General features: G+C 71.7%; 54 protein-coding genes and 3 pseudogenes (2 of these 57 only partly in view). 26 read left to right on the top strand and 31 right to left on the bottom strand.

What is annotated here, in order from left to right; all coding sequences use genetic code 11:
• Positions 1-114, top strand: partial view of a DNA polymerase III subunit delta gene (gene holA / locus BLS95_RS00470; protein ID WP_245764738.1) — the end only. The gene continues 870 nt to the left of window position 1, outside the view; the window shows 114 of its 984 coding nt (coding positions 871-984); its start codon lies beyond the left edge, outside the window; its stop codon occupies positions 112-114.
• 522 nt (positions 115-636) lie between these two features.
• On the opposite strand, the gene BLS95_RS00475 is transcribed toward holA, so the two are convergent.
• From BLS95_RS00475 to BLS95_RS00500, 6 genes are all read right to left on the bottom strand, one after another.
• On the bottom strand, positions 637-1,332 hold the full coding sequence (locus BLS95_RS00475; RefSeq protein ID WP_245764739.1) for an ABC transporter ATP-binding protein: 696 nt from the start codon (positions 1,330-1,332) through the stop codon (positions 637-639).
• Positions 1,325-2,245: an ABC transporter ATP-binding protein gene (locus BLS95_RS00480; protein WP_090927912.1), complete on the bottom strand. Its 921-nt coding sequence runs from the start codon at positions 2,243-2,245 to the stop codon at positions 1,325-1,327. The genes BLS95_RS00475 and BLS95_RS00480 overlap by 8 nt, the downstream gene beginning before the upstream one ends.
• On the bottom strand, positions 2,242-4,818 hold the full coding sequence (locus BLS95_RS00485; protein ID WP_090927915.1) for an FtsX-like permease family protein: 2,577 nt from the start codon (positions 4,816-4,818) through the stop codon (positions 2,242-2,244). The genes BLS95_RS00480 and BLS95_RS00485 overlap by 4 nt, the downstream gene beginning before the upstream one ends.
• Positions 4,815-7,874: an ABC transporter permease gene (locus tag BLS95_RS00490; RefSeq protein ID WP_090927917.1), complete on the bottom strand. Its 3,060-nt coding sequence runs from the start codon at positions 7,872-7,874 to the stop codon at positions 4,815-4,817. The genes BLS95_RS00485 and BLS95_RS00490 overlap by 4 nt, the downstream gene beginning before the upstream one ends.
• A gap of 181 nt (positions 7,875-8,055) precedes the next feature.
• A complete protein-coding gene (gene rpsT / locus BLS95_RS00495) occupies positions 8,056-8,325 on the bottom strand; it encodes a 30S ribosomal protein S20 (RefSeq protein WP_090927919.1) in 270 nt (89 codons plus the stop codon).
• 110 nt (positions 8,326-8,435) lie between these two features.
• Positions 8,436-9,422, bottom strand: coding sequence for a glycoside hydrolase family 18 protein (locus tag BLS95_RS00500; protein ID WP_090927921.1), 987 nt, complete (start codon positions 9,420-9,422; stop codon positions 8,436-8,438).
• 14 nt (positions 9,423-9,436) lie between these two features.
• On the opposite strand from BLS95_RS00500, the gene lepA reads away from it, so the two are divergent.
• Complete coding sequence (gene lepA, locus BLS95_RS00505; protein WP_090927923.1) at positions 9,437-11,308, top strand: translation elongation factor 4; 1,872 nt, start codon at positions 9,437-9,439, stop codon at positions 11,306-11,308.
• Between the two features lie 66 nt (positions 11,309-11,374).
• Positions 11,375-11,866, top strand: coding sequence for a GNAT family N-acetyltransferase (locus BLS95_RS00510; RefSeq protein WP_245764740.1), 492 nt, complete (start codon positions 11,375-11,377; stop codon positions 11,864-11,866).
• Here BLS95_RS00510 and BLS95_RS00515 read toward each other — a convergent pair.
• Positions 11,854-13,437, bottom strand: coding sequence for a DUF6297 family protein (locus BLS95_RS00515; RefSeq protein WP_143043535.1), 1,584 nt, complete (start codon positions 13,435-13,437; stop codon positions 11,854-11,856). The two genes, BLS95_RS00510 and BLS95_RS00515, sit on opposite strands and share 13 nt — an antisense overlap.
• Positions 13,434-14,060, bottom strand: a complete 627-nt coding sequence (gene ccmA, locus BLS95_RS00520) for a heme ABC exporter ATP-binding protein CcmA (protein ID WP_245764741.1) — start codon at positions 14,058-14,060, stop codon at positions 13,434-13,436. The genes BLS95_RS00515 and ccmA overlap by 4 nt, the downstream gene beginning before the upstream one ends.
• A 132-nt stretch (positions 14,061-14,192) precedes the next feature.
• On the opposite strand from ccmA, the gene BLS95_RS00525 reads away from it, so the two are divergent.
• A complete protein-coding gene (locus BLS95_RS00525; RefSeq protein WP_143043536.1) occupies positions 14,193-14,483 on the top strand; it encodes a hypothetical protein in 291 nt (96 codons plus the stop codon).
• Between the two features lie 61 nt (positions 14,484-14,544).
• Here the strand turns inward: BLS95_RS00525 and BLS95_RS00530 are convergent, their stop codons facing one another.
• Both BLS95_RS00530 and BLS95_RS55310 read right to left on the bottom strand, forming a co-directional pair.
• Entirely contained in the window at positions 14,545-15,756 is a 1,212-nt protein-coding gene (locus tag BLS95_RS00530) for a sensor histidine kinase (RefSeq protein WP_176992954.1), read from the bottom strand.
• A complete protein-coding gene (locus BLS95_RS55310) occupies positions 15,753-16,241 on the bottom strand; it encodes a hypothetical protein (protein WP_176992955.1) in 489 nt (162 codons plus the stop codon). Before BLS95_RS55310 ends, BLS95_RS00530 begins: the two co-directional genes overlap by 4 nt.
• A 180-nt stretch (positions 16,242-16,421) precedes the next feature.
• Here BLS95_RS55310 and BLS95_RS00535 point away from each other — a divergent pair, with 180 nt between their 5' ends.
• Positions 16,422-17,054, top strand: a complete 633-nt coding sequence (locus BLS95_RS00535; RefSeq protein ID WP_090927933.1) for an MOSC domain-containing protein — start codon at positions 16,422-16,424, stop codon at positions 17,052-17,054.
• Positions 17,055-17,180: 126 nt separating this feature from the next.
• Here the strand turns inward: BLS95_RS00535 and BLS95_RS00540 are convergent, their stop codons facing one another.
• Positions 17,181-18,428 (bottom strand): glycoside hydrolase family 18 protein, encoded by a 1,248-nt coding sequence (locus tag BLS95_RS00540; protein WP_090927936.1) that lies wholly within the window; start codon positions 18,426-18,428, stop codon positions 17,181-17,183.
• 238 nt (positions 18,429-18,666) lie between these two features.
• On the opposite strand from BLS95_RS00540, the gene hemW reads away from it, so the two are divergent.
• Positions 18,667-19,887 carry a radical SAM family heme chaperone HemW gene (gene hemW / locus BLS95_RS00545; RefSeq protein WP_090927938.1) on the top strand — a complete coding sequence of 407 codons (1,221 nt, stop codon included), beginning with the start codon at positions 18,667-18,669 and terminating at the stop codon, positions 19,885-19,887.
• On the opposite strand, the gene BLS95_RS00550 is transcribed toward hemW, so the two are convergent.
• The 3 genes from BLS95_RS00550 to BLS95_RS00560 are packed head-to-tail and all read right to left on the bottom strand — an operon-like array spanning position 19,884 to position 22,032.
• Complete coding sequence (locus tag BLS95_RS00550) at positions 19,884-20,711, bottom strand: DUF4870 domain-containing protein (RefSeq protein ID WP_090927940.1); 828 nt, start codon at positions 20,709-20,711, stop codon at positions 19,884-19,886. The two genes, hemW and BLS95_RS00550, sit on opposite strands and share 4 nt — an antisense overlap.
• A complete protein-coding gene (locus BLS95_RS00555) occupies positions 20,708-21,517 on the bottom strand; it encodes a DUF3097 domain-containing protein (protein ID WP_090927942.1) in 810 nt (269 codons plus the stop codon). The genes BLS95_RS00550 and BLS95_RS00555 overlap by 4 nt, the downstream gene beginning before the upstream one ends.
• A 17-nt stretch (positions 21,518-21,534) precedes the next feature.
• Positions 21,535-22,032, bottom strand: coding sequence for a hypothetical protein (locus BLS95_RS00560; RefSeq protein WP_245764742.1), 498 nt, complete (start codon positions 22,030-22,032; stop codon positions 21,535-21,537).
• A 500-nt stretch (positions 22,033-22,532) separates the two neighbouring features.
• On the opposite strand from BLS95_RS00560, the gene hrcA reads away from it, so the two are divergent.
• Genes hrcA through BLS95_RS00575 form a run of 3 tightly spaced genes read left to right on the top strand, consistent with a single transcriptional unit; the run spans position 22,533 to position 25,424 of the window.
• Complete coding sequence (gene hrcA / locus BLS95_RS00565) at positions 22,533-23,546, top strand: heat-inducible transcriptional repressor HrcA (protein WP_090927944.1); 1,014 nt, start codon at positions 22,533-22,535, stop codon at positions 23,544-23,546.
• 11 nt (positions 23,547-23,557) lie between these two features.
• Positions 23,558-24,697 carry a molecular chaperone DnaJ gene (dnaJ, locus tag BLS95_RS00570; RefSeq protein WP_090927946.1) on the top strand — a complete coding sequence of 380 codons (1,140 nt, stop codon included), beginning with the start codon at positions 23,558-23,560 and terminating at the stop codon, positions 24,695-24,697.
• 1 nt (position 24,698) lies between these two features.
• The gene (locus BLS95_RS00575; RefSeq protein WP_090927948.1) at positions 24,699-25,424 is read left to right on the top strand and encodes a 16S rRNA (uracil(1498)-N(3))-methyltransferase; all 726 of its coding nucleotides are present in this window, start codon (positions 24,699-24,701) and stop codon (positions 25,422-25,424) included.
• A 50-nt stretch (positions 25,425-25,474) separates the two neighbouring features.
• On the opposite strand, the gene BLS95_RS00580 is transcribed toward BLS95_RS00575, so the two are convergent.
• Positions 25,475-26,167 (bottom strand): hypothetical protein, encoded by a 693-nt coding sequence (locus BLS95_RS00580; RefSeq protein WP_090927950.1) that lies wholly within the window; start codon positions 26,165-26,167, stop codon positions 25,475-25,477.
• A complete protein-coding gene (locus BLS95_RS00585; protein ID WP_049573205.1) occupies positions 26,164-26,676 on the bottom strand; it encodes a SigE family RNA polymerase sigma factor in 513 nt (170 codons plus the stop codon). The genes BLS95_RS00580 and BLS95_RS00585 overlap by 4 nt, the downstream gene beginning before the upstream one ends.
• A gap of 281 nt (positions 26,677-26,957) precedes the next feature.
• On the opposite strand from BLS95_RS00585, the gene BLS95_RS00590 reads away from it, so the two are divergent.
• From BLS95_RS00590 to era, 10 genes and pseudogenes are all read left to right on the top strand, one after another.
• Positions 26,958-27,302, top strand: a complete 345-nt coding sequence (locus BLS95_RS00590) for a histidine triad nucleotide-binding protein (RefSeq protein WP_090927952.1) — start codon at positions 26,958-26,960, stop codon at positions 27,300-27,302.
• A gap of 187 nt (positions 27,303-27,489) precedes the next feature.
• Positions 27,490-28,119, top strand: a pseudogene (locus tag BLS95_RS57470) (PhoH family protein); the annotation flags it as partial.
• Between the two features lie 561 nt (positions 28,120-28,680).
• A pseudogene (locus BLS95_RS57475) lies at positions 28,681-28,929 on the top strand (LAGLIDADG family homing endonuclease); the annotation flags it as partial.
• A 261-nt stretch (positions 28,930-29,190) separates the two neighbouring features.
• A pseudogene (locus BLS95_RS57480) lies at positions 29,191-29,535 on the top strand (PhoH family protein); the annotation flags it as partial.
• The gene (gene ybeY, locus BLS95_RS00600) at positions 29,525-30,001 is read left to right on the top strand and encodes an rRNA maturation RNase YbeY (RefSeq protein WP_090927954.1); all 477 of its coding nucleotides are present in this window, start codon (positions 29,525-29,527) and stop codon (positions 29,999-30,001) included. The pseudogene BLS95_RS57480 and the gene ybeY, both read left to right, overlap by 11 nt.
• Positions 29,998-31,293 (top strand): hemolysin family protein, encoded by a 1,296-nt coding sequence (locus tag BLS95_RS00605; protein WP_090927956.1) that lies wholly within the window; start codon positions 29,998-30,000, stop codon positions 31,291-31,293. The genes ybeY and BLS95_RS00605 overlap by 4 nt, the downstream gene beginning before the upstream one ends.
• Positions 31,294-31,699: 406 nt before the next feature.
• Positions 31,700-32,326 (top strand): hypothetical protein, encoded by a 627-nt coding sequence (locus BLS95_RS00610; protein WP_090927958.1) that lies wholly within the window; start codon positions 31,700-31,702, stop codon positions 32,324-32,326.
• Positions 32,327-32,336: 10 nt separating this feature from the next.
• Positions 32,337-32,654, top strand: a complete 318-nt coding sequence (locus BLS95_RS00615) for a cytidine/deoxycytidylate deaminase family protein (protein WP_090929037.1) — start codon at positions 32,337-32,339, stop codon at positions 32,652-32,654.
• A 1-nt stretch (position 32,655) separates the two neighbouring features.
• On the top strand, positions 32,656-33,132 hold the full coding sequence (locus BLS95_RS00620) for an NUDIX domain-containing protein (protein WP_090927961.1): 477 nt from the start codon (positions 32,656-32,658) through the stop codon (positions 33,130-33,132).
• A gap of 18 nt (positions 33,133-33,150) precedes the next feature.
• Positions 33,151-34,059, top strand: coding sequence for a GTPase Era (gene era, locus BLS95_RS00625; RefSeq protein ID WP_245764743.1), 909 nt, complete (start codon positions 33,151-33,153; stop codon positions 34,057-34,059).
• A 27-nt stretch (positions 34,060-34,086) separates the two neighbouring features.
• Here era and BLS95_RS55315 read toward each other — a convergent pair whose 3' ends face one another.
• The 7 genes from BLS95_RS55315 to BLS95_RS00660 all read right to left on the bottom strand — a co-directional run bounded on the left by BLS95_RS55315 (position 34,087) and on the right by BLS95_RS00660 (position 39,160).
• Positions 34,087-34,554: a hypothetical protein gene (locus BLS95_RS55315; RefSeq protein ID WP_176992956.1), complete on the bottom strand. Its 468-nt coding sequence runs from the start codon at positions 34,552-34,554 to the stop codon at positions 34,087-34,089.
• 4 nt (positions 34,555-34,558) lie between these two features.
• Entirely contained in the window at positions 34,559-35,314 is a 756-nt protein-coding gene (locus tag BLS95_RS00635; RefSeq protein ID WP_090927967.1) for an urease accessory protein UreD, read from the bottom strand.
• A gap of 131 nt (positions 35,315-35,445) precedes the next feature.
• Positions 35,446-36,123, bottom strand: a complete 678-nt coding sequence (gene ureG, locus BLS95_RS00640; RefSeq protein WP_090927970.1) for an urease accessory protein UreG — start codon at positions 36,121-36,123, stop codon at positions 35,446-35,448.
• A 14-nt stretch (positions 36,124-36,137) separates the two neighbouring features.
• Positions 36,138-36,848 (bottom strand): urease accessory protein UreF, encoded by a 711-nt coding sequence (locus tag BLS95_RS00645; RefSeq protein WP_090927973.1) that lies wholly within the window; start codon positions 36,846-36,848, stop codon positions 36,138-36,140.
• The gene (locus BLS95_RS00650; RefSeq protein ID WP_090927975.1) at positions 36,848-38,557 is read right to left on the bottom strand and encodes an urease subunit alpha; all 1,710 of its coding nucleotides are present in this window, start codon (positions 38,555-38,557) and stop codon (positions 36,848-36,850) included. Before BLS95_RS00650 ends, BLS95_RS00645 begins: the two co-directional genes overlap by 1 nt.
• Positions 38,550-38,861, bottom strand: a complete 312-nt coding sequence (locus tag BLS95_RS00655; protein WP_090927977.1) for an urease subunit beta — start codon at positions 38,859-38,861, stop codon at positions 38,550-38,552. Before BLS95_RS00655 ends, BLS95_RS00650 begins: the two co-directional genes overlap by 8 nt.
• The gene (locus BLS95_RS00660) at positions 38,858-39,160 is read right to left on the bottom strand and encodes an urease subunit gamma (protein ID WP_090929040.1); all 303 of its coding nucleotides are present in this window, start codon (positions 39,158-39,160) and stop codon (positions 38,858-38,860) included. The genes BLS95_RS00655 and BLS95_RS00660 overlap by 4 nt, the downstream gene beginning before the upstream one ends.
• Before the next feature lie 199 nt (positions 39,161-39,359).
• Between BLS95_RS00660 and urtA the strand changes: the two genes are divergently transcribed.
• From urtA to urtE, 5 genes are read left to right on the top strand one after another with little or no spacing between them, the layout of a single operon-like run.
• On the top strand, positions 39,360-40,565 hold the full coding sequence (urtA, locus tag BLS95_RS00665; protein ID WP_090927979.1) for an urea ABC transporter substrate-binding protein: 1,206 nt from the start codon (positions 39,360-39,362) through the stop codon (positions 40,563-40,565).
• The gene (urtB, locus tag BLS95_RS00670; protein ID WP_090929043.1) at positions 40,565-41,413 is read left to right on the top strand and encodes an urea ABC transporter permease subunit UrtB; all 849 of its coding nucleotides are present in this window, start codon (positions 40,565-40,567) and stop codon (positions 41,411-41,413) included. Before urtA ends, urtB begins: the two co-directional genes overlap by 1 nt.
• Positions 41,410-42,426 (top strand): urea ABC transporter permease subunit UrtC, encoded by a 1,017-nt coding sequence (gene urtC, locus BLS95_RS00675; protein WP_090927982.1) that lies wholly within the window; start codon positions 41,410-41,412, stop codon positions 42,424-42,426. The genes urtB and urtC overlap by 4 nt, the downstream gene beginning before the upstream one ends.
• Positions 42,410-43,159, top strand: coding sequence for an urea ABC transporter ATP-binding protein UrtD (gene urtD, locus BLS95_RS00680; RefSeq protein WP_090927984.1), 750 nt, complete (start codon positions 42,410-42,412; stop codon positions 43,157-43,159). The genes urtC and urtD overlap by 17 nt, the downstream gene beginning before the upstream one ends.
• Complete coding sequence (urtE, locus tag BLS95_RS00685) at positions 43,137-43,826, top strand: urea ABC transporter ATP-binding subunit UrtE (protein WP_090927986.1); 690 nt, start codon at positions 43,137-43,139, stop codon at positions 43,824-43,826. Before urtD ends, urtE begins: the two co-directional genes overlap by 23 nt.
• Before the next feature lie 11 nt (positions 43,827-43,837).
• On the opposite strand, the gene BLS95_RS00690 is transcribed toward urtE, so the two are convergent.
• The gene (locus BLS95_RS00690) at positions 43,838-46,405 is read right to left on the bottom strand and encodes an AfsR/SARP family transcriptional regulator (protein ID WP_090927988.1); all 2,568 of its coding nucleotides are present in this window, start codon (positions 46,403-46,405) and stop codon (positions 43,838-43,840) included.
• A 35-nt stretch (positions 46,406-46,440) separates the two neighbouring features.
• On the bottom strand, positions 46,441-47,157 hold the full coding sequence (locus BLS95_RS00695; RefSeq protein ID WP_090927990.1) for a Mut7-C RNAse domain-containing protein: 717 nt from the start codon (positions 47,155-47,157) through the stop codon (positions 46,441-46,443).
• Positions 47,158-47,183: 26 nt separating this feature from the next.
• Here BLS95_RS00695 and BLS95_RS00700 point away from each other — a divergent pair, with 26 nt between their 5' ends.
• A complete protein-coding gene (locus BLS95_RS00700) occupies positions 47,184-48,089 on the top strand; it encodes a TAXI family TRAP transporter solute-binding subunit (RefSeq protein WP_176992957.1) in 906 nt (301 codons plus the stop codon).
• 48 nt (positions 48,090-48,137) lie between these two features.
• Here BLS95_RS00700 and BLS95_RS00705 read toward each other — a convergent pair whose 3' ends face one another.
• The 6 genes from BLS95_RS00705 to BLS95_RS00730 all read right to left on the bottom strand — a co-directional run bounded on the left by BLS95_RS00705 (position 48,138) and on the right by BLS95_RS00730 (position 55,240).
• Positions 48,138-49,475 (bottom strand): sensor histidine kinase, encoded by a 1,338-nt coding sequence (locus BLS95_RS00705; RefSeq protein ID WP_090927992.1) that lies wholly within the window; start codon positions 49,473-49,475, stop codon positions 48,138-48,140.
• Positions 49,472-50,137, bottom strand: a complete 666-nt coding sequence (locus tag BLS95_RS00710) for a response regulator transcription factor (protein ID WP_090927994.1) — start codon at positions 50,135-50,137, stop codon at positions 49,472-49,474. The genes BLS95_RS00705 and BLS95_RS00710 overlap by 4 nt, the downstream gene beginning before the upstream one ends.
• 9 nt (positions 50,138-50,146) lie before the next feature.
• Complete coding sequence (locus tag BLS95_RS00715) at positions 50,147-51,460, bottom strand: MFS transporter (protein WP_176992958.1); 1,314 nt, start codon at positions 51,458-51,460, stop codon at positions 50,147-50,149.
• 227 nt (positions 51,461-51,687) lie between these two features.
• Positions 51,688-53,883 carry a glycoside hydrolase family 6 protein gene (locus tag BLS95_RS00720; RefSeq protein ID WP_090927997.1) on the bottom strand — a complete coding sequence of 732 codons (2,196 nt, stop codon included), beginning with the start codon at positions 53,881-53,883 and terminating at the stop codon, positions 51,688-51,690.
• Between the two features lie 63 nt (positions 53,884-53,946).
• Positions 53,947-54,924: a GNAT family N-acetyltransferase gene (locus BLS95_RS00725; protein WP_176992959.1), complete on the bottom strand. Its 978-nt coding sequence runs from the start codon at positions 54,922-54,924 to the stop codon at positions 53,947-53,949.
• A 70-nt stretch (positions 54,925-54,994) separates the two neighbouring features.
• On the bottom strand, positions 54,995-55,240 hold the full coding sequence (locus BLS95_RS00730) for a DUF2630 family protein (protein WP_090928000.1): 246 nt from the start codon (positions 55,238-55,240) through the stop codon (positions 54,995-54,997).
• Between the two features lie 38 nt (positions 55,241-55,278).
• Between BLS95_RS00730 and ddaH the strand changes: the two genes are divergently transcribed.
• Positions 55,279-55,860: the 5' portion of a dimethylargininase gene (gene ddaH, locus BLS95_RS00735; protein WP_090928002.1), read on the top strand. It continues 165 nt past the right edge of the window; the window shows 582 of its 747 coding nt (coding positions 1-582); its start codon is at positions 55,279-55,281; its stop codon lies off the right edge, out of view.

The raw sequence follows: 55,860 nt of genomic DNA on the forward strand, positions 1-55,860 counted from the left end.
GCGATCCAGGCTGTGGCCAGCGCGGATGAGCAGGTCAAGGGAGGCGGGGCGGACCCGGCCTACGCCTTGGAGCACACGTTGCAGGTCATCGTGGCCAACCGTACGGGACGGTAGGCGGCCCGTTTCTTGCCGCTCGATTGCCGGGACGAGAGGTCCGGTGATCCACGGTGGTGAAGCGTGCGCGAGTCGACCCCGGCAGACGCTTCAGCCCAACCTCAGCAGGCGTCGCAGAGCCCATCAGCCGACGGACCGCCGTGCCGTCACCTGACGGACACTTCACCCCTGGACCACCGCAGCCACTCACCCCACGGCCGACACTCCACAGCCACCCTCGACAGACGCTTCACGACCGCAGCAACTCGCCCCCGGCAACCGACACTCCTCCACCACCACGATCCAGCAAACGGTTTCACCACGGCAGACCAGACCACCGCCAGCCACCGATTTCCCGCGCAGCACTCAGCCACCATCCAGCGATGTCTGTGGTGGGTTGGCGCTCTAGGCGCCTGTCGGGTGGCTGCGTAGCGACGTCTGCTGGGTGGCGAGGGCGGCGACGTCTGTCGGGTGGCGGGCACAGTGACGTCGGTCGGGGAGTGGGGGCGGCGGTTTCTGTCGGGTGGTGGCGGTGGCTGGGGTTCACACTAGGGTGGCGGGCTCATGTACGGCGCCGTCTGTGATTTCCAGGACGCGGTCCGCCAGGGTGATCAAGCTTGGGTCGTGGGTGGCGACCAGGGCCGTGACCCCCTCACTGCGTACGAGGGCCCGCAGCAGCTCCATGATCTGCCGCCCGGTCTGCGAGTCCAGTTGCCCGGTGGGCTCGTCGGCCACCAGCAAGCGGGGCCGGTTGGCCAGGGAGCGGGCGATGGCCACGCGCTGCCGCTGCCCCCCGGACAGCTCGTACGGGCGCTGGTTGACATGCTGTTCCAGCCCCACCAGGGCGAGCAGCATCCGTACCCGGGCCTCGCGCTCCGCCACCGGCATCCGCACCAGCCGCATGGGCACCCCGACGTTCTCGGCCGCCGACAGCACCGGGATCAGGCCGAACGACTGGAACACGAACCCCACCACGTCCCTGCGCAGCTCCAGCAGGCCGTGTTCGGACAGGGCGGTGACCTCGTGCCCGTCCACCACCACCCGCCCGGCGTCCGGTTTGTCCAGGCCGCCGATCTGGTTGAGCAAGGTGGTCTTGCCCGACCCCGACCGGCCCCGGACCGCCACCAGCTCCCCGGGGTGGACCGAGAACGACACGTCCCGCAGCGCCACGACCTCCTTGGGCCCGGTCCGGTAGACCTTGCGCAGCCCCTCCACCACGACCAGCGGCGAATCAGTCACTTGACGGCTCCTCTCGGGCGGGCCACACGCCGATGTGATCGGTTTCGAGTTCGAGGCGTACCCGGCGTTCCAGGTGCAGGGCGCTCATGAAGTCGCGCGGCAGTTGCAGCCGGCCCACCCGGTCGAGCACGGCGTACTCCTCGGCGATGATCTGCCCCTCGGCGTCCTCGCGCCGCAACGTCTCGCTGCTGGTACGCCCGTCGCGAATGCCCACCGTACGGTCCACCTGTTCCGACACCAGCGGATCGTGGGTCACGATGACCGCGGTGACCCCGAGCTCCCTGTTGGCCCGGCGCAACGCCTCGAACACCTGCTCCGAGGTCTCGCTGTCCAGCTCGCCGGTGGGTTCGTCGGCCAGGATGAGCTGCGGGGAGTTGGCGAGCGCGACGGCGATGGCCACCCGCTGCTGCTCGCCGCCCGACATCTCGGCGGCCTTGCGGTTCGCGCAGTAGCCGACGCCCAGAAGGTCGAGCAGCTCGGCGGCGCGCCGCTCCCGCTTCTTCCCGGCCAGTTTCATCGGCAGCTCGACGTTCTCGGCGGCCGACAGGTACGGCAGCAGGTTCCTGGCCGTCTGCTGCCAGATGAAGCCCACCACGGACCGCCGGTAGCGCAGCCGGTCGCGGGCGCTCATGGACAGCAGGTCCAGGCCCGCGACCCTGGCCACCCCGGCCGTCGGCACGTCCAGCCCGGACAGCACGTTGAGCAGCGTCGACTTGCCGGATCCCGACGCGCCCACGATGGCGACCAGCTCACCCTTGTCGATCAGCAGGTCCAGGCCCTGCAGGGCGACGACCTCGACGCCTTCGGTCTTGTAGATGCGTACCAGGTTGTCGCACACGATGTGCGCGTCCCCGCCGAACGCGGCCTTGTGCCGCGTGGCCCTGGCTTCCAGTTCCGACAGTGTCGGGTTCATGAAAGGTCTCCCAATCGAAGGACGGCGCCGAGGGCTCGACGGCGGCCGATGGCGGTGTGCGTGTACGCGCCGAGCACGGCCACAGCGGCCAGCCCGGCCGCCAGCACGCTCGGAGTGAGCAGGTCGAGGGCGTAGTCGCCGACGGGCAGGCCACCGGCGTACGAGGACAGGTCCACGCCGGGCCCGAGCGCGGCCGGGAGCAGCAGCCCCAGGCCCAGTCCGGCCAGCGCGGTGATGATGATCATGGGCAGGATCTCCAGCACGGTCAGCCGCTGCGCCTGCCGTTCGGAAAGCCCCAGGGTTCGCAGGAACGACACCGCCCTGGCCCGCTCGGCGGCCCCGACGACCAGCGCCAGCACGATGGCGACCAGCGCGTATCCGGCCAGCGCGACCGTCACCACCAGCAGCGTCCAGCGCACGGTGGAGGTGAGCGGATCGTCCTGGATGGCGGCGAGGGTCTCCGCCTGGGACACCACCGTGGCCTGCGGGACCAGCCGCCGCAGCGCGGCGGGTGAGGCGTCGCCGCTGACCAGCAACGTGTTCACGTACGGGCGCGCCTGGACGCTCAGGGGCACGACCAGGAACTTGCCCTGCGTGTAGAAACCGGGCACCGAGTCGATGACGCCCCGGGTGGCCAGGCGCAGGCGGGACTGCCACCCGATCTCCAACGTCCCCCGTCCCCGCAGCTCCGGCGAGACCAGGACGCCGTCGGACAGCGGCGGCAGGCCGACCGGGGCGTCGCCCAGGAGCTCCCGCCACTGCCCGACGTCCACGGCGAGCGCCTCGGCCCGCTCGGCGCCGTACCCGAGCTGGACCCGGCCCGTCTGCGCGAGCAGCACCCGGTCCACTCCGGCGGCTCCGCGCACCCGCTCGACCTGGGCGGCCGGGATCTCCATCGGCGACGTGATCCGGATCGGCGCCCCGGCCTGCTCCCAGGAGGCCAGCCGCTGCGTGCCCGCGATCCCGTCGGAGATCACCGCCGCGAACACCGACACGGCCAGCGCCGGCAGCAGGATCAGCACCGGCAGCACACTGCCGGAGCGTGCCCGGGCGGCCCTGGTCAGCCCCAGAAACGGTACGGCCGCCCGGCCGCGCGCGGTCAGCCGTACGAGCAGGCGCAGCGGGTACGGATAGCACCGCAAGGTGATCACCGCGGCCGCCAGCGTCAGCGTCACCGGCACCACCAGCAGGAACGGATCCTGCCCCGCGGACGCGGCCGGCCCGCGGGCCCGCAGCAGGTACGCCCCGCCCAGCGCCAGCACCACGACCAGCACCTCCAGCGTCACCCGCCGGGCGGACGGCCGGGTGGCGACCACATCGTCACGGCGTTCGTGCAGCGGCGTGCGGTGCGTGACAGCAGGCCGGGCGGCGGCGAACCCGGCGGAGGCGACGACCACGAGCACCGGCCCGAGGTGCACGATCGGCACCACGGGCCCCGGCACGAGGTACGACAAGGCGTACCCGGCCAGCGCGGCGGGCGCCACCGCCAGCCCGGTCAGCGCCGCCGCCGTGCCCGCCACCTGCCGCAGCGACCCGCCACGCGCCCGCGCCACGGTGAGCGCGTGGTCCATGCGGTCGGTCAGCAGCCGCACGGCCAGCACGATCACGCCCAGCACCACCGCCAGCAGCCCGCCCAGCACCAGGTACATGACGGTCTGCGCGGTGGCCAGCGCGGCCAGGAAGTCGCCGAGCAGCTTCGGCAGCCCGGTCTCCAGGTGGTAGGGGGTGCCCGTCGACTGCAGCGTCACCAGCCGCCCGAAGTCGGCGACGGCGGCGCCGAGGCCGACGGTGTCCTGCGCGCTCGCCGCCGCGCCGTTCACCGGCAGGATCCAGCGGTAGGTCAGGTTGCGCCCGGCGCCGCTGAGCGCGGTCAGGCCCGCGTCGGACATCAGCGTCGTGGTATGGACCTCCATATCCCCGCCGTTCGGGGGCTGGATCTCGGTGTAGTGCAGGATGTCGGTGTTGTGGCTCCAGTAGCGGTCGCCGGGGTCCTTGGCCTCGAACAGGCCGACGATCTTCACCGCGACCTGGTCGTTCTCGCCGAGCACGACCGTCCGGCCCGGCCGCAGCCCCATCTTGGCCGCCGCCTCGGCCACGACGCCCACCTCGATCAGGGGGATCGGCTCGCCCTCGTACCGCATCGTGGCGGGCGCGCCGGGCACGCGGCCCTGGACCCAGTCGACGCGCCGGTCGGCGTCGGACAGCCAGCCGAGGTTGAGGTACCGCCCGCCGTGTGAGCCGGTGACGGGCGTGAGCGTGGTCTTGGCGCTCATGTGGCCGCCGGGGGCCACCAGTGGGCGCAGCGTGGCCGGCAGGAGCTTGTGCCAGAGCCGGTCGCGGGTGTCGAACTGGGCGCGTTCGTGCAGGTCCTCCTGGGACGAGCGCGACTCCACGGTCACCGCCAGGTCGGCCTGTACGGCGGGGGCGCCGGTCAGCGCGCGCCGCAGCGCCTGGTCGAACGCCCCCTGCGTCACCCGGGGCAGCCCCGCGACCAGCACGCAGGCGGTCAACGCGAGCACGAAGAGCACCGCCATCGGGCCCAGGTGCACCCGGGCGAGCCGGGGGATCCTCACTGTTCCTCCCGGAGGCCGAGCCCCTGCCTGCGCAGGTTGCGCGCCAGCCCGGCGACGATGGCGAACAGCACCGCCGCCACCAGCGCCAGCATCGCCGCCGTGGCCCCCCACGGGATGTCCAGCAGCACGCCGGGGGAGACGGCCGTGGCCTGCCCGGTCAGCACGATGTGCGGCACCACCAGCACGCCTACGACCAGCGCGAGCCCGGTGCCGGCCGCCAGCGACAACCCGATGACGAACGCCTGCTCGATCGCCAGCAGCCCGAACATCTGCCGTGAGCTCACCCCGAGCGCCCGCAGGATCGCGAACTCGGCGGTTCGTTCCCGCGCCGCGACCGCCGCGTTGACCAGGAACCCGAGCGCCGCGAACACCAGCGCCGCCAGGAACCCCAGCATCAACGCCCCCTGCAACCCGCTGGCCAGCGGGTCGTCCCGCAGCGTGGCCGCCAGCGCCCGCTCGTCGAGCGCGGTGACGTCCCACTCCGGCCGGCTCGCGAGCGCGCGCACCGCGGGTGTGGGATCGTCCGCGGCCAGCCACCACTCCGTGGCGGGGCGCGGCAGCTCGGCGACGCTCAGCTCGTACGCCTGCAGCGTCCCCCAGTCGGCCAGCACCGCCGGCTGCCCCGCGGTGGTCGTCGGCATCGTGTCCACCACGGCCACCACTTTGACCTGCAGGACCTTGCGGTCGATGCCGGCCGGCCCGACCTGCCCGACGCCCAGCTTGATCGAGGCGGCCAGGTCGGCGGTCAGCACGACGGGCACCGGCCCGGGCGCGGGCGGCGGTGCGAAGGCGGCCATGGCCGGGCTCGTCCCGGTCACCTTCATCGACAGCGGGGGCGCCGCCAGCTCACGGCCGCCGGCGCTCAGGCCGGTCAGGGTCAGGTTCGCGGGGCCGGGCGCCGTGATGGCGATCAGGCCGCGCAACGACAGCGGGTACGTGATCTTCCCGGTGCGCCCGGCCAGCGGCCGCAGGTCGAGGTCGATCCGGTTGTCACCGGCGTGCAGCACTCCGAGCGGCAGGTCGCGCCAGACCCCGAGCCCGTCGGAGAGCACCAGCCGCAGCGGCAGGTCAGCGTCCACCCGGGCGCGCAGAGTGAGCGTGGCCGGCCGTCCGGGGAGCTCCAGCCTGCCCGCCTGGCTCCCGGCCAGCGCCCGGGACATCTGCTCGACCGTCTGCGCCGACAGGTCGGGCCGTAACCGGAACAGCTCGCCCAGCTTGCCCGCCTCGACGCCGAGCAGGACCGCGCTCTCGCCGCTCAGCTCGGTCTGCCCGCGGAAGGCGGGGGAGGCCGCCGTGACCCCCGGCAGGGTGGTGAACGCCGTGCCGCGGCCCAGCGAGCCCAGCTCCGGCCCGTCCGGCGGGCCCGACAGCCGCAGGTCGGCCCCGGCCTGGTGGCGGGCCTGGTCGTCCTGCGAGGCGCGCCAGGTGGCGGCGGTGGCCAGGGACACGATGCCGATCGCGACGGCCATCGTCAGCAGCAGCGTGGGACCGGCGTACTTGAGCGGCCGCCTGCTGACCTGCCAAGCCCCGAGCGCGGGGGCGAGCGTGGGCCTGCGCGAGGTGAGCTTCTCGGCCGGCTTCGAGATGCGCGGCACCAGCCTCAAGCCCAGCATGCCACCGGTGAGCAGGGCGAGCGCGGGCCCGGAGATGATGAGCGGGTCGATGCCGAGCCCGCCCGCGGCGGTGGCGGTCACCGGCGCGCCGTAGTGCCGCAGCTGCCAGATCGCCAGCGCGGCCACGACCAGCAGCGCCAGGTCCGCGCCCGCCCGCTGGATCAGCCCCCGCCCGCCGCTCCGGCCGCGCGCCGTCTGCTCCTCCACGTAGGTGCGCCGGGCCCCCGCCAGCGCGGGGAGCACCAGCAGCACCACCGCGGCCAGCGCCACGCCGAACGACACCAGGAACGAGCCCAGATCGGCCACCGGCGCCAGCCGCACACCGGAAGCCTTGATCCACGGCAGCTGGTTGACCAGGGCGAGCAGTGGCGGGCCCAGGAACGGCGCCACGACCGCGCAGGGGAGCGCCACCAGCAGCGCCTCGCCGCCCGCCAGCCCGGCCAGCCGCACGGTGCCCGCGCCTCGTGAGCGCAGCAGCGCCACCTCCATGCGGCGGTGGTCGGCCAGCAGCCGGGCCGTCAGCATCAGCGCGTACGCGGCCAGCAGCAGCAGTTGCAGCACCGGGATCAGCATGGTGGAGCGCGCCACCAGGGAAGCGGTGTCGAGCTGCGTGAGCATCTCGGGCAGCCGGCTGGCGGCCACGCAGTTGGCGCAGCCGCCGGCCTTCAGCCGCTTCTCCACCCGGTCGATCGCGGCGGCCATCGGCCGGAGCTGGGCGGGGGTCAGCGCGCGCAGGTCGGGCTCGGCGGTCCAGGTGGCGTTGACACTGGTCGCGAAGTGGGTGACGAAGGTCTCGCGGGCCACCATGAGCGGCCCGTACGTGGTGAACTCGCCGCGTTCCGTCCCCCGGCTCAGCAGCGGTTCGCCGGCCCAGCGTTCGCCGAAGGGGTCGTCGAGCTGGAAGATCCCGGCGACGCGGACCTGGACGGGGCGCGGGTCGAGCCGTCCGGTGGTGGTGAACTCCTGGCCGACCTGGAACCCGGACGCCGAGGCCGCCGACAACGACATCGCGACCTCGACCCGGTCGCCGCCCGCCCGCGGCCAGGCGCCGGAGACGAGCCTGGCGTGCCGGTCGAGCCCGTCGTAGCTGCCGAACCTGAGCAGCTCGGGCCGCTTCCGCCGCTCCTGGCCCGGCATGGTGTAGGAGTCCGAGCCGAAGCTGGTGGTGACGGCGGGCGGCCTGGTGTAGGCCCTGGCGAACTCGGCGCGTACGGACCGGTCGAACCCCGGGAACGTCTCGACCGTCACGGGAGCGCTGACGGTGGCGGTGGTCTGCTGGTACGAGGCCGTCTCCATCGTCCTGCGGACACCGGCGTCGGCGATGGAGGAGGCGTACATGGTCAGCGCCACCAGCGTGGTGGTGGCCAGCAGGATCGAGCCGAACGCGGCCAGCAGGAGCAGCGGCTCGCTGAACGCCCGCTTGACGATCAGCGGCCCCCGCATATGTCCCCCTGGTCCCGGTCTAGTGCACCTTCATCCAGGTGGAAGATCCAGGGCAAGGCGATCTTTGCAACGGTGACGGACCCGATATGCCGGTGTGATATCGAAACCGTGACAAAAGGGTGCGAAGCAAGAACGCCGCACCCCTCGAAGGAGTGCGGCGTCCACCTGCCGTTGGCGGGTGTTACTTGGCGGCCAGCGCCGCGGCCTGCTTGGCGATCGCGGACTTGCGGTTGGCGGCCTGGTTCTTGTGGATGACGCCCTTGCTGACGGCCTTGTCGAGCTGGCGGGCGGCGGCCCGCTGCAGCACGGCGGCCTGCGCGACGTCGCCCTGCTCGGCGGCCTCGCGGAACTTGCGGACGGCCGTCTTCAGGGACGACTTGACCGCCTTGTTGCGCAGACGAGCCTTCTCGTTCTGCTTGTTGCGCTTGATCTGGGACTTGATGTTCGCCACGAAGAAGCCTCGGTGAAAGTCTGAGTGATGGATGGGGCGCGCGGGCTCGAGAGAGGGCGCGCCACACACGCAGTTGAACAGGCTACCAATAACTCAGGCGGCTGCTCAAATCAACGCCATCGCGTCATGTATTCTCGCCAGTCCTCCTCCGTGGCGGCGAAGTCCACGTAGAGGGCCAGGCCGAAGCGCTCGCGGCGGCCGTGCTCCGACAGCGCCAGCCGGGCGCCCTCCGCCGCCGTCGCGACGCTCTCGGCGTAGTCGCCCCAGGCCGCTCCATGGTCATGGTACGCCGGGGCGCCGATGAGCAGGGACTTGCCGGCCGGGACCAGGTCCAGGGCCAGGCCCGCCTGGCGGACCACGTGACCGCCGTAGAGGCTCTCCAGCGGGGTGAACGAGTCGTAGGTCATGATGGCGACCTGGTCCACCCGGTCCACGACCTGCCTGAAGTAGCCCGGGGACCAGAACTTGTCGTGGCCGAGCACGACCCGGAAGGCCGGGCGCATGCCGGGGTACGGCTCGATCTGCGGGGTCGAGGTGGACAGCAGCCGGGTGTGCTGCCTGGTCCGTTCCAGCAGGTCGAGGAAGTCGGTGTCGCCGTCGCCGATCGGCTCGAAGTTGTAGTGGATGCCGTCATAGCCCTGCCGCATGATGGCGGCCACGCCGGCCAGCACGTTCTCGCGGGCGGCGGGGTCGTCGAGGTCGAGGCCGTTCTCGACGGTCTGTCCGAGCCAGGCGGAGATGCGGATGGCGGGGAGGTGCTGGTGCATCCACTTCACGAAATTTCCGGCGTTGGGGTATTTGGCGGGATTTAACCGGCCGTCGTATTCGAACGGGCCGGAATGCACGTACACGTCCTTGACGCCGGTGGCGCGCAGCCGTACGGCCAGCCGCTCGACGTCCTGCTCCGTACGGCGGCCGTCCACCCACGCGTGGCCCAGCCAGAGAGCGTCGTTGCCCGTGCTCTTCGCCCATGCCGCCGGTGCACCGGTAAACTGGATCCGGAGCGCGGTGGCCAGGAGGCCGACCAGCGCGACCACGATGGCCAAGGCAAGCGCGACTAGGCGCAGGCCGCGGCGGATGACGGTTCGGATGCTCATCCGGGCATGTCACCATGGAAGACTGCTTGTCCTCAACCTTGTCGAAACGGACTTCGGTGCGCACTCAGCCTGGCCAGACCGACCCCGCGTTGATCCGCAACTTCTGCATCATCGCGCATATCGACCATGGCAAGTCGACCCTTGCCGACCGGATGCTGCAGATCACCGGCGTGGTCGACGAGCGTTCCATGCGGGCCCAATACCTCGACAGGATGGACATCGAGCGCGAGCGGGGCATCACGATCAAGTCCCAGGCCGTGCGGCTGCCGTGGGACGGGCACGTGCTCAACATGATCGACACGCCGGGCCACGTCGACTTCACCTACGAGGTGTCCCGGTCGCTGCAGGCGTGCGAGGGCGCGATCCTCCTGGTCGACGCGGCCCAGGGCATCGAGGCGCAGACGCTGGCCAACCTCTACCTGGCCATGAACGCTGACCTGCACATCATCCCCGTGCTCAACAAGATCGACCTGCCGGCGGCGCAGCCGGAGAAGTTCGCCGAGGAGCTGGCCGGGCTGATCGGCTGCGACCCCTCCGAGGTGCTCAGGGTGTCGGGCAAGACCGGCGAGGGCGTGCGCGAGCTGCTCGACCACGTGGTCCAGACGGTGCCCGCGCCGGTGGGCGCGGCCGACCGGCCCGCCCGTGCGCTGATCTTCGACTCGGTCTACGACACCTACCGGGGCGTGGTCACGTACGTCCGGGTCGTGGACGGCCACCTGGGCAAGCGCGAGCGCATCCTGATGATGTCCACCAGCGCCACCCACGAGACTCTGGAGATCGGCGTCATCTCTCCCGAGCCCAAGCCCGCCGACCTGGGGCTGGGCGTCGGCGAGGTGGGCTACCTCATCACCGGCGTCAAGGACGTGCGCCAGTCGCGCGTGGGTGACACGGTCACCTCGGCGACCAAGTCCGCGAGCGAGATGCTGGCGGGCTACGAGCACCCCAAGCCCATGGTGTTCTCCGGGCTCTATCCGATCGACGGCGACGAATACCCCGAGCTGCGCGAGGCGCTCGACAAGCTGCAGCTCAACGACGCCGCGCTGGTCTACGAGCCGGAGACGTCGGCGGCGCTCGGCTTCGGGTTCCGCGTCGGCTTCCTCGGGCTGCTGCACATGGAGATCGTGCGGGAGCGGCTGGAGCGGGAGTTCGGGCTGTCGCTGATCTCGACGGCGCCCAACGTGGTCTACCGCGTGGTCATGGAGGACGGCGCCGAACACACCGTCACCAACCCGTCGGAGTTCCCCTCGGGCGGGAAGATCGCCGAGGTGTACGAGCCGGTGACGAAGTCGACGATCCTGGCGCCTGCCGAGTTCATCGGGGCGATCATGGAGATCTGCCAGGGGCGGCGCGGGCAGCTGCTCGGCATGGACTACCTGTCGGAGGACCGGGTCGAGATCCGCTACACGCTGCCGCTCGGCGAGATCATCTTCGACTTCTTCGACCAGCTCAAGTCGCGCACCCGGGGCTACGCCTCGCTCGACTACGAGCCGGCGGGCGAGCAGCAGGCCGATCTGGTCAAGGTCGACATCCTGCTGCAGGGCGAGGCGGTCGACGCCTTCAGCGCGATCGTGCACAAGGACAAGGCCTACGCCTACGGCGTGGACATGGCGAAAAAGCTGCGCGAGCTGATCCCGCGGCAGCAGTTCGAGGTGCCGATCCAGGCCGCCATCGGGGCCCGGGTCATCGCCCGCGAGAACATCCGCGCCATCCGCAAGGACGTGCTCGCCAAGTGTTACGGCGGTGACATCTCCCGTAAGCGCAAGCTGCTGGAGAAGCAGAAGGAAGGCAAGAAGCGGATGAAGATGGTCGGCCGGGTCGAGGTGCCCCAGGAGGCCTTCGTTGCCGCGCTGTCCACCGACTCCGGCGGGGACAAGACCAAGAAGTAGCAGGTCTCACCCCTATCTGGGGACGTCCTTACCACTCCTTTTTGGGTAGCTATTACCCTTAAAGACATGGAAGTGGTGCAGACGGCGCGAATGCTGCTTTCTCGGGTCACGGCCGACGATCTCCTTGCCGTCCACGAAATCCACTCCGATCCGCGAACAAGCGTTTACAACCCCGGAGGGCCCAGCCCCGACCTGGAGTCGAGCCGGGCCATGCTGGACCTCTGGCTGGCGGACTGGTCGGAGCGCGGCCTCGGCTACTGGGCGGCGCGGCCGGTGGGTGAGTCCCGCGTGATCGGCTTCGGCGGCCTGCGCCGCGCCGTCATCGCCGGGGACGAGGTACTGAACCTCTACTACCGCTTCCGCCCCTCGGCCTGGGGACACGGGTACGCGGTGGAGCTCGCGGAGGCGGCGCTGCTGGTGGGCAAGGACCTCGGGACCGTCGTGGCGGTGATCCGCGACATCAACGCCCCGTCACGGAAGGTGGCGGAGCGGGCGGGCATGCACAAACAGCGAACGATCCCGTACGGGGGCGTCCCCAACGACGTCTACGTCGCCTGAGCCGTTCCCTTGGTGGCTGGGCCCGTCACGGTCTCTTGAGCCGTGCGAGGGCGCGCCCGCCACAAATACCCCGCCAGGACCAGCGCACCCGCGACGGCCTGGACCGCCAGGAACGTGCCCGGCCGGGCAGGTGCGGAGAACAATGCCGCCACGGCGGGCAGACAGCCGATCAGGGCCAGATCGATGCCGGTGAACGCCCAGATCAGCGGACCGGTCGGGACCGGGCCGCCCGGGGTGTCCAGGACCGGCGCGGAGTGGTCGACGGGGCTGCGCCCGGCCATGCGCAGGGCAGCGGCGGCCAGCGCCGGTGCGACCGGCAGGCCCAACCACCACCAGGTCCCGGAGAACGCCCCGGTCAGGACGCTCACCCAGACCAGGGCCAGGGTCGCCCAGGCGCCGCCGAGCAGGGCGGGCAGGATCGCGCGGGCGGCGAGGGCCTGGCGGTGGCCCACGCCGATCAGTCTGGCCAGGGCGGGATTGTCGCCGTCCCGGCGCGCCCCCGACGTGCCCGTGACCGCCACGGCCAGCGCCCCCGCCAGCACGGCGCCGCCGAGCACCGGCGGCGGGCCGCCCGCCTGGGCCAGCACGGCGGGCAACGCCGCCAGCGCGAACATGGCCGCCAGCCGTCCCGGCCTGCGGCCCAGGCGGCGCCAGTCCTGCCACGCCAGCGCCAGAGGGGCGGGCAGGGCGGGCCAGCGCCGCGAGGTGAGCCTCCTGGCCCGCCAGTGGTTGTCCTCGGCGATCCAGGTGAGCGCGCCGGGGTCGAGGACGACGGCCGCGTTCGCCACGTGGCCGCCGCGGGTCGAGGCCGTCACGAGGGCACGGGTGGGGATGCGGTCGAGCGCCACCCATGCCCGGCCCACCAGGAAGGCGGCGACCGCGGCGGCGCCGGACGCGGCGGCGGTCACCGCGGGCAGGGGAGCGTTCGCGGCGAGGGCGAGCACCGTACGGAGCCGGCCGCTCACCGCCAGCACCGCCAAGGCCATCAGCGCTGCCGTGACGACCGTCAGCCAGACCTGCCACGACTGGGACGCCTGGCCGAGCACCGCCAGCGCCATCCCGCCCACGGCCGCCGAGACGCCGAGCGCCAGCGCGCCCAGCACCCGCCACACGATCGGGTCGGGCGCGCCCAGCGCCATCACCAGGCCCAGCCCGAGCAGTGCGCCCGCCATCACCGCGACCAGCACCAGCATCCGCCCGGTGGGCCCGAGCAGCTGCCGCCGGTTCAGCGGCGAGAGCAGCAGCCAGGAGGCGTCGGGGGAGGGCAGCAGCACGGGTCCCGCCGCGCGGGCCGTGGCCAGGAAACCGGCCAGCGCCAGCGCCACCAGTGCCACCCCGGCACCCGTGCGCGAGGGGTCGATCTGAAGGTTCAGCCCTTCGAGGGTGGAGGTGACGGGCGTGCCGAACACGGCGGCCAGCATCGCCAGCCCGAAGCCGGTCACGTACCGGTCGAGCAGGCTGGGGCGGGCACGGCGGCGGGACCACAGGAACGCCCGCACGGCGCGTACGCTGCCGACGGATTCGGTCATGTCGTGGTGGCCACGGGCGGTGGGGGCCGGGCGTTCGCTCATGCGGCCGTCGCCCCCGAGGGTGAGACCTGGCGGGCGTGGGAGGCCAGGTCCTGGTCGTGGGTGGCCAGGACGACGGTGCCGCCCTCGGCGGTGTATTCGTGGAGCAGGCCCGCCAGCCGGGCGCGGAATCCGACGTCCAGACCGCGTTCGGGCTCGTCGAGCAGCAGCAGCGAGCTGGGCCGCAGCAGCGCCGCGGCCAGGCAGAGACGCTGGCGCTGGCCGGTGGACAGGTTGAGCGGCGGCGCGTCGGCCCTCTCCACCAGCGCGAACACCTCCAGCGCCGCCTCCACCGCCATGCGGGGCCGGGCGTGTACGGTGCTCATCAGCTCCAGGTGCTCGCGGGCGGTGAGCCCCGGATACCACGCGGGGTCGTCGCCGAGGAGCGAGACGCGGCGCCAGAACGCGGTGTCGTCGGCGGGCGGCCGGCCGAACACCAGGACCTCGCCGGAGGTGACCGGCTGGAGCCCGGCCAGGCAGCGCAGCAGGGTGGACTTGCCGCAGCCGTTCGGGCCGATCACGGCCACGATCTCGCCCTGTGACACGGTCAGGCGCATGTCCCGCAGCACGGGGTTGCCGCCGAGTTCGACCGTGAGGCGATCAATGCTGATGATCGAGTCCTGCACCGTTCGAGCGTAGCCACTGATACCGGCTGGCGCGCAGGGGTTTCTGGCGCTCATCCTCGGCCCACTGATCGGATTCTGTCGGTGGCGGCGGCTAGCGTGCTGTTCCGAACACCAGTGCGACTGGAGGGTGACATGAGTGCTGCTGAGCAATTCGAGCGTGCTGCTGTGCTGGGGGTCGCCGTGGCCGAGGAGACGCGGCGGCTGCTGAGACTCCACATGGTCGCCGACGACGCGGGGGAGGACGGCACGGTGCTCGTGGACGTGCCCTATCCCGACGCGGTGGTGGTGACGGCGTTGCTGGACGTGGCGGCCGAGTGCTTCGGTGAGCGGGGTGAGTCGGTCGAGGAGACCAGGCAGGCGGCGCTGGAGACGTTGTTAGGCCTGACGGGGTTCGACAGCGAGTCCCAGCTCAACTCGGACTGAGCACCAGCCGTCCCGACGGCACCCCACCCCACCCCGGGCGAACCCGCCGGCCTGACCCCGGTCAGGCCGGGACCTTCAGGTGCACCAGGAAATGGCCGTCGTAGGTGCCTGCCGAGAGCGTGCCGCCCAGCAGTTCGGCGCGTTCGCGCATGCCCATCAGGCCGTAGCCGCCCCCGGGTGAGCCCTTCTGCGTCGAGGCGGGGTTGGTGATGCGGAGGTCGCACCAGGCCGGGTCGAAGGCGAGTTCGACGGTGGCCGGGCTGCCGGGGGCGTGGCGGCGTACGTTGGTGAGCGCCTCCTGGGCCGTGCGGACCAGGGCGAGCTCCGTCTCCGGCGAGAGGCGGTGCTCCGGGCCGGAGATGCGCAGCGTACAGGTCTGGTGTGTGGTGCTCTCGAAGTCCTCGGCCAGCGTGCGCAGGGCCGTGGGGAGCGCCGGCGGGTCATCGCGCAGCGCTGACACCGCCCTGCTGGCCTCCTCCAGCCCCGACTTGGCCAGGTCGCGGGCGTGGGTGACCCGGTCGAGGGCCTCGGCCGAGCGCTCCGCGCGCAGCAGCATCCTGGCGCCCTCCAGGTGGACGAGCTGAGCCGACAGGGAGTGCGCCAGGATGTCGTGGATCTCCCTGGCGATCCTGGCACGCTCGGCCAGCACGGCTTCGCGGGCCTGGGCGGCCCTGGTGGCCCTGCGCTGCTTGGCCGCATAGCTGAGCAGGAAGATCAGGCAGACGCTGAGGACGAGGGTGAAGTCCCGCGTCATACCGCCTGACAGCAGGTCGGCCACCAACAGGCCCCCCACGGCCAGCAGCCCGATCGGCAACGATTGCTGCAGGGGGAAGCGGGTCGCCACCACGCTGATGGAGATGAGCAGCACCCCGATCACCGCGCCGCCCTCGGTGAGCGTGTTGAGGGCGACGGCGAGCATCACCGCCAGACTGAGGGCGATCAGCGCGGCGGGGTGCGGTGGCCGCCACGCCGACCGGAACGACGCCCACCACGACCGGCCCGATGGTCGGGGCGGTTGGTCGGCCGGGAGGTGGGCGGCCGACTCGTGGTGGTTGCTTGCCGAGGGGCGGCTGGGCTGGTCGGACGGGGTTCGCCGGGACAGGAGCACGAATGCGAGCAGGGTGAGGGCCAGCAGGGCGGTCAGGACGGTGATGGCAAGGGAGGCGCCGGTGAGGCCCGGCGCGGGAGTCGCTCTGACCTGAGCCACGATCAGCAGGGCGATCACCCCCAGCCGCAGCGCGGTGGGGGCGATTCCGGACAGCGCACGTCTCACGCCACGACGGTATCCGCTTGCCTGCCCGTGCTGGCGAGCGCACGGCCCCGGCGGGCGACGAGATACGACTGGACACCGATGGTGATGCCCACGAACAGCAGGATGCCGCCGGTGGAGGGGGACAGGCCGAGGAGGTTCCCGGCGTAGAGCAGGACGAGGCGGGTCGCTATCGAGGCCAGCCAGCCCACCAGGGTCCAGCCGGTGGCCTTGGACCAGGCGACGCCGGAGCCGTCCAGCCACACCCGTACGGTCGAGGCCCGCCACATGCCGAGCGCGACGGAGGCGGCGGCCTCCACCAGAAGCAGCGCCACGCTGACCGCGACGTGCCGGGAGTCGAAGAGCCCGCCCAGCACGAGGCCGGCGACGATCATGACGCCTGAGGTGATGAGGATGACAGGCCGGCCCGTGGGGCGGGCCTGCAGCTGGCGGTAGATGACGAAGGCGATGGCGAGGAGGACGAGGAGGGAGATCTGTAGCTGTTCCACGGATATGACCGTAGGGAGGCGGGGCTCGCATCGGATCGGCCCACGGGTTGACCCTCCGGATCTCCACCCTGAGGTGGAGACCCGGCGCGGACCGAGGCCGCGCACCGCCCGGGGTGGGGGCTCCGAGCGGGGTGGAATTGGGGTCGCGGAGGGATGGGGCCTGCGGTTACCGTCGCGATTATGCGCATCATCTCCGTGAACGTGGGCACCGTTGTCGAGGCCGAGTGGGCGGGCACCTTACGGCGTACGGCCATCGACAAGCAGGCGGTCGGTGGCCGGGTGAAAGTGGTGACCAACGGGCTGGCCGGGGACGAGCGGGCCGACCAGAAGCACCACGGCTCACCGGACCAGGCGGTCTACGCCTATGCCAGTGAGGACTACGCCTGGTGGGAGGGTGAGCTCGGGCGGCGGCTACGCGCCGGGCTGTTCGGCGAGAACCTCACCACCTCCGGGCTCGACGTCACCAACGCGCTGGTCGGCGAGCGGTGGCGGGTGGGAAGCGCGGTGCTGGAGGTGAGCGGGCCCCGGATCCCGTGCGTGGTGTTCCGCAACTGGATGGACGAGCCGGGCTGGCTCAAGCGCTTCACCAAGGCGGCGCGGCCGGGGGCGTACCTGAGGGTGGTCGAGCTCGGGGAGCTGGGTGAAGGGGACGCGGTGGAGGTCCTGGAGCGGCCCGAGCGCGGGGTGAGCGTGGGCGACTGGTTCCGGGCCAGGCACCAGGACCGGGACGCCCTCCGCCGCATCCTGGCCGTGCCCGGACACGACGCCAGATGGGATGAACTGGCCGAGCAAGTCCTGGACTCCCGGCACTGAGACTCTCGGGTCGGGTCTCTACGCGGGATCGCGACATCCCGCTCTTGCCCATGAGAACGGGCCTCCGCGGCGGCCGGGCAGGCACCGGGCCGGGCGGGTAAGCCACCGCCCGGCCGATGAGTCGGGTCAGCGTAGGACGGTGTACAGGGCCGAGGTGAGGGAGGCGCGTGAGTCGTCCTGGTCGATGGACCACAGCATCGAGCCGCCCAGCCCCTTGAGCCGGATGTAGGCGGCCTTCTCCAGCAGCATCGCCGGATCGTCGTACGACCAGAACTCGTTCCCGTCGTAGAGCCACATGGCGCCCGTCCGCAGGTCGCGGTAGCGCTTGCCGGGCTTGGAGACCAGGTCCTTGTAGTCCTCGGTGCCCGGGCCCCACTTACCCTGTGCGGGTCCCGTGGCGGGCCGGTAGAGGCCGTCGCCGCCGCTCGTGACGCCGGTCCAGCCCTGTCCGTACGCGGGCACGCCGACGACGATCTTGCGGCCGGGCGCGCCCCGCGACAGGTAGTCGCGCACGGTCTGGTCCACGCTGTACTTCACCGGGTTCGGATCCCGCCGATCCCTGAACAGGTTGCCGTTGTGACCGGTCTGCGGCTCCCACGTGCCGTGCAGGTCGTACCCCTGGATGGTGGCGAAGTCGAGCAGCTTGAACACCTCGCGCACCTCGAACCCGGCGTCGATCTTCGCCGCCGCCGCGGGCAGGAAGGCCGAGAGCTGCGCCGACCGCGAGTACGCGCGCAGCTGCGAGCGCAGCTCGGCCACGAACAGCGTGAAGTTCCGCCGGTCCTCGGGCCTGATGACATTGCCCTCGGCCCCCGCCGAGCCTGGCCACTCCCAGTCCAGGTCGATGCCGTCGAACACGCCGGCCCCCGCGCCCGGCTCCAGCCCCGGCAGGTTGCCGCGCAGCCACAGGTCGATGCACGAGCGCGCCAGCGCGGCCCGCGACTCGGCGGTGAGCACCGCGTCGGAGAAGTAGGCCGACCCGGTCCAGCCGCCCAGCGAGATCAGCACCTTGAGGTCGGGGTGCTTGGCCTTGAGCTTGCGGAGCTGGTTGAGGTTGCCGTTCAGGGCCTGGCCGGGCGCGTCGGCGACACCGTCCACGCTCTGCTCCGCGGGCACCGGCCGCTGCCAGTCCGCCCACGGGTCGGCCGAGTAGCAGGCGCCCTCGGCATTGACGAAGCCGAAGGCGTAGTTCAGGTGCGTGAGCTTGGCCGCGGCGCCCGTGGCGTCCACGTCCTTGACGTGGTAATTGCGCCCGTAGATGCCCCACTGCACGAAGTAGGCGACCCGCTTGAATTCGGTGCGGGCCTCGGCGGGCACGGAGACCGCCGAGAAGCCGAGTAAGAGCGCGAGCGTGATCAGGACCTTCTTCTTCACGGGCGTCTCCAGGGGACGAACTTATAAGAAACTTTCCTATAAGTAGACGCGATCGTAGGTCCGCGGTGCCTCCCCGTCAACGATCCGCGTGACCTCCCCCGGACTCGACACCACCACCCAGGCGTACGCGCGGGCGGCGAACAGCAACACCGGCGGATCACAGAAGGCTTGCGGTGGGGAATCCACGTGGTTCGCAGCCGGATCGGAGCACTCTCGCGGGCCGGGCAGACTGGGAGGCGTGCCATCCACCCTGCCCGACGGCGATCCCGCGCCCACCTCCGGCGAGCTGCCCGACAGCGCGCTGAGCGGCCTCAGCGAGCGCCCGTTCGGCTTCTACGTGCACGTGCCGTTCTGCGTCACCCGCTGCGGCTACTGCGACTTCAACACCTACACCGCCGCCGAGCTGGGCCCAGGCGCCTCTCAGCGGGACTACGCGGACACGGTCGTGGCGGAGGTGCGGCTCGCCCGCGCCGTCCTCGGCACGGCCGACCTGCCAGTGGAGACGGTGTTCTTCGGCGGTGGCACGCCCACCCTGCTGCCGCCCGAGGACCTGGCCAGGATTCTGGCCGCGATCGACTCGGAGTTCGGGCTGAGGCCGGACGCCGAGGTCACGACGGAGGCCAATCCCGAGTCCGTGGACCCCGGCTACCTGGAGAAGCTCCGCCAGGGCGGTTTCAACCGGGTCAGCTTCGGCATGCAGAGCGCCAGCGAGCACGTGCTGCGCGTGCTCGACCGCCGGCACACGCCGGGCCGGGCGGCGGCGGCCGTACGCGAGGCGAGGGCGGCCGGGTTCGAGCACGTCAACCTGGACCTGATCTACAGCACGCCCGGCGAGTCAAACGACGACTGGCGGGCCTCGCTGGCCGCGGCGATCGAGGCCGGGCCCGACCACGTGTCGGCATACTCGCTGATCGTCGAGGACGGCACCCGGCTGGCCGCCCGGATCCGGCGCGGCGAGCTGCCGATGCCCGACGACGACGTGGCCGCCGACCGTTACGAGATCGCCGACGAGATGCTGGCCGCGGCCGGCTTCCGCTGGTACGAGGTGTCCAACTGGGCCCGCTCCGACGCCGCCCGCTGCCGGCACAACCTGCTCTACTGGACCGGCGGCGACTGGTGGGCGGCCGGCCCCGGCGCGCACAGCCACGTCGGCGGCACCCGGTGGTGGAACGTCAAGCATCCCGCCGCCTACGCCCAGCGGCTGGCCGCCGGCGCCTCGCCCGCCCACGCCCGCGAGGTGCTCTCCGACGACGACCGGGCTGCCGAGCGGCTGATGCTGGAGTTGCGGCTGTCGTCCGGTTACCCGCTCGCCGACGTGGCGCCCGCCGCGCGTACGACCGTGGCGAGCGCCCTGGCGCGCGGGCTGCTGGAGCCGGCGGCGTTCAGGTCGGGGCTGATGGTGCTCACGCTCCAGGGGCGGCTGCTGGCCGACGCGCTCATCAGGGACCTGGTGGTCTAGGTGATCATGCGGATGGCGAACGGGTAGCGGTAGTTCCGGCCCTTGTTGGTGGCCATCGCGGCCTGGATGTGGAAGATCAGGGACAGGATCCAGATGACCGGGAACAGCAGGAACCCGATGAAGAGCAGCGTCAGGAAGCCCGCGATGACGTAGCCGATGAACATCGTCAGCTGGAAGTTGAGCGCCTCTGCCGCCTGGTCCCTGACGTAGGGGGACTCGTCCTTCTTCATCAGGTAGATGATCAGCGGGCCGATCCAGGAGACCAGCAGGCCCAGGAGGTGGGACAGCATGGCCATCGTGGTGTCGTCGGTGCCGGGGCGGGGGCCGTAGCGGCCGGGGACGTGCGGCTCGCGGGGGCCGGGCGGGTAGCCGTAGCCGGGTTGTCCGGACCCGTACCCGGGCGACGGCCCGTAGCCGGGTTGTCCGTATCCGGGCTGGGGAGCGGACTGGCCGTAGCCCGGCTGGCCGTAGCCTTGCTGGCCGTAGTTCTGCTGACTGTAACCCTGCTGGCCGTAACCCTGCTGGCCGTAACCCTGCTGGCCGTAGCCCGGCTGACCGTAGCCCGGCTGGCCGTAGCCCGGCTGCCCGTAGGGCTGCTGGCCGTGGCTCGGCGGCTGCTGCCCATAGCCGTACTGCTGGCCGTAGTCGGGCGCGGAACCGGGCTGATGACCGTAGCCGGGCTGGGAGCCCGATTGCCGGCCGTAGCCGTAACCGGGCTGGGGGCCGGAGCCGGGGCTCGGCGGGGGGAGGTCCGCGGGGGTCACGCGGCGGGTACGGTCGTCGTCCCCGGTGCCGTCGGGCGCCTGGGGCGGGTCCTGGCTCATGGTGTCTCCGTAACGAAGTCGATCAGTTCCTCGACCCGGCCGAGCAACTCCGGCTCCAGGTCCGTATAAGTCGAGACGGCGCCGAGGATGCGCCGCCACGCGTCCGCGGGCTCCGTCCGCCAGCCCAGGGCGGCGATCACGCCCTCCTTCCAGGGCACCCCGCGCGGCACGTCGGGCCAGCCGGGGATGCGCAGCACCGACGGTTTGACCGCCTGCCAGATGTCGATGTACGGATGCCCCACCACGAGCACGTCCGGTGAGGTGATCTCCGCGGCGATCCTGCTCTCCTTGGATCCGGGCACGAGATGGTCGACCAGCACCCCGAGCCGGCGCCCCGGCTCGGGGGCGAACTCCGCCACGATGGCCGGCAGATGGTCCACGCCCTCGAGATATTCGACCACGACGCCCTCGACCCGCAGATCGTGGCCCCAGATCTTCTCCACCAGGGCGGCGTCGTGCACGCCCTCGACATAGATCCGGCTCTCCCTGGCCACCCGCGCCCGCAGGCCGTCCACGGCGATCGAACCCGACGCGCTGCGCCGGGGTCCCGCGGGGGCCGTCGCCGCCGGGCGTACCAGGGTCACGGGTTTGCCCTCCAGCAGGAACGCGGCGGGCGCGAGCGGGAACAACCGTCGCCTGCCGAACCGGTCCTCCAGCGTGACGGCCTCCTTGTCACAGGCCACCACCGCGCCGCAGAAGCCGCTGTCGGCATCCTCCACGACCAGGTCCTGCTCGGCGGGCACTTTCGGGATCTTCCCCTTGCCCGGCCGACGCCAATTCCCCGCCAGTACATCGCCCTCGTACACACGGGGACCGTAGCAAATCACCCGCCCACCGCAAGGCGCTTGCGGAAGCCACTCCTCCGTACCAGGACCGCGACCGTGCCGCCGATCCCGACGAGCAGTCCGATGCCGAGGATCAGCACCAGCGCCGCCAGCCCGCCGAAGACGCCGCCCACGGCGGTCCTCACCTCGCGGCCGACGCCGTAACGCACGGTGGCCTGTTCCCGGTTGGCGCACGTGAGCTGGTAGTCGCCCTTGGCGGGCGCGTTGATCACGAGGATCTGCTCCCACACGTTGCCGCCGTCCGTGACCGTCCGGGTGCCCGTGGTCTTGGCGAGCCGGGCCTGGCCGGGGCCGCCGGAGATCGAGCACTCGTAGGTGACGGGCGTGTCGCTGGCGAGATAGATCGCGGGCTTGTCCGCCGGGTCGACGGGCACCGTGACGGTTTCCCCGGAGGCGAACGACCGCGTCGGCGCCACCCCTGACACGCTGCTCACCACGCCGGGGGCGAACATGGCCACGCCCACGATCGCGCACACGGCGGCCACACTCCAGGCGAGCGCGATCCACCAAAGGCGCGGCCGGACGGATTTGGGATCGATTCTTGGAGGGAATTGAGGTAATTGGCCGTATTGTCCGTACTGAGGTTGTGGACCGTACTGGGCCGGCGGGCCGTAGCCCGGCTGAGACCCCGGCTGGGGACCATGGCCGGGCTGGGATTCTGGTTGGACCCAGTGACCCGGCCGGGGTCCCGGTTGGGGTCCGTAGCCGGGTTCGGGCCGGTGCTGGGGCGGTTGATCCTGAGGAGGTTGCTGTTGACCGTGGTCGGGACCCTGCCCGGGCGGCGGGCCGTACGACGGGGTCGGTGAATCGTCGGTCATGTGCGCAAGTGTGGGGCCTGTCGGTTCCCGGAAGCCAGAAGCAGGATGCGACCTTGCGTTATCGCACCTTGTGGGTGAGAGCCGTACACTTGGCACTCGGGAACACCGAGTGCTAGTCGGCTCGTTTTCCCATAATGACAGAGGCAGGAGGTGAGCACGTGCTCGACGATCGGAAGCTGGCGGTGCTCCGCGCCATTGTCGAAGACTACGTGTCCACCAACGAACCGGTGGGCTCCAAGGCGCTCGCCGAGCGCCACAATCTGAAAGTCTCCCCCGCCACGGTCAGAAACGACATGGCCGCGCTGGAGGAGGAGGGCTACATCACGCAGCCGCACACCAGTGCGGGCCGGGTGCCGACCGACAAGGGCTACCGCCTGTTCGTCGACCGGCTCTCGCAGGTCAAGCCGCTGTCGGCGGCCGAGCGCAGGGCGATCGAGACGTTCCTCGCCGGAGCGGTCGACCTCGACGACGTGGTGACCCGCACGGTCCGGCTCCTCGCGCAGCTCACCAGGCAGGTCGCGGTCGTGCAATACCCGACGCTGACGCGTTCGACGGTCAGGCACGTCGAGCTCGTGCCGCTCAACGACCGGCGGGTCATGCTCGTGCTGATCACCAACACCGGCCGGGTCGAGCAGCGGGTGATCGAGCTGCCCGAGGTGGTGGAGGACACGCGCATCGCCCACCTGCGCGCCGTGCTCAACGCCTGCCTCGACGGCTGCGGTCTCAGCAACGTTCCCGAACTGGTCGCCGATCTGCCGGAGCGGCTGCCGCCAGAAGACCGGCCCGTCGTGGCCACGATCCTGTCGGTGCTGCTGGAGACGCTGGTGGAGCGGCACGACGAGAAGATCGTGTTCGCCGGCGCGGCCAACCTGGCGGGCGCGGACTTCTCCACCGGCCTGCGCGATGTGCTCGAGGCGCTGGAGGAGCAGGTCGTGCTCATGCGACTGCTCGGCGAGACATCCGCAGACACCCCGTCAGCGCTCACCGTACGCATAGGCTCGGAAAACCCCTATCTGCGTGGCACGTCCATCGTCGCGACGGGATACGGTTCTGGCGACAACCAACTGGCCCGGCTGGGCGTGCTGGGGCCCACCAGGATGGACTATCCCGTGACGATGGGCGCCGTGCGCGCGGTGGCACGATACGTCAGCCAGATCCTGGCTGCTTCTTAAGAGGTCGATAAGTGGCAAACAGTGACTACTACGCCACCCTCGGGGTGCGCCGTGACGCCAGTCAGGACGAGATCAAGAAGGCCTATCGCCGACTCGCCCGCGAGCTGCACCCCGACGTGAACCCCGATCCCGAGACCCAGGAGCGGTTCAAGGAGATCACGCAGGCCTACGAGGTGCTGTCCGACCCGAACAAGCGCCAGATGTACGACCTGGGCGGCGACCCCTTCGGCGGCGCGGGAGCGGCCGCCGGCGCCGGCGGCTTCGGCGCGGGCTTCCCCTTCAGCGACATCATGGACGCCTTCTTCGGCACCGCGGGCGCCAGCCGGGGGCCGCGCTCGCGGGCCAGGAGGGGCCGCAACGCCACCATCAGGGTCGAGCTCGACCTGCGCGAGACGGCGTTCGGCACGACCCGCGAGCTGGTCGTCGACACGGCCGTGCTGTGCGAGGTCTGCCACGGCGCGGGCACCGCGCCCGGCACCCACCCCGACACGTGCGACATGTGCAACGGGCGCGGCGAGATCTCCCAGGTCACCCGCTCGTTCCTGGGCCAGGTCATGACCTCGCGGCCGTGCCCGCAGTGCGGCGGCTTCGGCAGCGTCATCCGCCACCCCTGCCAGGAGTGCTCGGGCGACGGCCGGGTGCGCACCCGCCGTACGATCAAGGTCCGCATCCCCGCGGGCGTCGAGGACGGCACCCACATCCAGCTGGCCGGCGAGGGCGAGGTCGGCCCCGGCGGCGGCCCGCCCGGAGACCTGTTCCTGGAGATCGTCGAGCGGGCCCACGAGATCTTCGAACGGCGCGGCGACGACCTCCACTGCACCGTCCAGATCCCGATGACGGCCGCCGCGCTCGGCACCGTGCTGGCCGTGGAGACCCTCGACGGCACCGAGGAGGTGGACGTCCGCCCGGGCACCCAGTCGGGCCAGGTCATCACCATGTACGGGCGGGGCGTCCAGCGGCTCAACGAGTCCGGCCGGGGAGACCTGCTGATCCACGTCAACGTCGAGACCCCGACCCGCCTCGACACCGCGCAGGAGGAGCTGCTGCGCGAGCTGTCCAGGCAGCGGGGCGAGGAGCGGCCCCCGGGCAAGTTCGCCCCGGGGCAGCAGGGCTTCTTCTCCAGGCTGCGCGACGCCTTCAACGGCAGGTGACGTGACCGTACCGGTGTTCCTGACCCGGGAGCTGGGCGGCGCCGAGCTGACGCTCGACGGCCCGGAGGGGCGGCACGCGGCCTCCGTGCGCCGCCTGCGGGCCGGCGAACGGGTCGACCTGACCGACGGGGTGGGGAAGGTCGCCGAGTGCGTCGTCCGCGAGGTGCTGAAGGACGCGCTCCGGCTCGACGTGCTCGGCCGCTACGAGATCGAGCCGCCCGCGCCCCGGCTGGTCGTGGTCCAGGGGCTGCCCAAGGGCGACAGAGGCGAGCTGGCCGTCGAGATGATGACCGAGGCCGGCGTGGACGTGATCGTGCCGTGGGCGGCCGCGCGCAGCATCACGCAGTGGCGGGGCGACAAGGTCGCCAAGGCGCTGGGCCGGTGGCGATCCACCGCGCGCGAGGCGGGCAAGCAGGCCCGCAGGTTCCACCTGCCGGAGGTGACGGATCCCGCCTCCACCGCCGACGTCGAGAAACTGCTCGCCGGCGCGGCGCTGGGGCTGGTGCTGCACGAGGAGGCGGCCGAGCCGCTGTCCGGGCGGCCGCTGCCGGCGGGGGGCGACATCGTCGTGGTCGTGGGGCCCGAGGGCGGCGTCTCGGAGGAGGAGCTGGCCCGGTTCCGCGCTGCTGAGGCGGTGCCGGTGCTGCTGGGGAACACGGTGCTGCGGACGTCCACGGCGGGGGTGGCGGCGGCGGCCGTGCTGCTTGCCCGTACGGGGCGCTGGTGAGGGCCTGAGGCGGCGCACGCGCCGGAAGGCGTCCGTGAGGGAGGCCCCGGTCAGGAGGGCACGTTGGCGACGTCCATGAGAGGGCTGGCCATGGTGGAGGGCGAGGCGGTCGCTCCCGCGGGCGGGCACTCGTCGGGCGGGCACGGCGACGGCTGCGTGGTCGGCTCCAGGAGCGTGGGTGACGGCGAGGGCGTGAGCAGGGCCGTCGGACAGTCCGTGGGCGGCTGGGGCGGCTCGGACGGCACTGTCTCCTCGGGCACGGCCGTCGGGCACTCCGTGGGCGAGGGGGAGGCCGAGGGCAAGGACGTGGAGGTGGGCGACGGCGACGGCCTGCTGGTCGAGTCGGCCGTCCTCGCGGGCCGCGGCGACTGTGTCCGCGTCACGGGCGGGACGCCGACGTGGGACGGCTCGGGCTGCGGGCCCTTCGACGGCTGCTGCTGGGAGCGGGTCGTGGAGGAGTTGGACGGCACCTTGGAGGTCGTCTCGTTGTCGACCCAGGTGGCGGGCGTCTGGTCGATGATCTGCGAGCGCAGCTGGGGAACGGCCATCACGATCGTTCCCGCCACCAGTACGGCACTGGCGGCGGCCGCGCCCGCCCGCCACCAGAACAGGTTGCGGACGCCACGCCGCTCGATACGGGCGCGGATGATCTCCAGTCCGTCCGGCGAGGGCACGACCGCGTCCGCCTCCGCGCGGAGCGCACGGCGCAGCACGTCACCGTACTCGTCGGGGGGCCGGGTCATGACATTTTCTCCAGGACGGATCGCAAAGCGGCCATACCGCGGGCCGTGTGGCTCTTGACCGCGCCCTTGCTGATGCCCATGGCGTGGGCGATCTCAGCTTCGGACAGATCACCGTAGTAACGCAGAACCAGTGCTTCTCTCTGTCGGGTGGGCAGTGCGCGTAACGCCTCAATGACGGCGGAGCGTTCCAGCTCGCCGATCGCGCCATTCTCGGCGCTCGGGGCGTCCGGCAGCCCCTTGGGGGCGTACTTCTCGACGACCGCGCGGTGACGCAGCACCGAACGGGACCGGTTGACGACAGATTGCCGCAGGTAGGCAAGTGCTTTGTCGGGATCGCGCAATCGCCGCCAGGCGCCGTGGATGGCGACGAACGCATCCTGCACGACTTCCTCAGCGGTCGCCATATCGCGCACCAGCAACACAGCGAGACGCACCAATGACCGGAAGTGCGCGCTGTAGAGCGCGGTAACGGCCATGTCGGCATCCCACCCGACCGGCACCGCCCCCATTGACCTGTCGGCCAGAAGGGTTTCGGTGGTCACATCAGTGGGACGCGCGGCCTTCCCAGAGGGTTTACGCTCTTCCGGTTCTTGAGGTTTCCCCGGTTCCTTAGGGTGCATTACCCAGTCGTGTCCTCGCCAGGTGGCCCTCGCCCGACCCTGAATCGTCTGTTTTTTTGCTGAAGTGTCGCACACTCACCCTAACCGCGTGGATCTTCCCACGCACGACACAGAGGATTACCGATTCGCAACGGACTGCCGATGTCACCGTGATAGATAGGGTGCCAGTTGTGAGCGACTGTCTCTTCTGCAAAATCGTGGCCAAGGAAGTGCCGGCGGAGGTCGTCTACGAGACCGACAGGGCGCTGGCGTTCCGCGACATCAACCCGCAGGCTCCCACACACGTGTTGGTCATTCCCAAGGAGCACCACGCCGACGCGGCCGCCCTGGCCCGCGCCGACCAGGGGCTCGCCGACGAGGTGCTGCTGGCAGCGCACGCCGTGGCCGAGCAGGAAGGCGTGGCCGACGGCGGCTACCGGGTGGTCTTCAACACCGGCCTGGGAGCGGGCCAGACCGTGTTCCACGTGCACGCCCACGTGCTGGGCGGGCGCGCCCTCACCTGGCCGCCCGGCTAGCCCGGCCCGGCCGATATTGGCGCGAGCAATCAGCCTGGTCCCGGCTACGATGGGCTGAGAAGTACACCGAAAGAGACCCGGGAGGCATCAGGCCGCTGGCCTGCCCATGTCCGAACTACATGAATCCCGACGTTCAGCACCTCCCTCGCGCACTCAAGCCAAGGTGCTGATCCCGGACGAATACCCGATGGTCAGCCTCCTGGGCTCCCGTGACGAGCTGTTGCGCGTCATCGAGGGGGCCTTCAGGGCCGACATCCACGTACGGGGCAACGAGATCACCGTCACCGGCTCCCCCGATGAGAGCGGCACCGTGGTGCGCTTGTTCGAGGAGCTGGTCGAAGTGCTCCGCAGCGGTGGCGAGCTCACCCCCGACGCGGTCGAGCGCAGCATCGCCATGCTCCGCATGACCTCCGACCGTCCCGCCGAGGTGCTGTCACTCGACATCCTCTCCTCGCGCGGGCGGACCATCAGGCCCAAGACCGTCAACCAGAAGCGCTACGTCGACGCGATCGACAAGCACACGATCGTGTTCGGCATCGGCCCGGCGGGCACCGGCAAGACCTATCTCGCGATGGCCAAGGCCGTGCGGGCGTTGCAGGAGAAGCGGGTCAACCGGATCATCCTGACCCGCCCCGCCGTCGAGGCGGGAGAGCGGCTCGGCTTCCTGCCCGGCACGCTCTACGAGAAGATCGACCCCTACCTGCGCCCGCTCTACGACGCGCTGCACGACATGATCGACCCCGACTCCATCCCCAAGCTGATGGCCGCCGGCACCATCGAGGTCGCCCCCCTCGCGTATATGCGGGGCCGGGCGCTCCCCATGGGGACCGGCGTGCTCACTCCGGACGGGTTCCGCTCCATCGGGGAGCTGGAAGTCGGTGACCTCGTCATCGGGTCCAACGGTGAGCCGACTCCGGTGCTCGGGGTCTATCCGCAGGGAGAAAAGAAGATCTATCGGCTCTTCAGCCAGGACGGCGCCTCGGTGCTCGCCTCTGAAGACCATCTCTGGGCCGTACGCACTCGTGACGACGCCAATCGGGGCAAGCCGTGGCGGGTGCTGGAGACGAAGGAGATGATCGGCGACCTGCGGACGGCGCACTACCGGAAGTGGCAGTTGCCGCTGCTGAGCGCGCCGGTCTGCTTCCCCGAGCGCGAGGTTCCCATGGACCCGTACGCGCTCGGCCTGCTTCTGGGAGACGGATGCGTCACCGGGACGACCACCCCGAGTTTCGCGACCAACGACCCCGAACTCGCCGAAGCACTCGAGCACGCGCTCCCCGGCGTGCGGGCGAGGTGGAGAAGCGGCCCCAATTACGTGCTCAACCGGGTGAGGAAGCCCGGGGACACCGTGACGATCGCCAACCCGGTCACCGACGTCATGCGGCGGCTGGGCCTTTCCGGCCGGGGATCACACACGAAGTTCGTCCCCGAGGTCTATCTCCGCAACACATCGGAGATCAGGATCGCGGTGCTGCAGGGTCTGCTCGACGCGGACGGAGGTCCTGTCACCCAGCAGGGACGCACCTGCAGGATCCAGTTCACCACCGTGTCGCCGCGGCTTCGTGACGACGTCGTCTTCCTCGTCCAGTCCCTCGGAGGCGTGGCCTACGCTCACGAGCGTCCGGCCGCTGGACGCAGGCCGGGACTGGCGAAGGGCCGGCCGGTCCGCCATCGCCATGACGCCTACACCCTCGATATCCGGCTTCCGGAGGGCATCCAGCCTTTCCGGTTGTCGCGGAAGGCGGAGATCTACAAGACGTACGGAGGCGGTCGTCCCGTGCGCTTCGTGGACCGCATCGAGCCGCGTGGCACGGCGGAGTGTGTCTGCATCCAGGTGGCGGCGGAGGACTCGCTCTACGTCACCGAGGACTTCCTGCTGACACACAACACGCTCAATGATGCCTTCATCATCCTCGACGAGGCGCAAAACTCCTCGGCCGAGCAGATGAAGATGTTCCTGACCAGGCTGGGGTTCAACTCCAAGATCGTGGTGACCGGTGACGTGACGCAGGTCGACCTGCCCGCGGGCACGCTGAGCGGGCTGCGGGTCGTCCAGGAGATCCTCGACGGCATTCCCGACATCCACTTCGCGCGCCTGTCCAGTGCCGACGTGGTCCGGCACAAGCTGGTCAGCGACATCGTCGACGCCTACGGGCGTTACGACGCGCTGCAGGAGCCCAAGCGTCTCCAGCAGCAACGGGGGAAGCGGCGGGTGAGCGAACATGAGCATTGAGATCAACAACGAGTCGGGGGTCGGGGTCGACGAGGAGCGGCTCGGCGCGCTGGCGGCTCACGTGCTCCGCGAGATGGGGATCAACCCGCTGGCCGAGCTGTCGATCGTCGTGGTCGACGAGGACGCGATGGCCGAGCTGCACGAGAAGTGGATGGGCGAGCCGGGACCGACCGACGTGCTGGCGTTCCCGATGGACGAGTTGCGTCCGGGCGGGGGCGCCCGGGGCGACGCCGAGAGCCCGGCCGACCCGGCGCTGCTCGGTGACGTCGTGCTGTGCCCGCAGGTCGCCGCCAGGCAGGCGGAGGAGGCGGGGCACAGCGCCACGGACGAGCTGGAGCTGCTGTGCACGCACGGCATCCTTCACCTGCTCGGCTACGACCACGCCGAGCCGGAGGAGCACAAGGAGATGTTCGGACTCCAGTCCCGGCTCCTGGAGTCGTGGCAGGGGGTGCGCGACCCGCGGTGAACGCCTGGTTGTTGCTGGCCATCGCCCTTGTGATCATCGGTGGCCTGATCGCCGGGGCGGAGACGGCCCTGACGCGCATCTCCAGGGTGCGGGCCGAGGAGTTCGTGCGTGACGCCAGGCGGGGCGCGGGGCGGCTGCAGGCCATCGTGACCGACCCGCCCCGCTACCTCAACCTGCTGTTGCTGCTCAGGCTGAGCTGCGAGCTGGTGGCCACGGTGATCGCGACGCTGCTGTTCATCGACCTCCTGGACGACCAGGGCTGGGCCTATGTCTGGGCCGCCGTCGCGATGATCGTGACCAGCTACGTCGTGGTCGGGGTCATGCCGCGTACGCTGGGCCGCCAGCACGCGGAGCCGGTGGCGCTGGCCAGCGCCCCCATCGTCTACGGCCTGACCCGCATCTTCGGCCCCCTGCCCAAGCTGCTGATCCTGCTGGGCAACGCGCTGACCCCGGGCAAGGGGTTCCGCGACGGTCCGTTCACCTCGGAGGCCGAGCTGCGCGACCTGGTCGACCTGGCCGAGGAGCGCCGGGTGATCGAGCCCGACGAGCGCGAGATGATCCATTCGGTCTTCGAGCTGGGTGACACGCTGGTGCGCGAGGTCATGGTGCCGCGCACCGACATGGTCTACATCGAGCGCGGCAAGACCATCAGCCAGGCCCTGTCGCTGGCGCTGCGCAGCGGCTTCTCCCGCATTCCCGTGGTGGGGGAGAACGAGGACGACGTCATCGGCATCGCCTACCTCAAGGACATCGCCCGCAAGATCCACGAGTCGGGGGAGGGCGGCGGCAAGGACACGGTCGAGTCGATCATGCGCTCGGCCGCCTACGTGCCGGAGAGCAAGCCCATCGACCAGCTCATGCGCGAGATGCAGGCGCGGCAGATCCACATGGCCATCGTCATCGACGAATACGGCGGCACCGCCGGCCTGGTCACCATCGAGGACGTGCTGGAGGAGATCGTCGGCGAGATCACCGACGAATACGACCAGGAGGCGCCGCGGGTGGAGTCCATGCCGGACGGTGCCCTGCGGGTGACGGCCCGGATGCCGGTGGACGAGCTGGCCGAGCTCTTCCACACCGAGATCGACGTGGACGACGTCGAGACGGTGGGCGGGCTGCTCGCCCACGCGCTCGGGCGGGTGCCGATCGCCGGCTCGCACGCGGAGGTGGCCGGGCTCACGCTGACCGCCGAGAGCCTGGCTGGCCGCCGCAACCGCATCAGCACCGTGGTCGTCCGCCGTGACACGCCGCCGGAGGACGAGGTCGTGCCGGCCGCCGCCGAACGGGAGTGAACCGCATGCCGGAGTAGTCCGCCGGGCGGAGCGGGTCTGCCGGGCGGAGTGGTCCGCCGGGCGGAGTGGTCCGCAGGCCGGACTGACGTGCAGGAAACCGCCGGGCGGACAAATGTGGGTAGATCTCGCAAGCGTTCTACAAGTCATCTGCAACCCGGGTCCGGCACTCTCTAATCACGACATCCAGTGCGGTGGGTGTCACAAAGGAGCGACCGAAGGCCGGGTGGGGTTCGCGGCCGGACGGTCGCTCCTGGGGGGAACGGCAGCGCCCCTGCTGGGGCGTCGGTCGGCGTAAAGGGTGTTCTCGTCCGGTTAATCGGGTGAGAGCACCCTTTTTGCGTGTTGGTGGGAACCTCGGTGGATTGCCACATTCGTCGGCGGGGGAGGCTGCGATCCAGGGGGGATCATGAATCGCGAGACCATCGCCTGCGCGATGCTGGCCTGCGCGCTGGCGGGTTGCGGCGGCGCGGAGAGGCCGAGCGTCCTCGACGCGCGAGCCTCGGCGCAGCTACGCGCCGTGCTGAGCAAGGAGCCCCAGCTGCCCGACGGTTTCACGAACAGGCCGGACCAGGCGTGGCAGATGCCGTTCAGGCAGGCGGACCGGAACTGCCGGGCCGTGCTGGACCCCGCCGGCGGGCGGGCGCCCGGCCAGGAGCTCACCGCCCAGGCGGCGGTCACCTACCGCGGCGACGGGCTGGGGGAGCAGGCCGGGGTGGGCCTGGCCCGGTACGCGGGCGACGCGGCCGAGGACCGGCTCGACGACCTGGCCGAGGCGCTGGAGTCCTGCCGGGTGGTCCGCGGCTCCGACGGCACCGACCTGCGGCCGCAGGAGCTGGAGATCGAGGGCGACTGGGACGAGGCCGTGGCCGCGCGGCTGCAGGGGCGGCTGAACGGCTACCCCTACACCGTGGACGTCGTGCTGTCACGGGTGGACGACACGCTGGTGTCCGTGGTGCACACGGGCATGGACGCCGTGGACACCGCCCGCACCCGCGCAGTGGTCGAGGCGGTCATTTCCCTCGCCACCGCCTAACCTTGTGCCCGTGACTCTCGATCCTGAAGACACCAAGATCATCACTCTGGCCCGGGCGACCCGGGCCCGCAACGGCTCCGCGGAGGGGGCCGCCGTACGCGACGAGACCGGGCGCACCTACGCGGCCTCCAACGTGTCGCTGGAGGCGCTGACGCTGTCGGCGGTGCAGGTGGCGGTGGCCATGGCCGTCTCCAGCGGCGCGCGCTCCCTGGAGGGCGTGGCGCTGGTGACCGAGGGCGACCCGAGCGCCGCCGACACGGCCGTGGCCGCCGAGCTGGGCGTCAAGACGCTGCTCGTGGCCGGCCCTGACGGCACCCTGCGGGGCTGACATGCCGATGTCGCCATTCCTGGCGAGGCTGCGGGAGAAGGTCGGCTCCGAGCTGCTCATGCTGCCGTCGGTGTCGGGGTTCGTGTTCGACGGGGACGGCCGGGTGCTGATGGCCTCGCACGGCGACGTGCACCTCTGGGCGGCCCCCGGCGGCGGCGTTGACCCCGACGAACGCCCCGAGGACGCCGTCGTCAGGGAGCTGCGGGAGGAGCTCGGCATCACCATCGAGGTACGCGGCCTGATCGGCGTCTACGGCGGCCCCGACTTCCGCACGGTCTACCCGAACGGCCACCAGGTGGGCTACGTCATCGCGGCCTACGGCTGCGTGATCGTCTCGGGCGAGCCCGAGCCGGACGGCGTGGAGATCAACGACTACCGATGGGTGTCGGAGGAGGAGCTCGCCGGCCTCCGTACGACGGCGTGGACGCCCCGGGTGGCGCCCCAGGCGTTCGCGTGGTGGCGTGCCCATGCCGGTTGATAGGCCAGAATGCACTATGTGACTTCGCCAGACAACCATCGCGCCGGATTCGCCTGCTTCGTGGGGAGGCCGAACGTCGGCAAGTCCACACTGATGAACGCCTTGGTCGGCACGAAGGTGGCGATCACCTCCTCCAAGCCGCAGACGACCAGGCGCGCCATCAGGGGCATCGTGCACCGCCCCGACGCCCAGCTCATCATCGTCGACACGCCTGGGCTGCACCGCCCTCGCACGCTGCTCGGCGAGCGGCTCGACAGCCTGGTGCTGTCCACGCTGACCGAGGTGGACGCGATCGGCTTCTGCGTGCCCGCCAACGAGCCGATCGGCAAGGGCGACCGGTTCATCGCCGAGAAGCTGTCGGCGGTCAGGAAGACCCCCGTCATCGCGGTCGTGACCAAGTGCGACCTGGCGAGCAGGGAGCAGATCGCGGCGCAGCTGCTCGCGGTCTCGGAGGTGGCGGAGTTCGCGGCGGTGGTGCCGGTGTCCGCGCAGTCGGGGGAGCAGCTCGACGTGCTCGCCGACGTGCTGATCGAGCACCTGCCCGAGTCGCCGCCGCTCTACGAGGACGGGCAGCTCACCGACGAGCCCGAGCAGGTGCTGGTGGGCGAGCTGATCAGGGAGGCGGCTCTGGAGGGCGTACGCGACGAGCTGCCGCACTCGATCGCCGTGGTCGTGGACGAGATGCTGCCCCGGGAGGGGCGCGAGGACCTGCTGGACATCTACGCGCACATGTTCGTGGAGCGGCCCTCGCAGAAGGCGATCGTCATCGGGCACAAGGGGCAGCGGCTGCGCGAGGTGGGCACCAACGCCCGCAAGCAGATCGAGGCGCTGCTGGGCACCCGGGTCTACCTGGACCTGCGCATCAGCGTGGCCAAGGACTGGCAGCGCGACCCCAAGCAGCTGCGCCGCCTGGGCTTCTACGACTGACCGGCCCCGCCGCCCGCGGTGCCTCGCCTAGCGTCTGAAGAGCGTCAGGAGCGAGAGCACCACCACCGCCAGCGCGCTGGCCAGCGCGGCGAACCAGCCGAGCCTGATCACCGGCTCGATCGACAGCAGATCGCCGAGCTGGATGGAGACCCGGTCACGCAGGCCGCTCCCGCCGCTGACGAACATCACCAGCGCGGGCACCGCCAGCGCCCCGGGAACGGCGGCCAGGGCGGCGATCCGCGGACGGCCGAGCGCGCCGGCCAGGCCGCACGCCAGCGCCGCCAGCCCGGCCACCAGCGTGTAGACGCCGAGTGTGTCGTCGATGCCGCGCACGTCGTCGGCCACCCCGCCGCCGAGCAGCTCGCTCCTTGCCTCTATGCCGGCCCAGGGCAGGACCGCGCAGCACACCAGGAGCGCTCCGGCGACGGCCACGGCCAGCGCGTAGCCGCGACGGGCGCGCGGCCTGGCGGGCGCGGACTGGAGATAATCGGCCACACGATCACTGTAAGCCGGGCACCGGGCCGTCACCACCGAACGCAACGGAGTCGTCACCATTGATGGTGGTGCGCTCGCCCCATTCGAGGCGGGAGCGCAACCCGACCGCGTCGGCGGCCAGGGCGGAAACCAGCGTGCCGGGGCCGGCCAGCGGCAGCACGGCGACCCCGTCGGCCACTCGCGGCTCCTTGGCGACGGCCGTCAGGAACGTGGTGCCGACGCAGCGGGCCGACCCGTGGACGGCGGGGGAGGTGTCCAGCGCCGGGTCGCCGACGGTGAACTCCTGCCTGAGCAGCGGCAGGCCGTCTCGGATGGCGTCGAAGCGGGCGTGGCAGCGGCCGGTGGTCTCGCCGTGTCGGCCGAGGACGAGTTCCTCCCGCCAGAGCACGTTCGCGCCGGGCTCCAGCGTGAGGCGTACCAGGAGGCGGTGCTCGCACCCGGCGGCGAGCACCGTCGGCTCCGGGGTGAAGCGCAGTGTGGCGCCCGTGCCCACGCGGGCGGTGATCAGCATCTCCGACTCGCCCTCACCGGGCAGGACCAGCGTGCTCGCGACCGAGCCCAGCTCCAGCGTGGTGCGGGGGGCGACGGCCACGTCCAGCGCCAGCCGGTCGCCGCCGAGCGGGCCCGCCGCCGTGGAGACGAGATGCACGGTGTACGGGCCCGTCTGGCGGAGCGTCAGCGGGGGCGCCGAGGCCAGCCGCTGGACGACGGTACGGCCGCCGGGCCCCAGGACGGTCGCCACGGCGGCCCGGGCCCGCATCGCCCGCCGGCCGCGCGGCCGTGAGGCCGAGGCCGGGGAGGCCGGCGGTGGTGAGGCCGAGGCGGGAGACGCCGGCGGTGGTGAGGTCGGGGCAGGGGTGGCCAGCGGTGGTGGGGTCGGGGGCGGGGGCATCAGGCGGCGGGGGCCGGGTGGTGGGGCTGGGGCCAGGACCAGACCTCGTTGGCGACCCAGGTGGCGACCGTGGCGGCGGTGGGGTCCTGTCTGATCGAGGTGAACAGCACGGGCCGCTCGCCGCGCACGGCCGCCGCGTCCCGGGCCATCACGCCCAGGTCGGCCCCCACCATCGAGGCCAGGTCCGTCTTGTTGATGACCAGGAGGTCGGCCGTGGTGACGCCGGGGCCGCCCTTGCGCGGCACCTTGTCGCCGCCCGACACGTCCAGTACGAAGATCTGCCGGTCGGCCAGGCCCCGGCTGAACGTGGCCGTCAGGTTGTCGCCACCGCTCTCCACGATCACCAGGTCCAGCGGGCCGAAGCGGTGTTCCAGGGTCTCCACGGCGTCGAGGTTCGCGGCGATGTCGTCGCGGATGGCGGTGTGCGGGCAGCAGCCCGTCTCGACGGCGAGGATGCGCTCCTGGTCCAGTACGCCCGCCCGGCGCAGGAAGTCGGCGTCCTCCGTGGTGTAGATGTCGTTGGTCACCACGCCGAGCGACAGCGACCGGCCCAGCGTCCGGCACAGGGCCGCCACCAGGGCCGTCTTGCCGCTCCCGACCGGGCCGCCCACCCCGAGTCGCAGCGCCCGGTCGTGGCCGTCGGGGGCGTGGTGGTGGTCGTCGTGATTGGCGCCCATGTCGTGTGTCCTTCCTATGAGACGAACAGCCTGACCTCGGCCGTGGCGTGCCGCTCGGCCAGCAGGTCCAGCGCCGGTGCCGAGCACGCGGGCAACGCCGCCCACCCGGGGTCCTGGTGGACGGCGGCGCGGCAGGCCCCTGCGGTCACCGCGGTGAGGTCGGGGGCGAGGGTCGCCAGCAGGCCGTGTACGGCGACCGGGTCCAGGCCCAGCAGCCGGACCGCCGCCGTCGCCGGTCCGCTGATCGCGTGGTAGGCCGCCGCCATGGCCGCCTCCTCCGGCGTGGCGCCCGCCGCGTGCGCCGCCGTGCCGAGCGCGATCGGGTGGTGTGGGTTGGGCGACTCGGCCGCCAGCCCGTCCAGCACCGGCGACGGCCACACGCGGCGGGCGACCCGCAGCAGTAGCCGCCCCTGCGTCCTGGAGGCGTGCCGCTGGGCCGGGCTCGCGGTCCTGGCGTCCACCTCGGCATCGAGCCGCCCCCAGAGCGGCGTTCCGGGAGTGCCGGTGATGGGGGCCGTGGTCGTGCTCGCGGCGTGGGCACAGGCGGCGGCGGTCAGGGCGGCCGTGACGGCGCCCGCGGTGTGCAGGCGGCCCTTCAGGAAGGCCGCCAGCGTGGGGACGTCGTGGACCGCCCCCGAGGCGATGGCCTGTTCGGTGCCGCCCGAGTGGGCGTGCCCGCCGGCCGGGAGGCGGGAGTCGGTGAGGAGCAGCAGAGCCGGGTGCATCAGAACAGGAAGTAACGCTGGGCCATGGGCAGGCTGGTGGCGGGGGAGGGTTCGATGAGTTCGCCGTCGACGCGGACCTCGAACGTGTCGGGCGCCACCTCGATCCTCGGCGTCGCGTCGTTGAGGGGCATCGCGGACTTCCCGCGCTTACGTACGTCCTGGACAACGGCCAGCCGGCGGCGTACGGCGAGCCTGTCGGCGAGGCCGGCCTCCAGCGCCAGGGGAGAGACGAAGTGCAGGGAGGTGGCCGCGGCGGTCACCGGCACGGCGCCGAACATGGGACGGGGGAGCACCGGCTGGGGCGTGGGGATGGAGGCGTTGGCGTCGCCCATCTGGGCCCAGGCCACCACGCCGCCCTTGAGCACGAGGTCCGGCTTGACCCCGAAGAAGGCCGGGTCCCAGAGAACGAGGTCGGCGAGCTTGCCGGGCTCGACGGAGCCGATCTCGGCGTCCAGCCCGTGGGCGATAGCCGGACATATCGTATATTTCGCGACATATCGCTGGGCGCGCAGGTTATCCGCGGGCCCGTCCCCCAGCACCCCCCGCCGCGCCTTCATGACGTGCGCCGTCTGCCAGGTCCGGATGATCGTCTCCCCGATGCGCCCCATGGCCTGGGAGTCCGAGCCGATGATCGAGATCGCCCCCAGGTCGTGCAGCACGTCCTCGGCGGCCATCGTGGCGGGCCTGATGCGGGACTCGGCGAAGGCCAGGTCCTCGGGGATCGACGGGTTGAGGTGGTGGCAGACCATCAGCATGTCGAGGTGCTCGTCGAGCGTGTTGACGGTGTGCGGCCGGGTCGGGTTGGTGGAGGAGGGCAGGACGTTCGGATAGGAGGCCACCCGGATGATGTCCGGCGCGTGACCCCCGCCCGCCCCCTCCGTGTGGTACGCGTGGATCGTCCGGTCCCCGATGGCCGCCAGCGTCGACTCGACGAACCCGGCCTCGTTCAGCGTGTCGGTGTGGATCGTGACCTGCACCCCGCAGGCGTCGGCCACGCTCAGGCAGGCGTCGATGGCGGCCGGCGTGGTCCCCCAGTCCTCGTGCAGCTTGAACCCTGAGGCCCCGGCCCGCAACTGCTCCGTCAGCCCGTCGGCGCTGACGGTGTTGCCCTTGCCGAGCAGCGCGAAGTTCAGTGGGTACGCGTCCAGCGACTCCAGCATCCGGCCCAGATACCAGGCCCCGGTGACGGTCGTGGCCTTGGTGCCCTCGACCGGCCCGGTGCCGCCCCCGACGATCGTCGTGACACCGGAGCCGATGGCCTCGTCCAGCAGTTGCGGGCAGATGAGGTGGACGTGGGAGTCGACGGCCCCGGCGGTGAGGATCTTGCCGTTGCCCGCGAGGACCTCCGTGGACGGGCCGATGACCACGTCCACGCCGTCCATGGTGTCGGGGTTGCCGGCCTTGCCGACGGCCTGGATGCGCCCGTCGCGGACGCCGATGTCGGCCTTCACCACGCCCCAGTGGTCGAGGATCACCACGCCGGTGATGACCAGGTCGGCCGCGCCCTCCGCGCGGGTGGTCCTGGCCTGCCCCATGGACTCGCGGATCACCTTGCCGCCGCCGAACACCGCCTCGTCCCCGGGCCCGGCGGCCCCCATCGACCGGTCCTCGGTGACCTCCACGAACAGGTCGGTGTCGGCCAGCCGGATCCGGTCGCCGACGGTGGGCCCGTAGAGCGCCGCGTAGCGGGCGCGCGAGATCTCATACATCGAGCGGCCCCGCCCACTCCGGCCGCAGGCCCGGCACCACCCGGTTGCCCGCGATCGGCACCAGGGTCACGTCCCGCTCGATACCCGGCTCGAACCTGACCGCCGTCCCGGCCGGCACGTCCAGTCGCATCCCCCAGGCCGCCTTCCGGTCGAATTGCAGCCCCGGGTTGGCGGCCGCGAAGTGGTAGTGCGAGCCCACCTGCACCGGCCGGTCGGCGGTGTTGACCACCCGCACCGTCACCCGCTCGCGCCCGGGGTTGAGCGCCAGGGTGCCCTCGGGGTGCAGGAATTCGCCGGGGATCACGGGATCGGCCTGTGCACGGTGACCAGCTTGGTGCCGTCCGGGAACGTGGCCTCGATCTGCACGGTGTCCAGCATCTCCGGCACGCCCTCCATGACGTCGGCCCGGCCCAGCACCGACCGGCCGGCCTCCATCAACTCGGCCACGGTGCGCCCGTCCCTGGCCCCCTCCATCAGGAACGACGCGATGACGGCGGTGGCCTCGGGATGATTGAGCAGCAGGCCCCTGGCCCGCCGCTCGCGCGCCACCCCGGCGGCGACATGGATGAGCAGCCGCTCCTGCTCGTGTGAGGTAAGCCGCATGGCCCGGACCATAGGAACCGGCCGTTTCCACACTGTTGCCGGGCGATGTCGTGTTGGTTTCGCCCTGCGGCGAACCGCCGTATGTCGGGTTTTGTGCATTTGTGAATACTTGGCAATGGCCAATTAACATCCGGGATCTTCCCGGGAAATTTCGCGGAGTCACCTTTCTCGCAGTACCGGTCGGCAGGAAGGAACCTCCGTGCGCATCTCCCGCCCGATTCTCTCCGGACTGCTCGCCTTAGCCCTCACGGCCTGCGGGTCCGGAGCCGCGCCCGCCGCCGACTCCGACGAGATCAAGGTCGGGCTCCTGCACTCGCTCAGCGGCACGATGGCGATCAGCGAGGTCACCGTCCGCGACGCCGAGCTGCTCGCGATCGAGGAGATCAACAAGGCCGGCGGCGTGCTGGGCAAGAAGCTCGTCCCCGTGGTGGAGGACGGGGCCTCCGACTGGCCCACGTTCGCGGAGAAGGCCACCAAACTCATCCGGCAGGACAAGGTCGCCACCGTCTTCGGCGGCTGGACCTCGGCCAGCAGGAAGGCGATGCTCCCGGTCTTCGAGCGTTACAAGGCGCTGCTGTGGTATCCGGTGCAGTACGAGGGCCTGGAGAGCTCGCCGTACATCTTCTACACCGGCGCCACCACCAACCAGCAGATCATCCCCGGCCTGGACTACCTGAAGGAGCAGGGCAAGAAGTCGTTGTTCCTGGTCGGCAGCGACTACGTCTTCCCGCGCACGGCCAACAAGATCATCAAGGCGTACGCGGCCTCGAACGGGATGACGATCCTCGGCGAGGAGTACACGCCGCTGGGCCACACCGAATACTCCACCCTGGTCAACAAGGTCATGGGGGCCAAGCCGGACGCGGTCTTCAACACGCTCAACGGCGACAGCAACGTCGCGTTCTTCAAGCAGTTCAAGAGCGCCGGGGGCACGGCGGAGAGCATGCCGGTGCTGTCGGTGAGCATCGCCGAGGAGGAGGTCACCGGCATCGGCGTGGACAACGTCGCCGGCCATCCGGTCGCCTGGAACTACTACCAGACCACCGACACCCCGGCGAACACCGCCTTCGTCAAGGCGTACAAGGCCAAGTACGGCGCCGCCAAGGTCACGAGCGACCCCATGGAGGCCGGCTACAACGCCGTCTACCTGTGGGCCGAGGCCGTCAAGAAGGCGGGCACGACCGAGGTCGAGGCCGTCAGGAAGGCCGCGCCCGGCATCGCGCTGGAACGGCCCGAGGGCCTGGTCACCATCGACGGCGACAACCAGCACATGTACAAGACCGCCCGCATCGGGATCATCCAGCCGGACGGGCTGATCAAGCAGGTCTGGGACTCGGACCGGCCGATCAAGCCCGACCCCTACCTCAAGGGCTACCCGTGGGCGGCCGGGCTGGCGGGCCAGTGATGCCGGCCTTCCTCAACCAGCTTCCCATCGGGCTGTCCATCGGGGCGGTGCTGCTGCTCATCGCGCTCGGGCTGACGTTCACGTTCGGGCAGATGGGGGTGATCAACATGGCCCATGGCGAGTTCATCATGGCGGGCGCGTACACCGCGTTCCTGCTGGGGGACCTCCTGGCGGCGTTGCCGGTGGCGTTCCTGGTGGCCGGGGTGATGGGGCTGGTCCTGGAGCGGGCCGCCATCCGGCACTTCTACCGGCGGCCGCTGGACACGCTGCTGCTGACCTGGGGCGTCAGCCTGGTGCTGCAGCAGCTCGCCCGTGACCTGTTCGGCGCGCCCAACGTGCAGGTGCCCGCGCCCTCCTGGCTGGCCGGTGGGGTGGGGATCCTGCCGTACAACCGGCTGTTCATCATGGGGCTCGCGGTCGCGGGGGTGGTCGCGGTCTGGGTGTACCTCACGCGCACCAAGCTCGGCCGCCGGACCCAGGCCGTGGTGCAGAACCGGCAGCTCGCCGCCACCAGTGGCATCGACACCGGCCGGGTGGACATGCTGACGTTCTTCATCGGGTCGGGGCTGGCGGGCGTGGCCGGGGTGGCGCTGACGCTCATCGGGCCGGTGGGGCCGGCGCTCGGCACGTACTACATCGTGGACGCGTTCCTGGTCGTCGTGGCCGGCGGGCTCGGGCAGCTGCGCGGCGCGGTGCTGGCCGCGATCGCGCTGGGGCTGCTCAACTCCTACGCCGAGTTCTGGTCGGACGCCTCGCTCGCCAAGGTGATCGTTTTCGCCGTGGTGATCGCGTTCTTGCAGGTGCGGCCGCAGGGGCTGTTCGTGCTCAGGTCGAGGGTGCTCACATGATCAGACGACATCTGCCCTTCGCGACGGTGGCCGTGATCGCGCTGGTGGCCGCCCCGCTGCTGCTGGAGCCGTTCCGGCTGGGGTTGCTGGCCAAGTACCTCTGCTACGCGATCGTCGCGCTGGGGATCGGGCTGGCCTGGGGGCAGGGCGGCATGCTCACCCTCGGGCAGGGCGTGTTCTTCGGGCTCGGCGGCTACTCCATGGCGATGTACCTCAAGCTCGCCGAGGGCGGCGGGCTGCCGGACTTCATGGTCTGGAGCGGGGTGGAGGAGCTGCCCGCGCTGTGGGTGCCGTTCGCCAACCCGGTCTTCGCTCTCGGGATGGCGGTCCTCGGGCCCGTGGCGCTCGCGCTGGTCCTGGGCACGCTGGTGTTCCGGCAGCGGGTGCGCGGCGCGTACTTCGCCATCCTCACCCAGGCCCTGGCCGCCGCCATGGTCATCCTGCTCGTCGGCCAGCAGGGCCTGACCGGCGGCACCAACGGCATGACGAACTTCTTCGAGCTGTTCGGCCAGGACCTCGCGGAGGACTCCACGCAGCGCGGGCTCTACCTGGTGGTGGCCGGCGTGCTGGGCGTCCTCTACCTGGCCACCCGGCAGCTCGTCCAGAGCCGGTACGGCCGGCTGCTCGTCGCTGTGCGGGACGGCGAGGACCGGGTGCGCTTCCTCGGCTACGACCCGGCCCTGGTCAAGACCGTCACCTTCGCCGCCTCGGCGGGCATGGCGGGGCTGGCGGGCGCACTGTTCGTACCGGTCGTCGGCATCATCTCGCCCGCCCTGCTCGGCGTGGTGCCCTCGCTGGAGCTGGTCGTCGCGGTGGCGGTGGGCGGGCGGCACGCGCTGGCCGGTGCCGTGCTCGGCGCGGTCGTCATGGGCTACGCCAAGACCGCCCTCAGCGAGCAGTTCGCAGGCGGCTGGCTGTACCTGCAGGGCGCGCTGTTCATCCTGGTCATGACCTTGGCCCCGAAGGGTGTCGTGGGGCTGGCGGGGAGGTTGCGCCGTGCTCGAACTACGTGACGTACACGTCGTGTTCGACGGGTTCCGCGCGCTCGACGGCGTGGACCTGACCGTGCCGGAAGGCGAGCTGCGCTTCCTCATCGGCCCCAACGGCGCGGGCAAGACCACGCTGATCGACGTGATCACCGGCCTGACCAGGCCCACGGCGGGCAGCGTACGGTTCGGGGGGCACGACCTGGTGGGCCGGAAGGAGCACCGGATCGTCCGGCTCGGCGTGGGCCGCACCTTCCAGACCTCGGTGGTGTTCGAGGAGCTCACCGTGGTGGAGAACCTCGACCTCGCGGCCAGCTTCCGCCGGCCGCTGTGGTCGCTGGCCAGGCGGCGCAGGGGCGTGTCGGAGGCGGTCGCCGAGGCCCTGGCCAGGACCGGGCTCGAAGAGCTCGCCGAACGTTCAGCGGGCGTTCTCTCCCACGGCCAGCGGCAGTGGCTGGAGATCGGCATGCTGCTGGCGCAGCGGCCCCGGCTGCTGCTGCTGGACGAGCCGGTGGCGGGCATGTCCGGCGACGAACGCGAGCGCACCGGTGAACTGCTCACCCAGATCGCCGCCGACCACACGGTGATCGTGGTGGAGCACGACATGGAGTTCCTGCGGCGGCACGCCTCGACGGTGACCGTGCTGCACGAGGGCAAGGTGCTCGTGGAGGGATCGGTGGAGCAGGTCAGCGCCGATCCCCGGGTGCAGGAGGTCTATCTGGGGAGGAGGTCCACCGATGCTGTCGGTAACCGGCCTTGAGTCGGGGTACGGGCGGGCCCGCGTGCTGTTCGGGGTCTCGCTGGAGGTCGAGCCGGGACAGCTGGTGTGCGTCATGGGACGCAATGGCGTCGGCAAGACGACGCTGCTCAACACCGTCATCGGCGTGCTGCCCGCGACGGCCGGCACGGTCACGTTCGACGGCCGCGACATCACCCGGCTGAAGCCGCACGAGCGGGTGCGGCTCGGCATGGCCTACGTGCCGCAGGGCCACCAGTGCTTCCCCACGCTCTCGGTGCTCGGCAACCTGCTGATCACGGTGGAGGCCGCCAAGCAGCCGCGCGCGGCCATCGACGCGGCCCTGGAGGTCTTCCCCGCGCTGCGGCCGCTGCTCAAGCGCAGCGCCGGGCACCTGTCGGGCGGCCAGCAGCAGCAGCTCGCCATGGCCCGCGCGCTGGTGACCAAGCCCCGCCTGCTCATCCTGGACGAGCCGACCGAGGGCATCCAGCCGTCGATCGTGCTGGAGATCGAGGCGGCCATCCAGCGGCTGCACGCGGCGGGGCTGGCCGTGCTGCTCGTGGAGCAGTACCTGGACATCGCGCTGCGGCTGGCCGACCGGTTCGTCATCCTGGACGGCGGGCAGGTCGTGCGCACCGGGGCCGCCGAGGAGCTGCACGGCGAGGAGGTGCGCCGCCTGCTCGCGGTGTAGGAGCCCGCCCGCTAGTGACTCAGGAGGGCGCGGGCGTTCGCGGAGCCCTGGCGGTCGCCGGTGCGGTCGAAGATCTCCAGCGCCGCCGCGGCCAGCTCGCGGGCCCGCTCGGTGGCGCCCTCGGCCCGGTTCACCCTGGCCAGGACCAGCAGGGCCTGGGCGTCCAGCAGCCGGTCGCCCAAGCGTACGGCGATGCTCCTGGCCTGCTCGGCGGCGGCCCTGGCGGCCGGCTTGGCGGCCTGTGCCAGGTGGACGCCGGCCAGTTCGAGCAGAGCGTCCACGTGGCGGTGCCGGTCGCCCAGCTCGGCGAGGTGCGCGACGGCGGCCCGCAGGCGCCCGGCGGCCTCGTCGAGCCGGCCCGCGCGGCGCAGCACCGAGCCCAGCACCCGCTCCGCCTCGGCGGCGGCGCGCCGGTTGCCCGCCCCCGCCAGGCAGGTGAGCAGGGCCTGCTCGGCCTCCGCCAGGCGGCCCAGCTCCAGGTGCACGCGGCCGAGCCGGAGCCTGGCCTGGCCGGCCTCCCGGTCGCGCCCCAGCCGCTGGAACGTCTCCAGTGCCGGTAGCAGCCGCTCCTCCGCCCGCTGCCACTCGCGCCCGGCCAGGTGCAGGTCGCCGTGGTCGAGCAGGACGAGCGCCACGGCGGCGGTGTCCCGCGCCCGGGCCGCCGACTCCAGCGCCAGCCCGGCCACGGTCTGCCAGTCGTGCAGGAAACGGTGGCGGTCGAGGAAGGGCGCCAGCAGGTGCGCCAGCTGCCAGCACTCGCCGTCGAGCCCCGCCGCGTGCTGGTCGGCGACCAGGCTCACCAGGAACGCCCGCTCGGCCGCGAGCCACTCCACCGAATCCCTGATGTCCCTGGTGGCCACGGCCGTGGCCGGATCGTCCGACACCAGCGGGAACCGCGAGGCCCGCACCCGCTCCAGCACGAACGCCGAGAGCTGCCCCAGCATCCCGGGCCCCGGTTGCTCGCGGGCGAACAGCCGGGTCAGGTCGTGCATCCGATAGCGGACCTGGCCCGCCACGTCGACCCCCGAGGTCTCCAGCAGCCCCGCGTCCACCAGCGCCTCCGCGTGCCCGCCGAACCGCTCGGTCACCCAGTCGGCGAAGTCGGGCGCGGACAGCGCGCCCAGCCCGCGCAGCGTGCGCCGGGCCGGCTCCGGCAGGCCGTCGAAGCCGATGGCGAGCACGCTGCGCACGGTCTGGTCGCCCGCGTGCAGCCGGTCGAGCCGCCCCTGCTCGTCCTCCAGCAGCCCGACGAGGTAGTCCACCGTCCACTCCGGCCTGGCCGCCAGCCGGGAGCCGGCGATGCGCAGCGCGATCGGCAGGCCGCCACAGAAGCGCGCCAGCCGGCGCAGCGCGTCGTCCGCCGGCCGGCCCGAGCACCTGACCAGCAGGTCGAGCGCCTCGCCGGCGTCCAGTACGCCCACGGACAACCGCCGCGCGCCCGTGAGGCCGCCGAGCGGGGAGCGGCTCGTCACGATCGTCGGGCACGCGGTCAGCAGCGGCCGCACCTGCGCCTCGGTCACCGCGTTGTCCAGCAGCACCAGCAGCTTGCGGTTGGCCGCGTAGGTGCGGAACAGCCGCTCGCGCTGCTCCACCGGCGCCGGTATCGCCTGGGCCGGGCAGCCCAGCCAGCGCAGGAAGTCCTCCAGCACCGCCGCGGGGGCCGTCGTCTCGCGCAGGTCGGCGTACAGGATGCCGTCGGGGAAGCCTTCCCGCTGCCGCCAGGCCGCGTGCACGGCCAGCGCCGACTTGCCCGCGCCCGCCTGGCCGTGCACCACGACCAGCTCGCCGGCCACCTGGTCGAGCAGGGCGGCCCGGCCGGTGAAGTCGGCCACGTCGGGCGGCAGCAGCACCGGCGGGCCCGCCGAGACGTGCAGCGACACGTCGTCGTGCAGCATGCGGTGGTAGAGCAGTTGCAGCTCGGGATCGGGCTCGATGGCCAGCTCGCCGTCGAGCTGGTCGCGCAGCACGGCGTACGCGGCCAGCGCCTCCACCCGGCGGCCACTGCGGTAGAGGGCCAGCATGTAGTGCCCCCTGAACCGCTGCCACGTCGGATGCTGCCGGGTCAGCCGCCGCAACTCGGCCAGCAGCTCCCGGTGGCGCCCCGCGTCCAGGTCGGCCTGCACTCTGCGCTCCAGCGCCAGCAGCCGCAGCTCCTCCAGCTCCTCGCGCAGCCGCCGCGTCTCCAGCCAGCGCTCGCCCTCGGGGTCCACGTCCTCCAGCACCTCGCCCCGCCACAGGCCCAGCGCCTGCTGGTAGGCGCCCCGGTCCACGAAGAGCCGGAACCGGTCCACGTCGAGCTGCCCGTCGCCCAGGGTCAGCATGTACGAGCCGGACACAGTGGTGATCACGTCCTTGCCGACGAGCCGGCGGAGCTCGCCGACGTAGCCGCGTACGAGCGAGTCGGAGCGCTCGCCGCCCTCCCGCGGCCACAGCAGCCGGCGCAGCCGCTCGACGGTCAGCGGGCGGCCCGCGTTCAGCAGGAACATCGCCAGCAGGTCGCGGTGCTTGGGCACCGTCGGCGTCCGGATCGCGCCGTCTCCGCCGCGTACCTCAAGCGGGCCCATGATGCGGAATTCCACGCGACCTTCTTCCGGGAGCGTCCTGACGGTCCTTCCTAGGATGCCCAGGCGCGGGCCGTTCTGACGATCTCCTCCAGGTGGTCGCTGTGGGCGCCGCGCCAGTAGACCTGGCCGCAGATGCCGCAGCGGCCGTAGGCGTCGTAGTTGCGCCGGGTGCCCGCCCGCAGCAACGGCTCGACCTCGCCCTTGGCGACGGGCACCAGCTCGCCGTTGCACGCGGTGCAGCGCGTCCACGGGGACAGCGGCGGGGAGAAGCGTTCGAGCAGGTCGCGTAGCTGGTCGGCGGGGCGGGAGCCGCGCACGTACGCGCCCAGCCACAGGGCGCGCCGGCGCAGCAGGCCGCGGTCCTGGGTGAGCAGCACCCTGCGCTCGGCGTTGGCCTGCACCACGAGCGCGGGGTCGTCCATGTCGTTGTGGTAGGCGGCGTCGATGCCGAGCAGCCGTAGCCGCCGCGCCAGCGTGCCCAGGTGGACGTCCAGCAGGAAGCGCGGCTCGGCCGGGAGCTGCTGCGGGCGGGGCACCGGGTGGATCTCCACCACGTCACCGGGCACGAGCTGGTAGGAGGGCGGCACGCCGTGGCCGGCCACGATCATCGGGCCCACCTCGGTCAGCGGGATGCCGAGCGACTCGATGTGATGGCCCAGCGTGGAGGTGCCGTCCAGAGCCACCTCCTGCCACTCCTGGCGGCGGCTCACCGGCAGGAACATCCTCAGCTCTGAGGCGATGCGCAGGCTTGTTGTCACATTGTCCATTCTGTGGCACCGGTTAACGTGAATTCATGCCGATATCCCGCCGCGCCCTCCTCGGGTTCGCCGCGCTGGCGGCCGGGTGCTCGGCCGCCGGGGAGCCGATGCCGGAGCTGCGGCTGGCGACGGGGTCGGCAGGCGGGCCCTACGAGCAGTTCGGCGACCGGCTGGCGGCCGAGTTACGGCGTGACGGGCTCGCGGTGCGGGTGCTGAAGACCGCCGCCAGCGTGCAGAACCTGGCGATGATGGCCGACGGGCGGGCCGATGCCGGGTTCGCGCTGGCCGACAGCGCCGACGACGCGGTCACGTTGCGCCACCAGCCGGTGTCGGCGCTGGCCAGGGTGTACCTGAACTACGTGCACCTGGTGACCCGGCGCGGCGGGGGCATCGCCGCTCTGGGGGATCTGGCCGGGCGGGCGGTCTCCATCGGGGAGGAGGGCTCGGGCACCGCGGTGACCGCCATCCGCGTGCTGGCCGCGGCCGGTCTCCCGACTCCGCCCGAGGTCTCCAGGCTGGGTCTGGACGCGTCGATCAAGGCGCTGCGGGGTGGCGGGCTCGACGCGTTCTTCTGGTCCGGCGGCGTGCCCACGCCCGCGCTGGCCTCGCTCGGCGACATCGAGCTCGTCCCGCTCGAATCGCTGGTGCCGGTGCTGCGCCGCCGCTTCGGTCCCGTCTACGAGCACGCCGTCGTCCCCGCCCACGTGTACGGCGGCGCGAAACCGGTGCCCACCGTGGGCACCCCCAGCTATCTGATGTGCCGTACGGGGCTGTCCGGCGACCTGGCCTACACCGTCACCGAGACCCTGTTCCGCGCCCGCGACCGCCTGCACGCCCCCTCGGCCCCGGGCGGCCGCCTGGACAGCCGCTACGCCATCGGCACCGGCGTCGTCCCCCTGCATCCCGGCGCCGCCCGCTACTACCGCTCCGTCTACGGCTGATCCGGGCACCTCGCCCGGGGCCCGTCCGGGGTGCGGCCGATCGGCTCGCTATCCTTCCGGGGCGGCCGGCTGGGCCGGGCTCAACTCCACCACCAGTCCGTGCGGCGTGGCGGGCAGCAGCCGCAGCGTGGCCCCGCACGCCCTGGCCAGTTCGGTGGCGATGGCCAGGCCGAGCCCGCTGCCCGGCACGTTCGCGTGCGCCGCCGACCGCCAGAACCGCCCCGGCGCCTCGGCCCGCTCCTCCTCGCCCAGCCCGGGGCCGTCGTCGGCGACCCGGAGCACCCCGTCCACCAGGGTGACGGTCACGGTGCCCCCCGCGGGCACGAACTTCTGGGCGTTGTCGAGGGCGATGTCCGCGATCCGGGCCGCCGCCTCCGGCACGACCGCCATCTCCGAAATGTCGGTCACCAGCCGCACCCCCTTCGCCGCATACACCTCCTCCCACTCCCGCAGCCGCCGCCCCAGCCGGACCTCCTTGCCCGCGCCGCCCGTCGCCTCCACCCTGGCCAGCGCCAGCAGGTCCGCCACCAGCAGCGTCAGCCGGTCCAGCTCCGCCAGCGCCTCCTGGAACTCGGCGGTGCCCTCGGCCCGAAGATGCGGCTCCAGGTTCTCCAGTCGCAGCCCCAGCACCGTGAGCGGGGTGCGCAGCTCGTGCGAGGCGTCGGCGACGAACGCCCGCTGCTTCTCCATCGCGCCGGAGACCGCATCGGCCATCGCGTTGAACCGCTCCTCCAGCCGCCGCAGCTCCGAGGGCCCGACCCCCGGATGCGCCCGCGCGTCCAGCCGGCCCCGCGCGATGGCCCGCGTCGTGCGGTCCAGCTCGGTGACCGGCCGCAGGATCCACCGGGCCAGCCGCCGGGCCACCAGCGCCGCGCACGCCAGTGCCGCCAGCGCCCCCGCCGCCAGCGCCGCCCACACCAGCGACACGTCCCGCCGGGCCTGGTCGGTGGGCGCCTCCAGCAGCACCACGCCGGACATCTGCGCGTCCCGGCCCGCCGGCTCGGCCAGCAGCACCATGGCCGGGCCGAGCGGGCTGATCGTGGGCAGGTCCTCGGTCGTGCGGCCGGACAGGGCCAGCCGGGTCGCGTCCCGGTCGTCGGCGTCGAACCGGCCCGCGGAGGCCCGGATGACGCCGTCCCGGTCGCGTACGCGTACCGCGGCCCCGTACAGGTCGGCGTAGCGGGTGATCTCGGTGACCAGCCCCGTGAGGTCGTCCTCCCTGGTCGCCTGGTCGGCCAGCTCCGCGAAGCGGGTGGCGTCGGCGCGGCGGTCGAGCAGCAGGCGGTTCGTCCGGTGCGAGGCGTAGGCCAGGCCCAGCGGGACGGCCAGCGCCGCGATGATGATCACGATCAGCGTGGTGAACGTGACCACCAGCCGGGAGTTCACGCCGTCGAGCCCAGCCGGTAGCCGGTGCCGCGCAACGTCTCCACCAGCCCGGGCCGGCCCGTCTTCGCCCGCAGGTTGGACACGTGCACGTCGAGCGAGCGGGAGGCGGACAGCAGCGGGTCACCCCAGATCTCGTCCAGGATCTCCTCCCGGCCGCGCACCACGCCGGGCTCACGCGCCAGCATCGCCAGCAGGTCGAACTCCCGCCTGGTCAGCGCCACCGGCTCGCCCGCCACCGCCACCTGCCGGCACTCCAGGTCGATGCGGACGTCGCCCACGCACACCACGTCGTCACGCGGCGGGCGCGGCCGGGTGCCACGCCGCACCACCGCCTCCATGCGCGCCATCAGCTCGACCGTACGGAACGGCTTGACCAGGTAGTCGTCGGCCCCCGAACGCAGGCCGCGCAGCACCTCCCGCTCCTCCGTACGGGCGGTGACCACGATCAGCGGCACCGCCGACACCCGGCGCAGGCGGCGCAGCGCGTCGAGACCGTCCATGTCGGGCAGCCCCAGGTCCAGCAGGACGAAGTCGGCGCCCCCCGCCAGGCGGAGGGCGTCGACGGCCAGCCCCGACCGGGTGACCTGGTGGCCGTGCCGGGCGAGGGCGGTGGTGAGCGCGGAGGCGAGCCGATCGTCGTCCTCGACCAGCAGAACTCGCATGACGCCAGGTTAGACGGGCGCGGGAGAGGTGCTCTCCGCGGCCCGCTCCGCCCGCGACAGGGCGACGTCCCTGGTCTCGCGCATGGTGAGGTAGACGACGAGGGACACGGCGGCGCAACCGGCGACGTACCAGAAGAAGCCGGACTCGATGCCGCTGTCCTTGAACCACAGCGCCACGTACTCGGCCGTGCCGCCGAAGAGGGCGTTCGCGATGGCGTAGGGGAGTGCCACGCCGAGTGCGCGCACGTGCGTGGGGAACAGCTCGGCCTTCACCACGGCGTTGATCGAGGTGTAGCCGGTGACGATGACCAGGCCGGCGAGCGAGAGCGTGAGGGCCCCGGCGAAGCCCCCGACCTGGCCGAGCGCCGTCATCAGCGGCACCGTGCCCAGCATCGACCCGATCCCGAACGCGATCAGCAACGGCCTGCGCCCGATCCGGTCCGACAGCGCCCCGGCCGCCGGCTGCAGGCACATGAAGATCAGCAAGGCGAAGAAGCTGACCAGCGTGGCCGTCTCCTTCTCCAGGCCGGCCGTGTTCGACAGGTACTTGGTGAGGTAGGTGGTGTAGGTGTAGTACGCGACCGTGCCGCCCATGGTCAGGGCGATGACCAGCAGTGCCTCACGGCGGTGCGCGAGCAGCTCCCTGATCGTGCCGCGGCCGCCGTGCCCGGCCTCCCGCTCCTCCTCGCCGTACGCCTCCGTCTCCAGGAGGCTGCGGCGCAGGTAGAACACGACCGCGGCGGCCAGGGCGCCGACCACGAACGGGATGCGCCAGCCGTAGGAGTTCAGGGCCTCCTTGGACAGCGTGTTCTGCAGGATGATCTGCAGGCCGAGGCCGACGAGCTGGCCGGCGGTCATGGAGACGTACTGGAAGCTGGAGGCGAAGCCGCGCCGGCCCTGCGGGGTGGCCTCGGTGAGGTAGGTGGCGCTGGCCGCGTACTCGCCGCCCACGGACAGGCCCTGTAGCAGGCGCGCCACCACCAGCACCAGGGCGCCGAAGTAGCCGACCGCGTCGTACGTCGGGGCCACGGCGATCAGCAGGGCGCTGGCGGACATCAGGGTGACGGTGAGGGTGAGCGCCGCCTTGCGGCCCCGGCGGTCGGCGTAGCGGCCGAGCAGCCAGCCGCCGAGCGGGCGCATGAAGAAGCCGACGGCGAAGATGGCGGCGGTGTTGAGCAGCTTGGCCGTGTCGTCGCCCTCGGGGAAGAACGACGCGGCGAAGTAGACGGCGAAGCTGCTGTAGACGAACCAGTCGTACCACTCGACCAGATTGCCGACAGAGCCGCCGACCACCGCCTTCCACGGCACGCGTGCCTTGCTCAAAGTGACCTCCTGGGGGGTGTGGGTGCAGGTCAGAGCCTTTCCCCAGAAGGTTGTTCGGGCAAGCTGAGCCGGGCCAGATCTAACCTGCGCTTAACATGAGCTTTGCCTGCGCCATGCCGTGGCGCCCGCGTGCCCGGCCTCGCGTCGTCAGCTCAGCGGCTTCGTGCGGTCGCTTCAGCGGCCTCGCGCGCTTCAGCGGCCTTGCGCGCTTAGGTGGCCTCGCGTCGTCACTCCAGGGGTGGGTTGGCGTTTTTCGCCCGTTCCAGGGCGAGCTCGGGCCAGAACTGGCCGGCCGCGGGGGCCGCCTCGCCGTACTCGGGGTCCTCCTTGCCGCTGGTGCCGCGCGTGCACGGGCCGCTGGAGGTGCCCGGCCGCGCGATCCACAGGTAGGCGTCGACCAGCTCGTCCCCGGTCTCGGTGGTGGGGCGCGCGCCGACACCCCGGTCCGGCGGGTTGCACCACACCTGCGGATCGGCGTATTTGCGGGTCGGGGTCCAACTGCCCCGGCCGTTCCTGCTGGTGTCGACGACGAAGTGCGGCGGCTTCACCGTGTCGGACCGCTGGCCCGGCGGGCAGATCTCCGCCTTCCCTTCGAGCAGGACGCTGACGCAGTCGGACACCGCCTTGCCATAGGCGACGATCTTGTCCGTGCTCTGGTAGCCGGCGGTGTTGACGACGAACCCGTCCGCCTTCTCCACCCCGGCTCCGACCAGCCGTTTCGCCATGGTCTCGATGCCCGGTCCCAAGTCGTGGCCGCCGTCGAGGTAGACGGCGGTGGCGTTGTTCCTCTTGAGCGAGCTCACGGCCTGGCGCAGGGCCTTGTAGCGGCCCTCGGGAGAGCCCTGCTCGTCACAGTTCTTGGAACCGGGAAGGTTGACCAGGCCGGAGGGTTCGAGAATGATCACGGCCTTGTTCGGGCCGATCCGCTCGGCCTGGTCCTCGATCCAGTCGAGGTAGTCCTGTACGGCGGCGTCACGGGCGGGGCGGCAGTCCCGGCCGGGGATGGAGTTGATCATGAACACCGGGACGCCGCCGTCCTCCCTGGCGGCGGTGAGCCGGTCGATGACCTCCTTCGTGTCCGGCGAGCTGAGCCGGATGGCGAAGGGGACGGCGGCCAGCTTGTGCAGGAGCGCGGCGTCCTTGGCACGGTCGGCGTCCCAGAGCTTCGCCTGCCCTTCCGCGTTCGGCTCCTTAGGGGCGTAGAAGGTGACGGGGCCGGCGGCTGTCAGGGGGTTCTGCGGGCTGGAGACCGGCAGGGCGGTGGTGGGGGTGCCGGTGCCGGTGGCGCCCTGGTCGGTGCCGGACCGGGCCGCAGGAGGACGGCTCTGTGACGGGGCGTCCCCGTTGCGCCACACGAGGGCCGTGGTGACGGTGGCGACCGCCACGACGATGGCCGCGGCCGCCGCCAGCAGCCCACGCCGCCGGGCCGCCGCCCGGCCCGGCCCTGCTTCGGCCGTACTGGCGGGTTCGTCTCCCGGGCCGGTGTCAGCCATGGGTTCTAGGTGCTCTGGGCCTGCGGGGTCTGCGTGTCCCGGTCCTGAGGGACCCGGTGCTGCCGCCGGCTCCGCGTCGTTGCCTGTCGTGCCTGGGCCGTGGGCGGGTGGGAACGACACGTCGCCGGGTTGCGGGGCCGTGCTGAGGTGGTCCATGAGGTCCTGGGCCGTGGGGCGCTGGGCCGGGTTCTTGGCCAGGGACGCCAGCACCAGGTCCCGGAGCGGGCCCGAGAGGCCGGTCAGGTCGGGCTGCTCGTTGAGGATGCGCAGGAGAACGGCGGGGACCGGGCTCGAGCCGAAGGGCGGCACGCCACCGGCCGCGAAGGCCACCGTGGCGCCCCAGGAGAAGACGTCCGAGGCCGGGCCGATGGTGGCGCCCGACACCTGCTCAGGCGACATGTACGCGGGCGTGCCCACGACGGCGCTACTGATCTCACCCTCCGCCAGCTGGGCGATCCCGAAGTCGATGACCTTGGGACCCACCTGGGAGAGCAGGACGTTTCCCGGCTTGAGGTCACGGTGCACCACCCCGGCCCCGTGGATGGCGCGCAGGGCCATGGCCATCGCGGCGGCCAGGCCGTCGAGCGTCGATCCCGTCAGCGGCCCCGAGGCGCGTACGGCCTGGCCCAGGCTGGGGCCTTCGACGTATTCGGTGACCAGGTAGGCCCGGTCACCCTCGACGTCGGCGTCCAGGACGGGTGCCGTACAGAACCTGGCGACCCGCTTGGCGGCGGCCACCTCGCGGGCGAAGCGGCGGCGGTAGTCGGCGTCGGCACGCATCCCGGCGTGGATCAGCTTGACCGCCACCCGCGTGCCGTCGGGGGCCCGCCCGAGGTAGACGACACCCATGCCGCCCTCGCCCAGCCTCCCCAGGAGCGCGTACGGCCCCACCTGTCCCGGATCCCCGTCCCGCAGCGCGTCCAAGGTCATAACCGGTCAGGTTAGCCCTGGGGGCCGGGTTGTTCCATGTCCCTTTGTCGCGTGACTCGCCGTTCAAGCCCTTTTGTCCTCCAGCCGCCACTCGTTCCACTCGTCGAAGAGTTCGAAGCCCATGGCCTCGTTGATGGCCAGCATGGGGCCGTTGGAGGTGGCGTTCCAGGTGATGATCCGCTCCAGGTGGGGCTCACTCTCGCGCAGCCAGAGCAGGTTGCTGAGCTTGAGCAGCAGGCCCAGCCGGTGGCCCCGGTGCTCGCTCAGCACCATCGTGTCCGCCTGGGAGCCCCAGCCGTCCGAGCGGTCGGCTTCGAGGTAGACGCGCGTGTATCCGGCGGGAGCGCCGTCCTGGTCGCGGCGGGCGATCGTCGTGTAGCAGGTCCGGCCGGTGAGGGGGATGTCCTGCTCGCGAGCGCGCAGGCGTTCGGTGGTGAAGTGGGCGTCCTCGAGGTCCGCGTCGCGCGGGGCGTCGTTCATGCCGCCCATCAGGGTGGCGAGGTCGGGGAGGAGGGCGGGGTCGGCGGGGCCTGTCCAGCGCTCCAAGCTGTAGCCCTCGACTCGGGGGAGCAGGCGTTCGAGCGCCGCCCAGTCGGCTCTGCGCAGGTCGAGCGTGCGGCGGGCCTCGACGAGTGAGACCGTCATGCCGTGCGCCCGCGCGAACCGGGAGCCCACGCCGGTGACGGGCGTCTCGGTGAGGAGCAGCCGCCTGCCGTGGGCGCGCATGCGGTCCAGGGCGTGCTCGAAGAGCCGGGAGCCGAGGCCGTGGCCGCGCCGCTCGGGGCGTACCGACAGGGGGAAGATCCAGCCCATGTGGGTGTTGTCGAGCTGGGGGAACGACAGCGCGTAGCCGCCGGCGACCTCGCCCTCTTCGACCGCCACCCACGCCTCGTTCCGTTCGCCGGGGGCGTCGGTGCAGACGGCGTGGCGGAAATGGGCCAGGGACAGCTTGGGGCCGGGGTCGTCGGCGCTGCCGGCCACGTATGCGTCGTGCAGACCCAGGATGAGCTGGTCGTCGAGGTCGACGGGCTGGAGGCGCATGTGGCCAGCAAAGCGTATGGGCATGGCCGGGGCCAACGCATTTTCCGGGCCCCTACCAGGGATTTGTCGCCTACTGGCGGTAGTTCTCCACATCGCCGGCCGGGCGGGCGGTGGCGCCGTCGGGGTCATCGCCCACGCTGCGTCTGGCCCGGCGCTGCCTGAGGAGGTCCCAGCACTGGTCGAGGGCGACCTCGAGCTCCTTGATGCGCGCGTGTTCCTGGTCCGTGCTCAGTTCGCCGGCCGCCAGCTTGTCCCGCAGGTCGTGCTCCTCGGTGACCAGGGCACTGATCCTGGTGAGTATCTCGTTGTCCCGCATGTCCAAGACTCTAACCACTGCGTGATAGAACACGCCTTATGCCTGGTATCGCGCTTTTGAGGAAACCCGGCCCTCGTGTCTCCGAGGGCATCGTCACACACATCGAGCGCGAGCCCGTGGACCATGAACAGGCGCTGGCCCAGCACGACGCCTACGTCGCCGCACTGGCCGAGAACGGCTGGCGGCCGGTCTACGCGGCGGACGCGGACGAGTTGCCGGACGCGCCGTTCGTGGAGGACGCCGTGGTGGTGTCGGGGCGGCTGGCCGTACTGACCCGGCCGGGGGCGCCTGAGCGGCGGCCCGAGGTGGAGTCCGTGGCGGCGGCCGTACGGGACCTGGGGCTGAGGGCGGTCCGGATCGCCGCGCCCGGCACACTCGACGGGGGCGACGTGCTGCAGGTCGGCCCCACCGTGTACGTCGGCAGGTCGGCACGGACCAACGACGCCGGGATCAGGCAACTTGCGTCCCTGCTGCCGGAACGCCAGGTCGTGCCGGTGAACATGTCCGGCGTGCTGCACCTGAAGTCGGCCGTGACCGCGCTGCCCGACGGCACGCTCATCGGCGATCCCCGGCGGGTGGAGCTGCCGAACCTGCTGGTGCCGCCGGAGGAGCCGGGCTCG

This window comes from Nonomuraea jiangxiensis (assembly GCF_900099965.1).
Lineage (GTDB): Bacteria > Actinomycetota > Actinomycetes > Streptosporangiales > Streptosporangiaceae > Nonomuraea > Nonomuraea jiangxiensis.

What these genes read in the sequence shown, in the direction of transcription:
- BLS95_RS00650 (WP_090927975.1), bottom strand. Translation starts at nt 38,557, where the DNA reads ATGTATGAGATCTCGCGCGCCCGCTACGCGGCGCTCTACGGGCCCACC.
- BLS95_RS00635 (WP_090927967.1), bottom strand. Translation starts at nt 35,314, where the DNA reads ATGCGGGCCCGGGCCGCCGTGGCGACCGTCCTGGGGCCCGGCGGCCGT.
- lepA (WP_090927923.1), top strand. Translation starts at nt 9,437, where the DNA reads ATGGAAGACTGCTTGTCCTCAACCTTGTCGAAACGGACTTCGGTGCGC.
- BLS95_RS00515 (WP_143043535.1), bottom strand. Translation starts at nt 13,437, where the DNA reads ATGAGCGAACGCCCGGCCCCCACCGCCCGTGGCCACCACGACATGACC.
- BLS95_RS00660 (WP_090929040.1), bottom strand. Translation starts at nt 39,160, where the DNA reads ATGCGGCTTACCTCACACGAGCAGGAGCGGCTGCTCATCCATGTCGCC.
- BLS95_RS00525 (WP_143043536.1), top strand. Translation starts at nt 14,193, where the DNA reads ATGAGTGCTGCTGAGCAATTCGAGCGTGCTGCTGTGCTGGGGGTCGCC.
- BLS95_RS00510 (WP_245764740.1), top strand. Translation starts at nt 11,375, where the DNA reads ATGGAAGTGGTGCAGACGGCGCGAATGCTGCTTTCTCGGGTCACGGCC.
- BLS95_RS00550 (WP_090927940.1), bottom strand. Translation starts at nt 20,711, where the DNA reads ATGAGCCAGGACCCGCCCCAGGCGCCCGACGGCACCGGGGACGACGAC.
- urtE (WP_090927986.1), top strand. Translation starts at nt 43,137, where the DNA reads ATGCTGTCGGTAACCGGCCTTGAGTCGGGGTACGGGCGGGCCCGCGTG.
- urtB (WP_090929043.1), top strand. Translation starts at nt 40,565, where the DNA reads ATGCCGGCCTTCCTCAACCAGCTTCCCATCGGGCTGTCCATCGGGGCG.
- BLS95_RS00695 (WP_090927990.1), bottom strand. Translation starts at nt 47,157, where the DNA reads ATGGACAATGTGACAACAAGCCTGCGCATCGCCTCAGAGCTGAGGATG.
- urtC (WP_090927982.1), top strand. Translation starts at nt 41,410, where the DNA reads ATGATCAGACGACATCTGCCCTTCGCGACGGTGGCCGTGATCGCGCTG.
- BLS95_RS00500 (WP_090927921.1), bottom strand. Translation starts at nt 9,422, where the DNA reads ATGAGCATCCGAACCGTCATCCGCCGCGGCCTGCGCCTAGTCGCGCTT.
- ureG (WP_090927970.1), bottom strand. Translation starts at nt 36,123, where the DNA reads ATGGGCGCCAATCACGACGACCACCACCACGCCCCCGACGGCCACGAC.
- BLS95_RS00585 (WP_049573205.1), bottom strand. Translation starts at nt 26,676, where the DNA reads ATGGGGGCGGTGCCGGTCGGGTGGGATGCCGACATGGCCGTTACCGCG.
- BLS95_RS00645 (WP_090927973.1), bottom strand. Translation starts at nt 36,848, where the DNA reads ATGCACCCGGCTCTGCTGCTCCTCACCGACTCCCGCCTCCCGGCCGGC.
- BLS95_RS00480 (WP_090927912.1), bottom strand. Translation starts at nt 2,245, where the DNA reads ATGAACCCGACACTGTCGGAACTGGAAGCCAGGGCCACGCGGCACAAG.
- BLS95_RS00580 (WP_090927950.1), bottom strand. Translation starts at nt 26,167, where the DNA reads ATGACCCGGCCCCCCGACGAGTACGGTGACGTGCTGCGCCGTGCGCTC.
- BLS95_RS00610 (WP_090927958.1), top strand. Translation starts at nt 31,700, where the DNA reads ATGAATCGCGAGACCATCGCCTGCGCGATGCTGGCCTGCGCGCTGGCG.
- BLS95_RS00535 (WP_090927933.1), top strand. Translation starts at nt 16,422, where the DNA reads ATGCGCATCATCTCCGTGAACGTGGGCACCGTTGTCGAGGCCGAGTGG.
- BLS95_RS00720 (WP_090927997.1), bottom strand. Translation starts at nt 53,883, where the DNA reads ATGACCTTGGACGCGCTGCGGGACGGGGATCCGGGACAGGTGGGGCCG.
- BLS95_RS00700 (WP_176992957.1), top strand. Translation starts at nt 47,184, where the DNA reads ATGCCGATATCCCGCCGCGCCCTCCTCGGGTTCGCCGCGCTGGCGGCC.
- BLS95_RS00620 (WP_090927961.1), top strand. Translation starts at nt 32,656, where the DNA reads ATGCCGATGTCGCCATTCCTGGCGAGGCTGCGGGAGAAGGTCGGCTCC.
- BLS95_RS00710 (WP_090927994.1), bottom strand. Translation starts at nt 50,137, where the DNA reads ATGCGAGTTCTGCTGGTCGAGGACGACGATCGGCTCGCCTCCGCGCTC.
- BLS95_RS00725 (WP_176992959.1), bottom strand. Translation starts at nt 54,924, where the DNA reads ATGCGCCTCCAGCCCGTCGACCTCGACGACCAGCTCATCCTGGGTCTG.
- ybeY (WP_090927954.1), top strand. Translation starts at nt 29,525, where the DNA reads ATGAGCATTGAGATCAACAACGAGTCGGGGGTCGGGGTCGACGAGGAG.
- BLS95_RS00730 (WP_090928000.1), bottom strand. Translation starts at nt 55,240, where the DNA reads ATGCGGGACAACGAGATACTCACCAGGATCAGTGCCCTGGTCACCGAG.
- BLS95_RS00490 (WP_090927917.1), bottom strand. Translation starts at nt 7,874, where the DNA reads ATGCGGGGGCCGCTGATCGTCAAGCGGGCGTTCAGCGAGCCGCTGCTC.